Genomic DNA, 56,286 nt, shown 5'->3' on the forward strand with positions numbered 1-56,286 from the left:
CGTGTGGCTGCCGGATTTTCTCCTCGCGCATCTGTCCGCCCACCTCAACACGACGCATTCGGCCGCACTGTCGAGTTCCGATGTGTTCCTTGTCGATGGCGACGGCACCTTGCTGGGCGGTACCTTCCTTGCCTTGCGCAAACCGCGGTCCGGAGCGGATCGCAGTGGCGTCGCCATCGCGCCCGGTGGCCGGCTTGCCGGCATGGCGCCCGGGATCGCCTACGCATCGGAGCATCCGGTAACCTATTTCGCACCTGCGGTGACGGGCTGGCTGTGGTCGCAATGCTCGGCGATCATGTACCGGCGTGGCGCGCTGGAACCTGTATTGTCCTTCCCGTTCAAGGCCAAGGTCGGGACGGATTATCTGACGGCGACACTCGCGCACCAGGCCGGCGGCAGCCTCATCCTGTCAGAAGGTCTCGGCCTCTATCGCCTGCATGGCTCCAACCTGTCCACCGGAACTGCCTTTGCCGGCGGCAATGTGCGGCAAACGCCTGCATACAGGAGCTACAGGAGCGTGTTGGCGGCGGATGCCGCAGACTATTTGCTGGCGAATTCTGCCTGGCTCAGCGATCTCAACGGGCGCAATTTCATACCTGCATTCCTGACGCAGCATGTGCGCCAGTTCCCGGAGCTGGCCGGTGATCCGCGGTTGGCGCGCTACCTGACACGCGGACAGCCCTGGCGGCGGCTGCGCCTGCACATTGCCCAGCGGCTTCGGCGACTGGGCGGCCGGAATTCAACCGGAACATGACGGCATCTGCCCGTCGTCAGATCTCGTCGACGGGTGAAATCTCAATCAGGCCCCTTCGACGACCGAAAAGCCTTCGAACTGCGGATGGCCGAGATAATGCACCTTCGAGGTGCCGGTGTTGCGGTGGGCGGCGCGAAAATTCTCGGATTTGGTCCAGGCGACGAAATCCTCATGGCTTGCCCACACCGTGTGCGAGGCAAACAGCGTATAACCCTCGGTCTCGTTGACCGGGCCGCGCAGCAAGTGGAATTCCCTGAAGCCTTTCATCTCCGAGAGGCTCGAATCGCGGTTCTTCCAGACATCCTCGAAGGCGGTCTCCGAGCCGTTCTGGACCTTGAAGCGGTTCATGGCGATGTACATTGGGCTTCCTCTTGAATTGATGGACGATGACATTTGGCGAAGGTCTACGAGCTGGTTAAAACGGACCGATCCGCGCCCTGAACACCCAACTTGATAATCCGGTCTCGGGTGGAATGGGCGGGAACGGCGCTTGCTGGCGCACCAGTTTCAAAGCGAATTGGTCTAGCTCGGCAGACCCTGAACTTTCGACAAGCTGCAAGTCGCTGACGCTGCCGTCGGCCATGACGACGAAATAGACCCTGGCATTGTTGCGAGCCTTGGCTTGAACCGCCTTCGAAACGTGGCGGTTGGCGCGGACAAGCTTGTTCTGAACTTCAACGCTGTAGCCGGATTCCATCGAATTGCCCGCCGCGCTCTGTTTTCCGCCTTTGCTGGCAACCGCCGTTGCCTCGCGCTCCTCGCCATCTGCCGTGCCGCCAGTCTCTCCCGATATTGGTGCTCCCGATATTGATGTACTTGGCCTCGGGCTTGGGACTGGTGGCCTCGCGGCAGGCAATTCAACGGCAGGCTCATTGGCGGGAGACGCCTCCGAACTCTGCGTTTGAACCGGTGACGGTGCAGGCGTCTCACCCTCTGGGGCGACACTTTGATCATCCGGGATGGCGGCCGTTGGTGCATCCGGAGCGACGGTTGCCTGCTTGGCAGCTTCCGGCGCAGATTTGGGCGCCGCCGGCTCCTCTACGGCTTGAGGCGCCCCGGTTCGCGGCGTGGGTTGGACGGGGTTGGCCGGCTGCGGATCGGTTACCAGGGTAACATCCACCGCGTCGGGTACCGGGTTTTGCAAAGCGGTGCCGAGGACGTCTGCGCCTGATCGATCGGCGCCTTCGGCCTGTATTGCCTTCCCGGTATCGAATGTCCCGGCGGGTGCGACCATGAACGCCGCTGCGGCAGCGGCATGGAGCAGGCAGGACGCGACGATCGCCACAGTCCATTTGCGGTCCGCGGCCGCCGGCTGTACGAGCTCGTCCATTGTTATCGCCGGTTCGTTGCCGGCGTCGGGGAGGGGGGTGATGTCCTGCATGGTTCGCGGCGAGACCTGCCGCGAGCGCGGCGGGATTGTCAAATCAAGATCGTTGCCGGCCATAACGGCGGAGCTGCGACGGGTCGTGTCGCATTGTCGTGCAGGAAGGCGGGATGCAGACCCACCTCAAACGCCGAATGCGATACCGGTCTTGGTCTGCGTCTTCAGGCCGCGCATGCAGGCGCCCGGTTCGACGCCGGCGCATTCGGTGGCGCTGTTGATCAGCACGCGGCTGAGTTTGGTGCAGTCGGTGCCGGCGAGGTCGAAGCGGATCACCTTGGTCTTGCCGGCCGGCAGGTCCTTGAAGTCGAGCACGCTCAGGCGGTCGACAATGCCGGCCTCGTTGAACAGCGCGATTTCGAATGCCGCCTTGGAAAGATCGGCGCCGAGCGCATTGTTGACGACGAAGGTCAGGCGGCAACCCTTTTCGGAGGGCTGCGCGGCATTGAGCTCGAGGCTGAGTTGCGGAGCCGGCGCGGACTGAGCCCACGCCGGCATCAAGCCAAGCGACATCGCCAGCGTCGAGGTCAGGAGCCGAAGCGATGCCGTCAAACTTGTCATGGGTGTCAGCCTCCAAAGCGCATGGTTGCGGCCAGCTTCAGCGTGATGCCGGGTTCATAGATGACGGCGGTGGTGCCGCCGTTCAGCGGGTTGGTGTATTTGACGTCGAACAAATTGTCGGCGCGGAAGTCCACCTTCAGATTGTCGGTGGCCTGGTAACTGGCGAAGGCGTTGACCAGAGTATAATCCTTGGCTACGGGGTTGCCCTTCGGCTTGCCGTTGTACTGCACCTCGCCGCCGACGGTCAGCTTGTCCTGAAGGAAGCGGAAGCCGAGCTGCCCGGTGACCTGCGAGGACGGGATGGTGGCAAGGTCGGCCCGCTCGCCTTCATCGGAGATGGTGTGGCCGTTGATGATCGAGGCCGACAGCCCGGCATAACCCCAGGCGGCATCGTAGACGCTTTCCAGTTCGAAGCCGTTGATCTTGGCCTGGGCGACGTTCTGGTACTGGAAGCAGATCGGAATGCCGGGGCCGAACGGGCAGCCGCTGGTCGGGTCGAATGCCGACAGCGTGACGCCTTCGATGTAGTCGTCGACATCGTTGTGGAAGTAGCCGGCCTTGAGCCGGAACGCGTCGCCGGCCTCGACAAGGTCGTTCAGCTTGTAGTTGACGCCGAACTCGGTGGTCTTGCCGGTTTCTGGCCGCAGGTTCGGATTGGGCAGGAACGGGAAGGTGACGCCGGCCGGATGGTTGCCGCTGATCAGCGTTTCGGTCAGCGAGGGTGAGCGATAGCCTTCGGCGTAGGTGCCATAGAACTGCAGGCCCGCCAGGCTGGCGCTTTCGAAGGGCGTGACACCAACGGTGATGCGCGGCGACAGACGATCACCTGACGTTTCGTGGGTGCTGTCTTCGAGGCTGTAATTGTCGTAACGCAGCCCGGCAATGACCTCGAGCCAGTCCCAGGTGAGCTTGTCCTGGATGTAGGCGCCCGAAACACTACGCTTGCCCGATGGGGTGTAGAAGCTGTCGCCGCCGGCGGTGCCGCCGGTCTCGACATCGTCACCCACCCAGTCGCCGCCATAGGTCAGCTCGTGCGAAATGCCGGCGGTCTCGAAGCGCGACGTGTTCCAGATATCGATGCCGGTGGTGCCGACATCGAAGGTCGAAGTTGAGCCGACCGGCAGCAGCACGGGAAGACCGGTGACCGGATCGAACCGGTTTTGCGGCACAAGCGTCGTCAGGTCCAGATTGGTCTTGTTGTAGGAGGCGTTGATGTGGAGATCGAGCCAGCTCCTGGCGTCGTCGGTGATGTTGTAGCGGGCGGTGAAGGTGTTCGACTTCAGGTCGACGTCGTTGGCCTGCACGCCGCCGCTGGTTTCCGTCCAGCCGTCGCTCGAGCCGACCCAGCCGAGCTTCAATTCGCTGTTTTCGCTCGGGCGGATGGTGGTCTTGAGCAGGCCGCTCAGCACGTCGAAGCCGGTTCCGGCGACGGTGTCGCCGCTGCCGTTCTTGTAGTCATCGTAGTCGCGGTAGACGATGTTGCCCAGCACATCCAAATCGTCGTTGAATTTGTAGGCGCCGCTGGCGCTGGCGGTCCAGCCCTTGCCATTGCTTTCATAGCGCCCGGTGACGGAGCCGGCCCAGGTTTCGCCCGGTCTGAGGAAATCCACCGCATCCTTGGTGTCGAAGAAGACGACGCCGCCAATGGCGCCGGAGCCATAGGTGTTGGCGGTCGGTCCGCGGATGACATCGACGGATTTGATGAGCTCGGGATCGACATAGAAGGTCGACTGCGTGCCGTGGTCGGAGCGCTGGAAATTCTGCCTGGCGCCGTCGACGATGACGGCGACGCGACCGAAATCCTGCAGGCCGCGGATGTTGATGCTGGAGCTGACGCGTCGCGCATCGGCCTGCACGGCGACACCAGGCACACCGAGCAGCATTTCGTTCGGCGTCGTCGCCATGCGGCGGTCGAGCTGTTCCTGGTCGACATGGCTGGCTGAGGCCAGCGATTCGATTGCCGTCTCGCCGGTGCGGCTGATGACGAGGATCTTGTCCAGCAGGGTCGCGCCGGCGGGCGCCGGCTTGGTGTCCTCGGTTTTCCTGGTCTGGTCGGCCTGGTCAGCGGCCGGCTGAGCGCTGGCCGGCGATGTCAGCAGCGCGATCGTCGCTGCCCCCGCAAGCAAGGCTGCCATTGCCTTTGCCATAGGCCGATGCACCGGATCGGCGTTCGCCAGACCCAGTCGTCCACAATTTCCCAAGCCCATGCCCCAACTCCAAAATTCCAGGTTCGATGCTGGCTGGCTTGGTGCTCGCTGGCATTTTTCATTCTGTCCGGCGTCTTAAATGTTGACTCATTAGGTCCGGTATTGCACTGACTAATAAACATGATTATTCGAGTCAAGAAATGAATCGGCATTTTTGCAACGCCTAGCCAGTTGCCCGGCACAGGAAAGGGATCGAAAGAGATGAACACCCACAATCCCAACGACTTTCGTTACCGCGTCCGCCGTTCCGAGGAGACGCCGACCCGCTTCGACCGGGTGCCGCTGGCGGTGCGGACGCTGTCCTCCAACACGCTGTTCCAGGGCGAGCACGAGATCGGCATCGAGCACCATGGCGCGCTATATCGGCTGAAGATCACCCGCCAGGGCAAGCTCATCCTCAACAAGTGACGAAACGACCAAACACGGCAGACAGGTAAGCAGGACATGGACCAGCGCGCAAAACCCGCCCCGCATGAAATCCGGCGGGCGCGGGCAGACAATCCGAAAGCGCGCGAGCGCGATCTTGCCGCCGAGCTCGGTATTTCCGAGGCCGAGCTGGTGGCCGCGCATTGCGGCGACGGCGTCGTGCGCGTCGAGCCCAGGGTCAATGATCTTCTGACCGGCCTCGACGCCGTCGGCGAGGTGATGGCGCTGACCCGCAACGAAAGCGCGGTGCACGAGAAGATCGGCGTCTACGACAAGGTTGTCACAGGCGCGCACAATGCCATGGTGCTGGGCGAAAACATCGACCTGCGTATCTTTCCAAAGGTCTGGGCGCATGGCTTTGCCGTGGAAAAGCGCGACGGTGGCGACATCCGCCGCAGCCTGCAATTCTTCGACGCGGCCGGCGATGCGGTGCACAAGGTGCATCTGCGGCCGGCGTCCAATCTCTATGCCTACCAGAAGCTCGTGGCCGCACTCGAATCGCCGAACCAGGAGGCGACCGTGTCTATCGCAGGCTTGGCCGACGACGACGCGGAGACGTCGGGCATTGCCGCAGACATCGATGATCTGCGCGACCGCTGGAGCCGGCTGACCGACGTCCACCAGTTCTTTGGCATGTTGAAAACGCTGAAGCTCACCCGCCGCCAGGCCGTGCGCATGGTCGGCCAGGACTATGCCTGGCTGCTCGACAATGACGCCATCGTCGCCATGTTCCACCATGCCGCCGCCGACGGCATGCCGATCATGTGTTTTGTCGGAAACCGAGGCTGCATCCAGATCCATTCCGGTCCCGTCAAGTCGATCAAGCCGATGGGGCCGTGGATCAACGTCATGGACGAGACGTTCCACCTGCATCTGCGCACCGACCACATCCAGGAGGTGTGGGCGGTGCGCAAACCGACCAAGGACGGTCATGTCACCTCGCTCGAAGCCTATGGCGCCGACGGCAAGATGATCATCCAGTTCTTCGGCAAGCGCCATGAAGGCGAGGGCGAGCGCGACGACTGGCGGTTCCTTGCCGAGAACCTGCCGCGCATTCCAAGCCCGACCGCAGCCTGAGGAAACGACGATGATTTCACTGTTCAGGACGCTTGCCGCGGCCATGGGCCTGTCGCTGTTTATTGCCGCCCCAGTGCCGGCCAGCGAGAACGTGGCCGTGTTGGCCGACACGTCGCGGATCGTGGCGATCGGCGGTTCGATCACCGAGATCGTCTACGCGCTTGGCGAGGAAGGTCATCTCGTCGCCCGCGATTCGACCAGCCGCTACCCCGCCGCCGCGGTCGCGCTGCCCGACGTCGGCTATATGCGCCAGCTGTCGCCGGAAGGCGTGTTGTCGGTCAATCCTTCGGGCATTCTGGCGCTGCATGGCAGTGGGCCGAAGGAAGCGGTCGATGTGCTGAAAAAGTCGAGCGTTCCGTTCATCGACGTGCCCGAGCATTACAGCCATGACGGCATCCTGGAAAAGATCCGCATCGTCGGCAAGGCGCTTGGCGTCGACGCCAAGGCCGAGACGCTGGTGGCTGAGACCGACGCCAAGCTGAAGGCGGCCGAGAAGCAGACGGCGTCGATCAAGCAGCGCAAGCGCATCCTGTTCGTGCTGTCGATCCAGGGCGGCAAGATCCTGGCCGCCGGCACCGACACCGCCGGTGACGGCATCATCAAGCTCGCCGGTGCGGTCAACGCCGTCGAAGGTTTTTCCGGCTACAAGCAGATGTCCGACGAGGCCATCGTAACCGCCAGGCCGGACGTGATCCTGGCGATGAAAAATGCCGGACCGCCGATTGCGGAGGCCGAGCTGTTTGCCATCCCGTCGATCACCTCGACGCCGGCCGGTGAAGGCCGCAAACTGACCCTGATGGATGGCAGCTATCTCCTCGGCTTCGGGCCGCGCACGGCCGATGCCATCCACGATCTGGCCGCCTCGCTCTATGGCAGCCAGGTCACGGACTGAGCCGATGGTGGATCAGTCGATCGCCGGCGCGGCGGGCAAGGTGGCCGAGGGCGATCGTTCCGGGCGCGCTCGCATGGTTATTGTGCTCCTGTGTGTGGCGCTTGCCCTTTCGATGTTCCTGTCGCTGAGGTCGGGCGCTTCCGATGCATCGGCCGTTGGTGTCATTCGTGACTGGCTGACCGGCGCCATGCCGGACGACGCCGCGCTTGGTGCCCGCGACCGGTTGATCGTCTACGATATCCGCATGCCGCGCGTACTGCTCGGTGTGCTCATCGGGGCGGCACTGGCCGTATCGGGTGCGGTCATGCAAGGCCTGTTTCGCAACCCGCTCGCCGATCCCGGCCTGATCGGCGTTTCCGCCGGGTCGAGCCTCGGCGCGGTCGCCGTCATCGTGCTCGGCACGACGTGGCTGGCGCCGCTCACTCTGGCGCTCGGCGGGCTGGCCTTGCCGCTCGCCGCTTTCTGCGGCGGCCTTGCGGTCACGCTGGTGCTCTACCGCGTCGCCACGCGGCAGGGGCGCACATCGGTCGCCACCATGCTGCTTGCCGGCATTGCGCTCGCAGCCCTTGCCATGGCGCTGACCGGTATCCTGATTTTCATGGCCGACGACCGGCAGTTGCGCGATCTGACCTTCTGGCAACTGGGCTCGCTGGGCGGCGCGACCTGGCCGAAGATCGCTTCCGTCGGTCCGATCATCATCCTGGCGCTTGCGGCAATGCCGTTCCTGGCCAAAGGCCTCAACGCCCTGGCGCTCGGCGAGGCGACGGCCGGACATCTGGGCATCCCGGTACAGCGGCTGAAATACACCGCGATCGTCGGCGTCTCGGCAGCGGTCGGCGCCTCTGTCGCAGTCAGCGGAGGCATCGGTTTTGTCGGCATCGTCGTGCCGCATCTGCTGCGGCTGCTGATCGGTCCGGACAATCGCTATCTCTTGCCGGCTTCGGCGCTGCTCGGCGCCTCGATGCTGCTGATTGCCGATGCCGTCGCCCGCGTCATCGTGGCGCCGGCCGAACTGCCGATCGGCATCGTCACGGCGATCGCCGGCGCGCCGTTCTTCCTCTGGATCCTGCTGCGCAAGCGCGGCGTAATCGACTTGTGAGGCGGCATGATCGAAGCACGCGATGTCTCGGTGGCGATGGGCGGCAAACGCATCGTCGCTAATGTCGATTTTGTCGCACGGCCGGGCGAGATCGCCGCCATCGTCGGACCGAACGGCTCGGGCAAGACGACTTTCTTGAAGGCGTTGTCGGGCGATCTGGCGTTTACGGGGACAGTGGCCGTCAACGGGCGCGACCTCTCCGCGATGAGGCCGGTGGAGGCCGCGACCGTGCGTGCCGTGCTGCCGCAGGCGACTACCCTGTCCTTTCCCTTCACCGTGCACAAGTGGTCAGGCTCGGCCTTATCGGCGGCCGTTCCGGCGTTCTGCCGGGCGAAGATGATCGTCTGCCCGAGCGGGCGCTGGCGCGGGTCGACCTCGACGGCTTTGCCGGCCGCTTCTATCAGGAGCTTTCGGGCGGCGAACAACAGCGTGTGCAGCTGGCGCGCGTGCTGTGCCAGGTCTGGGCGCCGGTGCTGGACGGCAAGCCGCGCTATCTCTATCTCGACGAGCCGGTCTCCAGCCTCGATATCAAGCACCAGCTGATCATCATGAACATCGCCCGCGATTTCGCCCGGCGCGGCGGCGGTGTGATCGCCATCCTGCACGACCTCAATCTGACGGCCATGTATGCCGACCGGATTTTCGTGATGCATCGCGGCCGGCTCGCCGCCGACGGTTCACCGCAGGAGGTCCTGAGCGACGATCTGATCGAAAAGGTGTTCGATTGTCGGCTAAGGGTCGGTGTGTTGCCGGCGGCGAACATGCCGTTTGTCTTGCCGCAGTCAGCCGCCTAAAGCGCGTCGCGTTTGAACGGACTCAGGCGACGCGCTTTAGGTCTTTGTCTTTATGCATGTCGTTGTCTCAAAACCGGGGCCACTTTTGAGCGACATGCACTAGAAAACTCAGGCGGCCGGTGCTCGCTGGATCAGCATGTCGATGCCGAGCAAATGACGCACATTCGGGCGCGCCGCCACCATATCGGCGATGGTGTAGCGGGAGAGTACGGCAAAGAAGGCGTTGAGCGCCTCGCGCAGCGCCGAATTCAGCTGGCAGCTGTCGACCAGCGGGCATTCGGCGGCATCGTTCTCGAAGCATTCGGCCATGGCAAAGCTCTCTTCGGTCACCCGTACGACGTCGAACAGGCTGATCTGCTCGGCGGGGCGGCCGATCCTCACGCCGCCATTCCTGCCGCGCACTGTCTCGACCAGGCCATGCTCGACCAGCGGCTGCAGGATCTTGAACAGGAAAAGCTCCGACACCGAATAGGCGGCCGCAATCTCGGGGATGCGGCTCAGGCGATCGTTGTTGGCGGCGCAATACATCAGGATGCGCATGGCGTAGTTGGTCTGGCGCGTCAGCCGCATTTCATTCCTCACCCGAGTGCTGGCGCGTTGGAACTGCACCAGATTTTAGATTGTGCTGGTGCGGCTTTCTCACCCGGAGTTTCGGATTCGCCCACACTGGCCTGATCGGAATATGGCCTATACCTTGGAACAATTCCAGACTGGGATTGCATGATAGATGAACATTCTTGTCAACTTTGCGTGCGAAACCGGCAATTCCCGGCCGAAATCGGCCCATCCGATCATGCTACGGGCCCAAACACCCCCTAAATAGCCCATGCCAGATAGCCAAGAGATCGATGAGGAGCGGCGTATCATGTCCCAATCGGCTTCGTCCCTGGCGCCTGGCGGTTTTGATGCCGAGACGGGCGCCAAGCTTTTCGCGTTGCGGCGGACAAAGTTCCTCGCCACGGCTGCGCTGGTGCTTTGCGTCGTGGTTTTTGCCGTGGCCAAATCGTTCGAGGCCAAGTATCCGTGGCTGGGCTTCGTGGCGGCCTTCGCCGAGGCGGCGACCATTGGCGGCCTGGCCGACTGGTACGCGGTGGTGGCGCTGTTCAAGCGGCCGCTGGGCCTGCCGATCCCGCACACCGCCATCATCCCAGCGAACCAGAACCGCATCGCCGATAATCTGGGCCGCTTCATCGAGGTCAATTTTCTGGCGCCCGGGCCGGTGCGGGAAAAGCTGGCCGAGGTCGATTTTGCAGCACTCGTCGCCGACTGGCTGACTGACGCCGAACGCTCTGCCGGCCTGTCGCGCTTCGTCTTACGGCTGGTCCCGCAGACGCTTGCGGCGATCGAGCAATCCGGCCTGCGGGGCTTCGTCACCAGCCGCATGCTGGAGCAGATCGACAAGGTGCCGCTGGCGCCGCTCGCGGCCGAATTGCTGTCGGCACTGACCGACGACCGCCGCCACCAGAAACTCTTCGACGAATTCACCAGGGTGATCGGCCGGTTCCTGAACGATGAAGAGGCGCTGGCGACCATGCGCGAGAAAATCCGCGAGGAATTGCCGTCGCTGTTCAACCTGTTCAGAGCCGACGCCTATCTGCTGAAGAAGATCGTCGCTTCCGCCGGCTCGCTGCTCGACGAGGTGCGCGCCGATCCCGACCATCCGATGCGCGCCGAATTCGACCGTTTCGCGCACAGCTTCATCGAGCGGCTCAGAACCTCGAAGCAATACGCCAAACGGGCCGAGAAGCTGAAACGCGATTTCCTGGCGCGGCCGGAAGTGAAGTCGCTCGCCGGCGACATGTGGCAGAGCCTCAGCCTGTTCATCGAACAGGACGCCAAGGCGGAGAATTCGATTGTTCGCGCGCATCTCGCCAACATGTTCGTCGAGGTCGGCCGCCATCTCTCAGGCGATCCGCAGATCAGGGCCGACATGAACCAGGGCTTTGTCGTGGCGCTGTCGTCGTTCGTCGAGAGCCAGAAGAGCGGTGTGTCGACATTCATCGCCGACCAGGTCAAGCGCTGGGACCTTGCCCAACTGACGAGGCTGATCGAGATGAACATCGGCAAGGACCTGCAATATATCCGCTTCAATGGCATGATTATCGGCGGATTGGCGGGTATCGTGCTCTACACGGCGGAGAGGCTGTTTCTCGCTGGCTGATGCTGCATTTGCCGCTGAATTGCTTGGGCGTCCGAATGGACACACGGCGCGCGAGTGCTATTGTCCAGAACAGGGTTCAGCATTTGCGACACTGGGGAGCACGAGCAATGGCCAAACAACCCGACTCCGATTCGTTCCTTGACATGTTCAGCCGGTTCGGCCGTGACCTGAAGGTGCCGAATGTCGAGGCGATCCTCGCGCATCATCGCAAGAACCTCGAGGCCCTGGAAAGATCGGCGCGGGCGGGAGCTGCCGGCGCGACCTCATTGTTGTCCAGACAGCGCGAGATGCTGCAGGACACGCTGCGTGAAGTCAGCGACATGGCGCAGAGCTACAAGGCGCCGGGCAATCCCCAGGAACTGATGACAAAACAGGCGGAGTTCGCCAGGAAATCCTTCGAAGCCGCCCTGAAAAATGCCGGCGAAGTGGCCGAGCTGGTCAAGAAATCCGGCACCGAATCGATCGAAATCCTGCGCAGCCGCATCAAGGAAGCGATGGAGGAAATCCGCTCGGGCTATGACAAGAAGTGACTCTCAACGCAACCATGAGAGGAGCGGGCCGGTTGCGGCGCATGAGCATGGACGAGGGACGCTGTTTGGCGGAAAATGGCGGAACGGAATCGCAACGGGCGAATTGACAGGAGCCGTCCGTTCGTGGTCCGAGGCACTGGGAGCCACCGGGAAAGCAGGAATGACGGAACTACGGCCGAAAACGCCGCCGACCTTCGAGCAGTTAAGGGCGATGGCCGGGCAGGAGCTCGGCGTGTCGGAATGGACGACCGTCGACCAGAACCGCATCAACCAGTTTGCCGAATGCACAGGCGACCATCAGTGGATCCACGTCGATCCGGAGCGGGCGAAGCGGCAGAGCCCATTTCGCACCACGATCGCGCATGGCTATCTGACGCTGTCGATCATCGGCGCGCTGGCGCTGGGCATGGGCATCGTCCCCGAAAACACGCAAGCCGCCTTCAATTACGGCTTCGACAAGGTGCGGTTCCTGGCGCCCGTCAGGGTCGGCGCACGCATCCGGCTGCGCACGACGCTGTTGTCGGTGGAGGACAAGGGGCCGGGCCAGTATCTGATGAAGGCCGCCAATACGGTCGAGATCGAGGGCGAACAGAGGCCGGCGCTGACCGCCGAAACGCTGGTCATGCTTTATGAGCGGCGCAAGCGGGCGGGAGCGTAAGCTCCCTATCTTCGGTCATGATGGCTGTTGCCGCACCGACAGCCTGCCGCCGGCGCGGGTCGAGAGCAGTGCCAGCAACAGCGCAGCCACCGCCAGGACCGTTGCCGTCTGAAAGGTAACCTGCATGCCGTGCGCGGCTGCCGCTGAGGTCAGCATGTCCTGGCTTTGCCGTTCTCCCGTCGAGGCAGCCGCAAAAATGGCGCCCATAAGCGATGCGCCGGTGATCAGGCCGAGATTGCGCGACAGATTGAGCAGGCCGGACACCACGCCGCGCTCGCCGGCAGCGACACCGGTCATGACGGCGGCATTGTTGGATGTCTGGAACAGGGCGTACCCGAAGCAGGTGACGGCGATCGGCACGATATAGCTGGCAATGCCGAGTTTTGTTGCGGCGAGCGACAAAAGCAAGGTGCCGTTGACCAGGCCGAATAGTCCGGCGATCATCATCCTGTTGGTACCGAAGCGATCGGTGAGGCGGCCGGCGATAAGTGCCGAGAGCGCGGAGACCAGCGGACCTGTCGACAGGACCATGCCGACCATCGCAGCATTGAGCCCCAGCCCTCGCGACAAATAGAACGGAGCGACCACCAGGGTCGCCATCATCACTGTGGCGACAACGAGGTTCGTGGCGAGGCTGGCGCTGAGCCGGATGTCGTACAACCGGGCAAGCCGGATCAAGGGATTCTTCGCCCTCTTCTGCGCGACGCCGAACAGAACGACGCCGATGCCGGCGGCAACCAGCAGGCCGGTGTTGAGGGCGCCGAAATGGCCGTGGCCGAGCGTCATGGCCAGTGCATAGGCGGCGAGCGTCAGGCCTAGCAAGACCGTCCCGATCGCGTCGAACCCGCCTTGAACGCCCGCAGCCTTGCCGCGGGCAGGCAGGGCCAGCGAGGCGAGGGCAAAGGTCAGGAGGCCGAGCGGCACATTGACGAGGAAGATCGCCCGCCAGCCAAAGCCGGCGATCAGCAAGCCGCCGAGCGAGGGTCCGAGCGTCGTGCCGATCGCCGACATGGCGCCGAGCAGGCCCATGGCGCTGCCGGTTCTCTCCTTGGTCACGGTCTCAGCGACAAAGGCCAGCGTCAACGCCATCATCAGCGCGGCACCCAGTCCTTGTACGGCGCGCGCCGCAATCAGCAGCCAGAGCGTCGGCGCCAGGCCGCAGAGCACCGAGGCCAGTGTGAACAGCGCGATGCCGCCGAGCAGCAACGGCCGGCGGCCGAGCATATCGGCCAGCCGACCGGCGCTGACGATCAGGGCCGTGATGGCGAGCAGATAGGCGAGAACCACCCATTGCACGGACTGGAACGGCGCACCGAACGCCTGCATGAGGGAAGGCAGTCCGACGCTGGCAATGCTGGTTCCAAGCGACGACAGCAGCGTGGCGAGCGACAGGCTGGCCAATGCCAAGACAGGAGAGTGGGCCAGGCCTGCGGACCGGGTGTTCTGCGGCGCCGATGCGCACTCGTTCTGCTCAGCAATTGCCATGGCGATTTCCTCCTTGTCAGTCCCGCAACCGGACCTGTCGGAGATCTAGTCGTCAGGGTGGAATGGCGGAAGGCGCAGCATTTGCATCTTATTCGTGCGCCAAACGCCATGGCATGTGCTACAATCCGCCGATGGCATCGCCCGATCTCAATCTGCTGTTCGCGCTCGACGTTTTGCTCGCCGAAGGCAGCGTGGCGCGCGCGGCAACCCGGCTGCGGCTCAGCCCTTCGGCGATGAGCCGCACGCTGGCGCGGCTGCGGGAAGCGACCGGCGATCCGCTGCTGGTCCGCGCCGGCCGCGGCCTGGTCCCGACGCCGCGCGCGGAGGCATTGCGGCAGCAGGCCGGCCATGTCGTCCAGGAAGCAGAAACGTTGCTGCGCCCTGCCAGGCCTCTCGATCTCGCAAAGCTGGAACAGATTTTCACGCTGCGCACCAATGAAGGGTTCGTCGAGGAATTCGGGCCGCGTCTTGTCGCCCGCATCCAGGCCGAGGCGCCGGGCGTGCGGCTGCGCTTTGCGCCGAAAGCCGACAAGGATGTCGCCTCGTTGCGCGACGCCGACATCGACCTCGAAATCGGCGTTGCCGGCGAGGCCGGACCTGAAGTGCTGATACAGGCGCTGTTTCGCGACCGCTTCGTCGGTGCTGTGCGAGCCGGCCACCCTTTGAGTGAAGGCGCGGTAACGCCTGAACGCTACGCGGGCGGCCACCACATCAGCGTTTCACGGCGGGGTCGGGAAAGAGGGCCGATCGATCAGACTTTGGCGCTGCTCGGCCTGCAGCGAACCGTGGCGTGCATGGTCTCCGGCTTTTCGGCTGCACTCTCCATGGCGCGCGCTTCGGACCTTATTGCCAGCGTGCCCGAACGGCACACGCAAGGCGCACGCGCCGGCATGGTCAGCTTTCCGCTGCCGGTCGCCACGGTGGAGGTCACCATCTCGATGCTCTGGCATCCACGGCTCGATGCCGATCCGGCGCAACGCTGGCTGCGAGATTGCGTTCGGGAGGTCTGCGCGGCCTCCCGCTGAGCGCTCAGCGCGCCATTGCCGCCTTGAGCACCCTGAAAATCCGCTCGTCTTGGCATTGGGCAACGTTGAAGCGCAGGAACCGGCTGGCGGTTCCCGACAGGCTGAATGCGTTGCCGGGCGCCAGCACGATGTTGTCGGCCAGCGCGCGGCGTGCCATTTCAGCCGCGTCCACGCCATCCGGCAGGCTGCACCACAGGAACAAGCCGGCCGGTTGGTCGATCCAGGGCGTGATGCCGATGGCCTTCAGGCGCGCGCCCGTCTCGCCCATGGCGCGGGAAAGCCGCGCGCGCAGCAATTCCATGTGCTTGCGGTAGCTGCCGTCCCTAAGCAGCGTCAGCACCAGTTCGGCCGCCAGCCGGCCGCCGCCGAAGGTGGTGGCGATCTTGAGGTCGGTAAGTTGCTCGATCCAGTCGCGTGGTGCCGCGATGAAGCCGCAGCGAACCGATGCCGATAGCGTCTTGGAGAAGCTGCCGATATGGACGACGCGGTTGAGGCCGTCGAACGCCGCCAGCCGGGGCGCGGGGCTGTGCTCGAAATCGGCGAAGATATCGTCCTCGATGATGGTCAGGTCCGACTGGTCGGCGAGCTTCAGCAGCCGGTGCGCGGTGACCGGCGACAGGATCGCGCCGGTCGGGTTGTGGATGGCGGAATTGGTGATGTAGAGGCGCGGCCTGTGCTCGGCGAGCGCCTGCGCGAACAGCTCGATATCAGGCCCCGATGGCGTGTAGGGCACGCTGACGACCTTGGCGCGGTGGGCGCGCAGCAGCGCGTGAAAATTGAAATAGCAGGGGTCGTCGAGCAGCACGGTATCGCCCGGTTCGATCAGGAAGCGGCACAGAAGATCGATGGCCTGCGTGCCCGATTCGGTCAGCATGATCTGTTCGGGCGCGACCTCGATGCCGTGGCCGGCCATGCGCCGCGCGAGCAATTGCCTGAGCGGCGGCAGGCCGAGCGGCGTGCCGTAATCGGCTAGGTCGACATCGTCGGCGCGCGCCACGGTGCGCAGCGCCCGGCGCAAGGCCGACTGCGGCATCCACGAGGCCGGCATCCAGCCGCAGCCTGGTTTCCGCATCTCGTCGCCGGCTTCCAGCGACTGGCGCGAGACCCACAGCGGATCGATGGCGCGATCGAGCCGGGGTCCAATCTCGGCCAGCGACAGTGGCGCCAGCGATCCGGCGGCATAAAAACCCGAACCCGGCCGGGAGCGAATCGCGCCTTCGGCGGCAAGCCGTTCATAAGCTTCGACGACGGTGGATTTCGACACCTGCATGGCCTTGGCGAAGGCGCGGATCGAGGGCAGCCGCGCGCCCGGCGTCAGGCTGCGCGCCGATATCCGCTGGCGGATGGTCGCCATCACAGTTTCGACCAGAGTGATCGCGAGAACGGTGCGCGCGCCGTCCGCTTCCAAAGCGAGTTCCTTCATCCGTACTGCTCGACCTGCCATTACAGTTTTGCGGAATTGTACTGCATTGTCTCTGGCTGCACCATAGGCACTTGCCCGATAGAGGTCGAAAGCAATGGAGCCTGGAATGGACAAGACCGCGAGCGGCTGGCTGAACGGATTCGTCGGCGTGCTGATCTTCTCAGGCTCGCTGCCGGCGACGCGCGTCGCAGTGGCGGAGTTCGATCCGACATTCCTGACCTCGGCCCGCGCCGCGATTGCCGGGCTGCTTGGTCTCGCGATGCTCGTCCTGTTCCAGCAGAAGCGCCCGGCGCGCAGCGATTTTCTGTCGCTGGTGATCGTCGCCCTTGGGGTGGTTGTCGGCTTTCCCTTGCTCACCGCTCTGGCGCTCAAGCACGTCACCTCTGCCCACTCTATCATCTTCGTCGGCCTGCTGCCGCTGGCCACCGCGATCTTCGGCGTGCTGCGCGGTGGCGAGCGTCCGCGCCCGGCCTTCTGGCTGTTTTCCTGCATCGGCAGCGCGCTGGTCGCCGGTTTTGCCCTGATGCAAGGCGTGACGGCCTCACCTGTCGGCGACGGCCTGATGCTGGCCGCCATCATCGTCTGCGGCCTGGGCTATGCCGAGGGGGCGGCATTGTCGCGCAGGCTGGGCGGCTGGCAGGTGATCTGCTGGGCGCTGGCGATCTCGCTGCCGATCATGCTGGTTCTGACCTTTGCGACGCTGCCGTCGTCCTTCGCCGGCATCGGCTCTCACGCCTGGATGGGTCTCGCCTATGTCTCGCTGTTCAGCATGCTGATCGGCTTCGTGTTCTGGTACCGCGGCCTCGCCCAAGGCGGCATCGCTGCCGTCGGGCAGTTGCAGTTGCTGCAGCCCTTTTTCGGCCTGGCGCTGGCAGCGTCGCTGCTGCACGAGCAGGTCAGCCCGCTGATGGTGGTCGTGACGCTCGGCGTGGTGGCTTGCGTGTTCGGGGCGAAGAAATTTGCACGCTAGGAGTTTGGTGGTGGAGGGCGACTCCGCCCTAGAACTTCGTCACCACCCCAATGCCAATCCCCTCGAACCCGCCCATTGCCATCAGCGCCGCAGGCGCCTCATCAAGGCTGATCTTGTTGCCGACCAGCAGTTCGGGCTTGAGCTTGCCGGTACGGATCATCTCCATCATGGCGGGGTAGCGGTAGGCCTGCATGCCGTGGCTGCCGAGGATTTCGAGCTCGAAGGCGATCACCTTGTCCATCGGCACTTGCGGGCGCGCATGTTCGCCCAGCATCAGGCCGACCTGCACGTGGCGGCCGCGCCGGCGCAGATTGGCAATCGAGTTGAAGGATGTCGTGGGGTGGCCGAGCGCGTCCATCGACATATGCGCGCCGCCATTGGTGATTTGCTTGACCGCCTTGACCACGTTCGGCGTGGTCGCGGCGTTGATGGTCGCCACGGCGCCGATCTTTTTGGCGAAGTCCAGTTTCTCGTCGGTGAGGTCAATGGCGATGACATTGGCGCCCATGGAACTGGCGATCATGATCGCCGACAGGCCGACGCCGCCGCAGCCATGCACCGCCACCCATTCCCCCGGCGTCACCCGGCCCTGGTCGACAATGGCGCGAAACGAGGTGACGAAGCGGCAGCCGAGGCTGGCGGCGGTGGCGAACTCCATCTCCTCGGGCAGGCGTACGAGATTGGTGTCGGCATGCTCGATGGCGACATATTCGGCAAACGATCCCCAGGCGGTGAAACCCGGCTGCGTCTGGTGCTCGCAGACCTGATGATTGCCCGAATTGCATTCGAAACAGCGGCCGCAGCCGACGCAAAACGGCACGGTGACGCGTTCGCCGGCCTTCCAGCGGGTCACCTGCTTGCCGACGGCGACGACGATGCCGGCCAGTTCATGGCCCGGCACATGCGGCAGTGTGATGCCATCGTCATGGCCCATCCAGCCATGCCAGTCGCTGCGGCAGAGCCCGGTCGCCTCGACCTTGATGACGACGCCGTCGGCGGCCGGTTTAGGATCCGGCACGGTCTGGATTCTCGGCGCTTCGCCGAATTTTTCGAAGACGACGGCTTTCATCGGCAACTCTCCGTGCTCTGCTCCGGCATTGTGAGCCTATTCGGCATCTATCTGATTCTCCGGCGCTGCCTTCTGAAAGGCCGGCAGCGCCATGCAGGCGGCGTGGATGCGCGAGATCTCGGGGTAGGGTGTCAGGTCGACTCCGAAGCGGGCGTTGCTGGCGATCTGGGCGACCAGGCAGATGTCGGCGAGGCCCGGTGCGTCGCCATGGCAAAATGTGCCGGTCTCATCCGATGAAGCCAGAATCTTTTCAAGCGGCTGGAACCCTTCGTTCACCCAGTGGCGAAACCAGTGGATGACATCCTGGTCGCCGGCGCCGAACAAAGTGCGCAGCGAGGTCAGCACGCGCAGATTGTTCACCGGGTGGATGTCGCAGGCGATCATCTGCGCCAGCATTCGCACGCGCGCCCGGCCGAGCGCGTCCTTCGGCAGCAGCGGCGGTTCGGGGTGGGTCTCGTCGAGATATTCGATGATCGCCAGCGACTGCGTCAAAAGCGTGCCGTCGCCCAGGATCAGCGCCGGCACCAGCCCCTGCGGATTGACCGCCAGGTAAGCCGGCTCCAGATGGTCGCCATGACGCAGATGATGCGGCACGTAATCGTAGCCCAGCCCCTTCATCTCGAGCGCAATGCGGACGCGGTAGGAAGTGGAGGAGCGGTAGTAGTTGTGGAGGACGAGGTCGCTCATCGGATCACGGCTTGCCGGTGGAATTTTGGCCGATCGAATCTTGGCCGACAGTGATCTCGATGGTGCCGATGCCGTCGACACCGCCGGTCATCGTCTGTCCCGGCGCCACCGCGCCGACGCCGGCCGGCGTGCCGGTGAAGATCAGGTCGCCCGGTTGTAGTACAACCGCACTGCTGCAGATCGAAACGATATCGGCGATCGGCCAGATCAATTCGGCGAGGTCGCCCTCCTGTTTCACCGTGCCGTCGACGGCGAGCCAGATGCGGCCCTTTTGCGGGTGGCCGGATTTGGCGGCTGATACCAACGGGCCGCAGGGCGCCGAGCGGTCGAAGGCCTTCGACCAGTCCCAGGGCCGGGCTGCTTTCTTGGCCTCGTCCTGCAGGTCGCGGCGGGTGAGGTCGATACCGACGCCGTAGCCCCAGACATGGTCGAGCGCCTGCGCGCGAGGAATGCGGAAGCCGGCCTTGCCGATCGCCGCGACCAGCTCGATCTCGTGGTGCAGGTTCTTGGTCAAGGGCGGGTAGGGGATCGTGGTGCCGGAATCGACCACCGCATCGGCCGGCTTGGTGAAAAAGAACGGCGGGTCGCGCTCGTCATTGCCGAGTTCGCGGGCGTGGGCGGCGTAGTTGCGGCCGACGCAGAAGATGCGGCGCACCGCAAAACGCTCGGCCGAGCCGGCGACGGCGACCGATGGTGTTGCGGGCAGGGGAAGGACGAAGTCTGTCATGCGCGGGTCTCTGCTTGGGATCTTGACGGCACATTTGACCGATTTGAACCCCCGGGCAAGGCATCAGCGTCCGCAAAAGCACGAGCTGCGCCTTGATTGTCGGATAAAGTCGGCTTCGCCTCCGGGGGTTAAGATGGCGATAGACTATTTGCCAATAAGCTGGCCATACCAGCGGGAGTATCGTGCCCACGGAGAACTGAAACAAACACCATGACCGCAATCAACGATCGCGCCCGGTTTCTGATCATCGACGACCATCCGCTGTTTCGCGAGGCGCTGCACAGCGCCGTGCAGATGGCGTACCCGGAAGTCGACACGGTGGAGGCGCGCTCGATTGCCGAAGCGCTCGATCTCCTGGGTGGGATAAAACCGTTCGATCTGGCGCTGCTCGATCTCAACATGCCCGATGTGCATGGCTTTGACGGGTTGCTGCAGCTGAGGACCCGCCATCCGCGGCTGCCGGTGGTCGTCGTCTCGGGCTATGAGGAGCCTAAGATCATCTCCGAGGCGTTGTCCTATGGCGCTGCCGGCTTCATCCCGAAATCGGCGCGCAAGAGCGATCTTGCGGCCGCAATCCGCTCGGTGATGGAGGGCGCGATCTATGTGCCGGAGACCTATGAGGGACAGCCGCCCGACGCCGACAGCGCCGACCGCGCCGACATGGTGCAGCGGCTGGCCAAACTGACGCCGCAGCAGCTGCGCGTGCTGCAGATGCTGCGCCAAGGCCTGCTCAACAAGCAGATCGCCTACGAGCTGCAGGTCGGCGAGACCACGGTCAAGGCGCATGTCTCGGAGATCCTGCGCAAGCTCAACGTCTACAGCCGCACGCAAGCGGTGATCGAGGTGTCGAAGCTGGACAATGCGGAGCTGTTTCGCGATCAGGCCGGGTTTTGATCTTTACCCTCCCCCTTGTTGGGAGGGTCGATCCGCGAAGCGGAGCGGGGTGGGGGACCTTGGCGCTGCACCCCGCCCCGGCGTTGCGCGCCGACCCTCCCCATCAAGGGGAGGGTATGGGGCTCAAGCCAGCAGATGCGCCAGCAGCGCCCTTAGCTGCGCCGGTTTCAGCGGCTTGCGCATCAGTTCGATGCCGGCGGCGCGGGCGGCTTTGGCGACGGCCTCCGATCCGTCGGCGGTGACGATCAGCGCCGGCACGGCGCGGCCGAGATAATCGCGCACTTCGGCTATTGTTGCGGTGCCGAGGTCGCCGTCGTCGAGATGCTGGTCGGCAATGACGATGTCGGGCACCCAGTCGGTGTCGCCGAGCAGGCTGAGCGCATCCTCGGTCGAGGTCGCGGCACGCACCAGGCACTGCCAGCGCTCGAGCAGGAAGGTCATCGCCTGCAACACATCGGCGTCGTTTTCGACCAGCAGCACCTTGGTGCCGAACAGGCCGTAGCCGCGCGGCCGCTCCATCTCGGCAAGGCTGGCGATGGCGTCGGCGCTGGCGCCGATGCCGACCGGCACATCGATGTGGAAGATGGTGCCGCGCCCGACTTTCGACGAAAACGTCACGGGGTGGCCGAGCGCGGCGGCCATGCGCCGCACGATGGCAAGGCCCAGCCCCAGCCCGCCGCCGGAAATTCCGGTATCGGCCGGAATGGCGGAGCCGCGATGGAATTCCTCGAACACCGCCTCGCGCTGGTCGTCGGGAATGCCGCAGCCGGTGTCGGCGACATCGATGCGGATGGTGTCGCCGCGATGCCTGGTGCCGACCAGCACGCCGCCCGAGCGGGTATAGCGCAGCGCATTGGACAGGATGTTCTGCAGGATGCGGCGCAAAAGCGTGCGGTCCGAACGCACCACGGCGCTGACCGGGCGGAATTTCAGTGTCAGCCCCTTCAGCTTGGCAACCGGCTTGAAATCCGAGCGCAGCGACGAAAACAACGTCTCCAGATTGACGTCGCCAATGTCGGGCTGGACCACGCCGGCGTCGAGCTTGGAAATGTCGAGCAGCGTGCGCAACAGGTCTTCCATCGTCTCCAGCGAGCGCTCGACCTGACGGACGAGTTTCTTGCCCTCGTCGCTGGTCTGCACTTCGGCCAGTGCCGAGACCGAGAGGTGGGCGGCGTTCAGCGGCTGCAGCACGTCATGGCTGGCGGCGGCCAGGAACCTGGTCTTGGACAGGTTCGCCAGCTCGGCGTTTTCCTTGGCGGCGCTGAGGTCGATGTTCGACTGTTCCAGCCGGCGCAAGGTCGAGTGCAGTTCCTCGGTGCGCATGCGCACCCGGTTTTCCAGTGAAATTGCAGTCTGGAACAGCGAGAAGGCATTGCCCTGCTGGTCCATCGAGCGCTCGACGCGGCTGACCAGAGCGGCGTTGATCTTCTTCAGCCTGTCGACGTCGTCGATGTCCCTGAGCGGCATGGGCTATTCCGCCGCCTGGCGTTCGCCGAAGGCGATGCCGGTGAAAGTCTGGTTGAGGTGCATCGAACGATACTGTTCGCCATAGGTGCCGAAGCCGATGACATTGTTGACCCGGTAAAGCTCCGAAATGTCGCGGAACACCTGGCGGTTGCGGGCGTCGAGCCGGCGCAGCACGCAATCGAAGCCGAGGATCATGTCGATGCCGCCGAGCCGCTCCTCGACGTCGCGCAGTGCGGCGCGCGTCGATTCCACCATGTCCTTGGGCTGGGCGATGGACAGCACGACGCCGTCGTCGATGGCGCAGAAGAACGACAGCGAGCCGTCGGGATGCATCTTCTGGATCGAGCGGCAGTAGTATTCGCCGCCCACCTTCACCACAACGGGGTGAGAGGCGAAGCTCAGCGGCGTCAGGTTCTGCGCAACGATGCCGACCGAGGCTGCATATTCCTCGGCCGCATTGGTGGCGTTGAACTCGCGCACGGTGCGGTGGTCCGGGTCGGATGCCGTCACCACCAGCTTTTCGTCGGTGGGGATGAAATTGTCGGTCTTGAAGACGTGGAAGGGAATTTCGGTAGCAATCAACACGATGATGGCGCTGTCTGACGCCACCTTGCCGTTCGAAATCAGACTGGTGGTTTCGAATTTGAGGTCGTCGCCCGCCGAACCGCCGAGCAGCGGGATGTCGTCCAGCCCCCAATGGATGGCCGAGGTCACCGCTTCCTCGGCAAAGGACAGGCCGTCGATGAAGCAGAGCGCGAAGGTGCTTTTGGTATGGCAACAGCCGAGGCGCCCGCGCAGTAGGCGCCGCAGGGCCTCGACTTCATCAGTGATCCTGTCCATGCCCGACGAGGAGAGATTGTCGACCATGGTGCTGACCGCCGAAAACGACGCGGAGGGAAAGAGCAGCGCCAGCACATGGCCTTCCTCCAGGCCCTGGGGGGTAATCTCGCCGGCGGTCGAGCAGGCGGCGTAGGCCAGCGTCGGCGCGTGGGTCTTCAGCCCTTGCGAAAGGACGCTCGCGTCAAACAGGCTCTGGGAGAAGAACAGCAGGGCAAAGCCGGCATCGATGGCTGCGGCCTCGACGGCGACCGCCAGGGCGAATGCATCGGCGTCGGGCTCGTCGGTGGTGAGCGCCGACAGACCGGATGCATAGCTCGTCCGTGAACTGGCCAGAGGCTTCCTCCCGATATCCTCCGACGCTTCCTGCGCGCGCCCGTTTTACGTCTCTCGGCGCGCTGGCGTCGAGGGCATTGTTGCCCCCTATTCGCTCTTTGGCAATGGGGCGGACAGGCCCATGATTTTCGTTTTCTCCATGACCGAAAGTACAATGAGCGCCGTGTGTTTTTTGCGCTTTGTGCAGTGTACCAATAGCGCATGGCCGAGCGCCAAAGCCGCATCGGCAGCATGACTACCAAGGTCATACCCAGGGAGGATGCATGTCGGACGTTTCGTTTGTCGTGAACGGAAAACGGATCAGCGGCGCTGCCGAGGACCGAACGCTTCTGGTTCATTTCCTGCGCGAAAATCTTGGTCTCACCGGAACGCATGTCGGTTGTGACACCTCTCAATGCGGCGCCTGCGTCGTGCATGTCGACGGCAAGGCGGTGAAGTCCTGTTCGATGCTGGCCGTGCAGGCCTCCGGGTCGACCGTGGTGACGATCGAAGGGCTTGCCAATGGCGGCGACCTGCATCCGATGCAGGCCGCGTTCAAGGAACATCATGGGCTGCAATGTGGCTTCTGCACGCCGGGCATGATCATGACCGCGACCGACATGATCGCGCGCCATCCCGAAGGCCTCGATGAGGCGACGGTGCGCGCCGAGCTCGAAGGCAACATCTGCCGCTGCACCGGCTACCACAACATCGTCAAGGCGATCCTCGCCGCATCGCAGACTATGGCGAAGGTGCCGAAGGGCAGGGCGAAACAGGCAGCGTAAGAAAGAAGCGAGTAGCGAATAGGGAGTAGCGAGTAGTCGGTTTAGCCGAACCGCTCCGAGCACAATTCCCTACTCACTAATCACTATTCGCCACTCACTATTCGCTATTCCGGAGGAATTCCTATGGGCATTGAAGGCATCGGCGCTCGGGTCGTGCGCAAGGAAGACAAACGCTTCATCACCGGCGCCGGCCGCTATGTCGACGACATGGTGGTTTCCGGCATGAAGCATGCCGCTTTCGTGCGCAGCCCGCACGCGCATGCTCAGATCAAGAAGATCGACGTCAGACGAGCGCAGGCGATGCCCGGCGTCATCGGCGTCTTGACCGGCAAGGAGCTCAAGGCCGACGGCATCGGCAACCTGATCTGCGGCTGGATGATCCATTCCAAGGACGGCTCGCCGATGAAGATGGGCGCGTGGTCGCCGCTGGCCGTCGACAAGGTGCGCTATGTCGGCGACGCGGTCGTCATCGTGGTGGCGGAAACCAAGGGCCAGGCCCGCGACGCGGCCGAAGCGGTCGAGATCACCTACAAGGAATTGAAGGCGGTGGTCGATGCCACTAAGGCGCTGCAAAAAGGTGCGCCGCAGGTCCATGCCGAAGCCGAGGACAATCTTATCTTCGACTGGGAGATCGGCGATGCCAAGGCGACCGACGCGGCGATCCAGGCGGCGGCCCATGTCACCCGCATGAAGATCGTCAACAACCGGCTGGTTCCCAACGCCATGGAGCCGCGCGCTGCGCTTGGCCATTACGACAAGGCCGAGGACCATTTTACCTGCTGGACGACGTCGCAGAACCCGCATGTCGCGCGGCTAGTGATGAGCGCCTTCTACAATGTCGCGCCGGAAAACAAGCTGCGCGTCATTGCGCCCGATGTCGGCGGCGGCTTCGGCTCGAAGATCTACATCTATCCCGAAGAGATCGTCTGCCTGTGGGCGTCGAAGAAGACCGGCGTGCCGGTCAAATGGGTTGCCGACCGTACCGAAAGCTTTCTCACCGACGCACATGGCCGCGACCATGTCTCGACGGTCGAAATGGCGTTCGACAAGAACAACAAGATCACCGGCTTCAAAGTCGACACCATCGCCAATCTCGGCGCCTACATGTCGCTGTTCTCGTCTTGCGTGCCGACCTATCTCTACGCGACGCTGCTGTCGGGCCAGTACAACATCCCGACGATCCACGCCAATGTGCGCACCGTCTACACCAACACGGCACCCGTCGATGCCTATCGTGGGGCAGGGCGGCCGGAAGCGACCTATTTGCTCGAACGCACAATGGAGACCGCCGCACGCGAACTCGGCGTGTCTCCGGCGGAGCTTCGGCGCGCCAATTTCATCACCGAGTTTCCGCATCAGACGCCGGTCATCATGAACTATGACGCCGGCGACTATGGAGCTTCACTCGATGCGGCGACACAGGCGTCCGACTATGCCGGCTTTGCCAAGCGCAAAGCGGCGGCCGCCAGCCAGGGCAGGCTGCGCGGCATCGGCATGAGCTGCTATATCGAGGCCTGCGGCATCGCGCCGTCGGCGGCCGTCGGTTCGCTCGGCGCCGGCGTCGGTCTGTGGGAATCGGCCGAGGTGCGGGTCAATGCCGTCGGCACGATCGAGGTGCTGACCGGCTCGCACAGCCACGGCCAGGGCCATGAGACGACCTTCGCGCAACTGGTCACCCAGCGCTTCGGCGTGCCGCTCGACTCGGTGTCGATCGTCCATGGCGACACCGACAAGGTGCAGATGGGCATGGGCACCTACGGCTCGCGCTCGGGCGCGGTCGGCATGTCGGCAATTGCCAAGGCGCTCGACAAGGTCGAGGCCAAGGCCAAGAAAATCGCCGCCCATCTGCTCGAGGCCGACGAGGGCGACATCGTCATCGAGAATGGCGAGGTCAAGGTTGCCGGCACCGACAAGAGCCTGCCCTGGTTCCAGGTGGCGCTTGCCGCCTACACCGCTCACAATCTGCCGGCAGGCATGGAGCCGGGACTGAAGGAAACAGCCTTCTACGATCCGGCGAACTTCACTTTCCCGGCGGGCTGCTACATCTGCGAGGTCGAGATCGATCCGGAAACCGGCACGACCGAGATCGTCCAGTTCGTCGCGGCGGACGATTTCGGCAACATCATCAACCCGATGATCGTCGAGGGTCAGGTGCATGGCGGCATCGCCCAGGGCATCGGCCAGGCGCTGCTGGAAGGCGCGCACTATGACGATAGCGGGCAGCTGCTAACGGCGAGCTACATGGACTACACCATGCCGCGCGCGGACGACCTGCCGTCATTCAAGGTGTCGACCTCGAACACGCCGTGTCCGAGCAATCCGCTCGGCATCAAGGGCTGTGGCGAGGCCGGCGCCATCGGCTCGCCGCCGGCGGTCATCAACGCCATCACCGACGCTTTGGGGATTGTGGACATCGCCATGCCAGCCTCGCCGTCAACGGTGTGGGCGGCGATTAGGGCGAAGAAATGAGTGAGTAGGGAGTAGTGAGTAGGGAATGGGCATTACCGGAGATGACAGCGTCCCTATTCCCTACTCACTACTCACTACTGCCTAACCACTTCAGGGGAGGATCCCATGTACGCAGTCAACTACCACCGCGCCGCCTCGGTCGCCGACGCCGCCAAGCTGGTGAAGAGCGGCGACGCCAGGCTTTTGTCAGGCGGCATGACGCTGATCCCGGCGATGAAGACGCGGCTCGCCGCACCGTCCGACCTGATCGACCTGTCGCGGATCAAGGAGCTGCAAGGCGTCAAGGTGTCGGGCAAGACCGTCACCATCGGCGCCGCCACAACCCATTACGACGTCGCCAATGACGAGAAGCTGCGGAAGGCCTGTCCGGCGCTTGCCCACCTTGCGTCGCTGATTGGCGATCCGGCGGTGCGCCACAAGGGCACGATCGGCGGCTCGGTCGCCAACAACGACCCAGCCGCCGATTATCCGGCGGCGCTCTTGGCGCTGGGCGCCACCATCGTCACCAACAAGCGCGAGATTTCAGCCGCGAAATTCTTCACCGGCCTGTTCGAAACGGCGCTGAAAGAAGGCGAGATCATCACCGCGGTGAGTTTTACCGCGCCGGCCAAGGCTGCTTACGAAAAATTCCGCAACCCGGCCTCGCGCTATGCGATCGTCGGCGTGTTCGTGGCAAAGGGCAAGGACGGGGTCAGCGTTGCCGTTACCGGCGCCGGCGATGACGGTGTGTTCCGCTCGAAGGAGATCGAAGCAGCACTGGCGAAGAATTTTGCCGCATCGGCGCTCGACGGCGTGAAAGTGCCGGCGAAGAATTTGATGACCGACCTCCACGCTTCGGCCGAATACCGTGCCAATTTGATCGCCGTGATGGCCAAGCGCGCGGTGGCGGCAGCCAACGCCTGACATCATAAAGCTACTGACAAGGAAAGGGGCCATCGCGGCCCCTTTGTTCGTCTGTGGCGGGCTGTAACTGCCCAGTCCTTGCGGGTTCGCTGCCACGCGCAAATCCGTTGTTTCAGGTAATTCCCGTGCAAGAACAGGCGCATACTTCCCAAGGGACTGCCCAGCCCCATTCTCGCACTTGCACAATCTGATATTGCACTGCAATATGTATAGCTTGGCGGAACACGGGGTGGATTCTGCGCGCGGCGGTGTGAGCTGCGCCAAGATCTTGCGTCGTAGAGGATCGGCATGGCCGACATCTCCGCAGCGTCTGTTGCCCTGCCGCGGGCCACAGCCGACAAAGCAGCCAGAGCAAGACTGGCCTATCTCGATGGTTGGCGCGGGCTTTCGATCGCACTGGTGCTGATCGGCCATTTCTTCCCCGTTCCCGGGATCAATCTCGGCGTGCTCGGCGTCGAGTTCTTCTTCGTGCTCTCAGGCCGGCTGATGGGCGAGATCCTGTTCATCGAACGCTTTCCGCTGAAAAAATTCTTCAAGCGCCGCTTTTCGCGCATCTATCCCGCGCTGCTGGTGTTCGTGACATCAGCCATGATCGGGCTCTCCGGCACCTTTATCGGCTTCAAATGGAAGGCGGCGCTGACGGCGCTGACATTCACCTACAACTATGCCGGAATTCTCATCACCCGCGCCGGCGCGCTCGACCACATCTGGTCGCTATGCGTGGAAGAGCATGCCTACATCATCCTGGCGCTGATCAGCGTGGTGGTGACCGGGCGGGGTAATGTCGTTCGGCTGCTGGTGACGCTGTCGCTGCTGGCGATGGCCAATGGCGCCATTTCGTACTGGGCACTCGGCATGGATTACGAGCACAGCTATTGGCGCACCGATGTGCATATCGCCTCGATCCTGCTGTCGGCATCGATCTGCCTGCTCAAGCACGATGACCGGCTGCCGGCATTCCTGACGAGCCCCTATGTCAGCCTCGTGTCGGCGGCGGCGGCTATATTGCTGTTCCTCGATCCGGTGCCGACGCCGATCCATTACCTACTGGCGGTGCCGTTGCTGGCGCTTGCCGTCAATACGCTGGACACCAGCAACTGGCATCTTACCGGCCTGCTTTCATCCAGGCCGATGGTGATGATCGGGCTATGGTCGTACTCGCTCTATCTCTGGCAACAGCCCTTCTACAAATTCGTCGCCGAGCAGGGCAGTGCACCGATCCCGATGCTGGCGGCTGTCTTCGCCTGTGCATTATGCAGCTACTATCTGGTCGAGAAGCCCGCGCGGGCCTGGCTGAACCGGAATTGGTGAGGGCTACGGACTCCTAATCTTATGCTGCCGTGGCGATCTGCTTGCCGATCATCAGCCAGCGATGCGTCAGCCCGCAATCTGCCTGAGGTAGTAGCGCACGGTCTTCTTGCCGCCATGGATCACCGCGTCGCCGACCTCGGCGAAGCCAAGCGCGGCATGGAAGGCGTCCGAAGCCGGATTGGGCGGTTCGGCATTCACCTCGCACGTGACGATGCTGTGGCCCGCGCGTGCGACTTCCCCGAACAGATCCTCGTAGAGCCGGCGGGCATGGCCGCGGCCGCGCGCTTGCGCCGCGACGACGACGCGGTCGACATAGACGAAGCGTGGATAGCGCTCGCGGAACCAGAGGAAATTCGGGCTGTCGTAGCGCGCATCCTGGTCGAAGGTCATGATGAAGGCTTCGAGCGCGCCGATGCGCCTGACGTAAAACGCTTCGCCAAGCAGGAAGGACAGCCGTTCGGGCTCGAGCCATGACAGTTCGGCGGCGTGCTCGTTGTTGAGTGCGAGGATGGCCGCTTCGTCCTGAGGCGAGACACGGCTGATCGGCGACGGCCCACTCACGGCTTCGCTCATCATGCTCTGGCCGCCGCAATCGTCGCGGCAACCAGCGCCCCATCGGTGACTGTGGTGCGATACTCGCGGTCGAGATCGGTGCCGCCCATGCCGACTTGCGGGTTGCGGTAGGCCATGGCGCTCGGTACGTCCTTGAGCGCGGCGAAATGCAGTTCCGTCAGCCCGGTTGATGCCAGCACCCCGGCGATGTTTTCGGGGTCCAGCGCGCCGCAGCCGAGGGTGATGATGCGGCCGTCGGCCTGGCGGACGAGATCCGCCAACAGGCCGGCGCCTTCCACCGCGGTGTCCCTCTGGCCGCTGGTCAGCACGCGGCCGACCTTGCAGCGGATTAGCGCTTCCAGCGCCTCGGCCGGGTCGCGCGTCATGTCGAAGGCGCGGTGGCAGGTAACGGCGAGCGGACCGGCGGCATCGACCAGCGCGCCCATGCGGGTTTCATCGATGGTGCCGTCGGCATCGAGGCAACCGACAACGACGCCGGCGACGCCGAGGTCACGAAGCGCTGCGACATCGGCGAGCATCGAGCTGTATTCGGCCTCGCTGTAGAGGAAATCGCCGCCGCGCGGCCGCACGATGACATGGAAGGGAATGGTCGCGCTCTCGAGTGCGGCGCGCACCGTGCCGAGGCTGGGCGTGATGCCGCCTTCGACCAGGCTGGCGCAGAGCTCGACCCGGTCGGCGCCGGCGGCCTGCGCAGCCAGCAGTCCATCGATGCCTTCGACGCAGATTTCGATCAGGGGGCGAGCATTTCCGGCCAAGGGGCGATCCTTCATGATTGCATGACGGCCAGCCCTAGCATCGGCTCGGTTGGCGGGGAAGCCGGAACAGCCAGTCGCTGCTTGGGCCAGCCCGGCAACCCTGCCTAGGTCCGTAGCGAGAGATCTATTGTTTCTGCAGCACCGTGTTCTTGGCGCCTTGTTCGACCTGGTCGATGACCAGCAGCTTGACCGGGCCGTCGCCGATGTTGGTGGCCTGGTGCCACTGGCCGATCATCTCGATGATGAAATCGCCCGTCTTGTAGGTGTTGCTGTTGCCGGTCTCGACATTCGTCACTTTGAGTGTCCCGGCCTCGACATAGGCGTAGCGGGCAAACGGGTGCTTGTGCACCGGCAGAGTGGCGCCGACCGCAATGTCATAGGCTGAAACCAGGACCTGGACGTTTTTCTGCGGCAGCACGATCGGCTGGCCGGACGCCGTCTGGCTGCGATCGGCAAGCGGTGTGACGACAACCGGCGGGATGGTACTGTCCAGCGCCCGAGCGGGGTTTGCAGATAGCGCTGCCGCGAACAGCAGCATCGATGCCAGAATCTTTCGCATGGTTCCTCCAGGTTCTACCGCCACCGCGCGGCGCGACGCCAAACTTCTATCTCTCGTCAGTTACTGGAGACACAACGTCATCCGCCGGTGCCGTCGTCCATCATCGTATTCGTGAGCGCTTCATAGATGTTGCTGCATACCTGGGACCGCGGACAGTGTTTTACGATGAATACCGGCACGACAGTCAGTGCGGCGGCGATCAGGATTTGCAGGAAGAGAGGAGCAGGCTCGAAGCGTTTGCCAAACAAGGCTCGGCAAGCGAAGTAGAGACTTTGAGCCAGGCATGCCCAGACAAGGACATGCAACAGCGTGCTCGTTGCTCGGGCATAGGGCGTTATGTATCCGTCGGGAAAGCCGACCATGCCAAGGTCGACGAGCCACTGCAGAGCCAGAACGCAGGACAGGCATGCCCACAGAAAGAGCGCCACGCGGGTAACCAAAACTCTGCTGCGATCCACGCTCATGTGCGATCGAAGCACAACTGCGCTCGGTCTTCCAGAGCGGCTGCTGCGTGGCTTGGAGTGTGGCCTATTTCAGAGTGCGCAGCGTGATCGAATAGCGGTGCCCGGCGACCGGCGGAATGCTGTGCTCCCACTCGTGGCGCGCCGGGCCGTCAATGAGATAGACAGATCTCGGCTGAACCTCGATCGTCTTGCGATCCCATTTCGAGCCGTTTTTTCGGCGCAGCCGAAAGCTGCAGGGCGCCAGCAGCGAGACGCCGGCGACGAGATCGAAATGCGGCTTGTCGCGATGCCAACCTATGCCCGCGCCCGGCCGATACTCGTTGATGAGCACTTGCGCGAATTCCGTGGCCTGCCTGCCGGCAAAATCCGCGACCTTGTCGCGAAGCGGCAGCAGGAATTTCGGGATGGGCGGCGCTTCGACGACCTGGCGCCGGTCGTAGTCGTAGCGCCAGCCGAAGCCGGCGACCTGCCGGTTGGCAAGGTGGCCGTGGAAATCGAACGGCTTGAAGGACAGTTCATTGAGGTGACGGACCAGTTCCGCCTCTTCGTCCGTTGTGATCAGGCTAGGCCGGTAAGAAAATCCTTCCGGCAGCGTGTCGGCCGCGCCGAAGAGATCGCCCTGGCTGGCATACGCTGTTGTACTGGATTTCGTCTGTGCCATCTGACGGAGAGATAGGAAGCCTCGCCACCCGGGCAAGATTCGGCGTTGTGGTGCGCCTCCCTGTCGGAACCTCCGCATCGTTGCGGCATTACGCATGTTCGAAGCAGGATTTGGGGCGAAAGATTTGGGGACGAAGCAGGATTTCGACATGCCGTCCACCGCCATCCGCAACACCCATTACGACCCGTCGACGAAAATCCTCTCGGTCTGGTTCGTCCCGAGCGGAGCCCGCTACGACTATGAAGAGGTCGAGCCCGAGACCTATGCGGCGTTCCGGGCCGCCTTCTCGAAAGGGCAATTTTTCAACGAGTTCGTGCGCGACCGCTACCGGTTTCACTTGGTTGAAGAAGGGCGTCCGCGAGCAACCGGGTTCTGAAGGTGCGGTGATCCGTATAAGGTCGCGAACCCCAATTGCTTTTCGAATTGACTTGTTTCAACCTGCTTTGTGGGGACGGACAATGCCGTGGTCGAGATGGCCATAACATTGGGGGAGGCAGCTTTTGAAATGCATATTGATTATACTCGGCGTGGTAGGTGTCCTGTCTTCCGCTGCGTCTGCAAAAGATAATCGACAACACATCGACCCTGCCTATCAAAAAAACATCAACTATCTGGCCGGGCTGTCCGACGCCCAGTTGAAATTGGTCGTAACATGGTCAGCTAACGTCATCGCCGTTACGACGCGATGCCCGGCGCTGCAGCTGACTCCAGACGGAAAATCCAAAATAACGGCGATATACATCTTGTACGATGTGCAAGATAAACACCTGATGCCCAATCCCCCCAAATTCAAGAGAGCCATCAGGTTTTATGAAGGCGCTTTCCGCACGGCGGCGCAACGCACGGACAGCTGTCGGGCGGAGAAAGCCAAGGACCCGGGAAGCTACCGGTAAATAATTGTCGGCATGATCGACTAGAAGTGATTTGGCTCGCCGGAACCCCCGCGAAGCGCTCTCTATAGCCCTTCGCCAAATCGCCGCGAGAACTCACGGCCCGAAAACGCGACCGGACCGCGCGGACGCGCTTCGCCTTGCTCCCACCGTCACCTCGCGACCGAGCCCCCGCGAAAATGGACCTGGAGGCTTCTAACGCGGGAATCGAACGTCTGGAAAGGCAACGGCGCTCTGGCTTGGTTGAATTCTCGGCCGCCACCGCGGAAATCGTGCGGACGGAATCCAAACGGGCGCCGTATAGCCGCTCATCAAAGCCCTGTTCAACTCCTCAATTCGTGGTAAGGTGATTATACCAGTTAATAACATGACGATCGGCGCGGCCGTCGTTTAAAGCGGGAGTAGGGATAGATGACGACGATTGCGCTGCTCGGTGCCGGCGGCAAAATGGGCTACCGACTGTCGACCAATTTTCGCGGATCGCCCTACACGGTACGCCATGTCGAGGTCAGCGAGGCCGGCCGAGAGCGGCTGAAGACCGGACTGGGCCTTGACGCGGTAAGTGCCGATGCGGCGCTCGACGGGGCGGATATCGTCATCCTGGCCGTTCCCGACACGCATATCGGCAAGGTGGCGGCTGATATCGAGAGCAAACTGGCGACAGGCACAATGGTGATAGTGCTCGATGCGGCCGCACCCTTCGCCGGCCATCTGCCCAACCGGCCGGACCTGACCTATTTCGTCACCCATCCCTGTCATCCGCCGATCTTCAACGACGAGACCGACATGGCGGCCAAGAAGGACTATTTTGGCGGCGTCAAGGCCAAGCAGCATATGGTCAGCGCGCTGATGCAGGGACCGGAAGCGGATTACGCCAAGGGCGAGGCGGTCGCGAAAATCATCTGGGCGCCGGTCATGCGCTCGCACCGTGTCACCGTCGAGCAGATGGCGCTGCTGGAGCCCGGTTTATCGGAGACGGTGTGCGCATCACTGCTTGTCGTCATGAAGGAAGCCGTCGACGAGGTCGTCGCGCGTGGCGTCGACCAACAGGCGGCGCTCGATTTCCTGCTCGGCCATATGAACGTGCTCGGCGCCGTCATTTTCGGCGAGACCAAGGGTGTGTTCTCCGACGCCTGCAACAAGGCGATCGAATTCGGTAAGCCGGTGCTGATGCGCGACGACTGGAAGCGGGTGTTCGAGCCGGAAGAGATCGCCGCGAGCATTCGGCGCATTACCTGAGAAAGGCCGAGTCGGGGGCTTGCCGGAGCGCCTCGGTGGCTCGACACACCCGCCATGACACACATTGTTTTTGCTCAGTGGGCACATGTCACCTCAATTAGTGATTGACTCATCATACCAGTTGGCTTAGCTGTTGATGGCTTGGGCAAGGGTTCGCGGGAAGTACGAAGCCTGGGCGAGTGGAGGGACGGCGAGGGAGCAGCGATCGTTTGGGAAGCCCGCACTGGCATTCAGCCTGAACCGATCGGCGGCCCGCTTTGCGCGACGAATTCGAATGCAGAGGCCTTGATTGATCAAGGCAATTTTTCAAACGGGAGGACATCATGAAACTCACACGCAGAATGACACTTGCGGCGTTCGCCGGCATGCTGGCGCTTGGCACGGCGGTGCCCGCCTATGCGGCCGACCTCATTGCCATCATCACGCCCTCGCATGACAATCCGTTCTTCAAGGCGGAAGCCGTCGGCGCCGAAGCCAAGGCCAAGGAACTCGGCTACGAAGCGCTGGTGCTCGTCCATGACGACGATGCCAACAAGCAGTCCGAATTGATCGACACGGCGATCGGTCGCGGCGCCAAGGCGATCATCCTCGACAATGCCGGCGCCGACGCCACCGTCGCTGCCGTGCAGAAGGCCAAGGACGCGGGCGTGCCGTCGTTCCTGATCGATCGCGAGATCAACGCCACCGGCGTCGCCGTGGCGCAGATCGTCTCCAACAACTACCAGGGCGCCCAGCTCGGTGCGCAGGAATTCGTCAAGCTGATGGGCGAGAAGGGCAATTTCGTCGAGCTGGTCGGCAAGGAATCCGACACAAATGCCGGCATCCGCTCGAAGGGCTATCATGACGTCATCGACGACTATCCGGACCTGAAGATGGTCGCCCAGCAATCGGCCAACTGGAGCCAGACCGAGGCTTACGCCAAGATGGAATCGATCCTGCAGGCCAACCCTGACATCAAGGGCGTCATCTCCGGCAATGACACGATGGCGATGGGCGCCTATGCGGCGCTGGTCGCGGCAAACCGCAAGGACGTCATCGTCGTCGGCTTCGACGGATCCAATGACGTGCGCGACTCCATCACCGCGGGCGGCATCAAGGCAACCGTCCTGCAGCCGGCCTATGCGCAGGCGCAGATGGCGGTCGAGCAGGCCAACGACTTCATCAAGAACAAGAAGTCGCCGGCCAAGGAAAAGCAGCTGATGGACTGCGTCCTGGTCAATGGTGACAATGCTGCCAAGTTGGAAACGTTTGCGCTGACCAACTGAGCCGGCGTGACATGAACAGCGAGGGGCGACCCAAGGGTCGTCCCTCGTCGGCATTTTCCGTGGGTATTGATCACATGCTCAACAAGCCATCATGCTGAACAACAAGCCGACCTGGCCGATCCTTGCCGTGATACTCGGCATCAGCTTGACCGCCTGCAAGATCCTCCCGACCCCTTCGGGGGGCAGCGGCAATGCCGCCGTCTTCAATCCGGACAAGATGGTCGAGGAGATCTGGGCGGCGAAGGTCGTGCCTTACCTCCAGCAGAAGGCCGGGCCGTTTGCCGAGGTCCACGCTCTGGCGAAAACCGATCCTGCTTCCGCTGGCGCCAAATATGGCAATCCGAAGAAGCAGGCGAATTCGCCATGGACCTTCGCGGTTCGCGTCGAGGGCAAGATCATCGCCGCCAACACGCAGTCGCGGGCAGCGACCATGGATGTCGATGTCGACGGCGACGGCAAGGCCGATGCGCGGGTACAGATCGGACCGGCGATGCGCGGAACCGCGCTGCGCGACAGTCTCGATTTCATCCAGTTCAACGATTTTACCAACCAGATCGACTTCGCCCAGTTCGGCAAGGCGTTCAACGCCTATGCCGTCAAGGCCGTGCTTGCCAAACTGCCGCGTGACGCGCTGGAAGGCCGGACCGCCAAGGTCCTCGGCGCCTATACGCTCGAAAACGGCCAGGACCTGCCGCTGGTGACGCCGGCGGAGGCAGAAATCGGGCCGAAGCCATGAGCGCTGCGGTTGCTCACGATGTCGTCTTGAAGCTGGAAGACGTCTCGAAGGTCTATTCCGGCACCGTCGCGGTCAAGCGCGCGAATTTCGAGGTACGCAAGGGGGCGGTCAATGTGCTGGTCGGCGAAAACGGCGCCGGCAAATCGACGCTGATGAAGATTATCGCCGGCGTCGAACAGCCGACGCTCGGCCGGATCCTCCTGGAAGGGGAGGAGGTCTCCTTCTCGTCCTCGGGCGACGCGGTGAACCGCGGCATCGGCATGGTGTTCCAGGAGCTGAACCTGTTTGGCAATATGACCGTCGCCGAGAACATCTTCGCCACGCGCGAGATCACCAACCGGTTCCGCAAGATCGACCGCAAGGAACAGGAGCGCCGTGCGGCGCAATTTCTCGAACGCCTGCAGGCCGGGATCCGACCGGACATGCTGGTCGAGGATCTGCGCATCGGCCAGCAGCAGCTGGTCGAGATCGCCAAGGCGGTTTCGCTCGATGCGCGCATCCTGATCATGGACGAGCCGACCTCGGCGCTCAGTGCGGCGGAAGTCGAGATCCTGTTCAAGGTGATCGCCGACCTCAAGGCGCGCGGCGTGGCGATCGTCTACATCTCGCACCGGCTGGAAGAGCTGATCCGCATCGGCGACTACATCACGGTGCTGCGCGATGGACACATCACCGGCCAGGAAGAGATGAAAAACGTCGACACGCGGTGGATCGTGCGGCAGATGATCGGCTCCGACGCCAAGGATTTCGCCAAGGCCGACGGCCATGTTCCCGGCGAAGAAATATTCCGCGCCGAGGACATCTGCCTGCCGCGCGCCACCGGCGGGCTGGCGGTCGATCACGTCTCGCTGTCGCTGAGCGCCGGCGAGATCCTCGGCATATACGGCCTGATGGGCGCCGGGCGGAGCGAGCTGTTCGACTGCATCATGGGCCGCCATGGCCAGGCTACCGGCGCGATCTTCATCGCCGGCAAAAAGGTCAAGGAGCGCGACACGACGCGGCGTATCCGGCGCGGGCTGGCGCTGATCCCCGAAGACCGCCAACGCGAAGGGCTGGTGTCGATCCTCTCCGTCGCCAGCAATCTGACACTGGCCAGCCTGTCGCGTTTTGTCCGCCTGTTTCACATTCGCGGCGGCCAAGAGAAGCAGGCGGTGACGCAGATGGTGCGGGAACTGGCGATCAAGGTCGCCGACCCGGCGCAGGAGGTCTCATCGCTGTCGGGCGGCAACCAGCAAAAGGTGGTAATCGGCAAGGCGCTGCTCACCGGGCCGAAGGTGCTGCTGATGGACGAGCCCAGCCGCGGCATCGATGTCGGCGCCAAGGCCGACGTCTTTCGCACCATGCGCAAACTGTCGCGAGACGGGCTCGGCATTCTGTTCGCCACCTCCGATCTCGATGAGGTGATGGCGCTGTCCGATCGCATCGCGGTGATGAGCAACGGAAAACTGACCGGCATGTTCGATCGCGCCGAGGCGACGGAGGCAGCCCTTGTCGCCGCCTCGGCACTTGGCCACGGACCGGCCCCGCACACGGAGAACCCATGACTGACATCCCGGCCAAGGCGGCTGCCCCCTCCGTCTCGAGCGGCTCGCTGCTGCTGACGCTGATGAAGGCGAGGACCTTCATCGCGCTGATCGCCGTCTTGGTCTTCTTCTCGATCGCGGCGCCGAATTTCCTGTCGACCGCCAACCTGATCCTGATGTCGAAACATGTGGCGCTGAACGCCTTCCTCGCCATGGGCATGACCTTCGTCATCATCACCGGCGGCATCGATCTCTCAGTCGGCTCGATCGTCGGCCTGTGCGGCATGGTCGCCGGCTATTTCGTGCTCAACGGCATCGACCTGCAATTCGGCTACACCATCTATTTCAACGTCGTCGAGATCGCGCTGATCACGCTGGCGGTTGGCATATTGATCGGCGCCGTCAACGGACTGCTGATCACCAGGCTGAACGTCGCGCCGTTCATCGCCACGCTCGGCGTGCTCTATGTCGCGCGCGGCCTGGCGTTGCTGTCGTCGGACGGCCGCACCTTCCCCAACCTCGTCGGCAAGCCGGAGCTTGGCACCACCGGGTTTGGTTTCCTCGGCGCCGGGCGGCTGCTCGGCCTGCCGGTGGCGATCTGGATACTGATCGTCGTTGCGCTGGCGGCGGCCTACCTCGCCAAATACACCCCGCTCGGCCGCCACATCTTCGCCGTCGGCGGCAATGAACGGGCGTCGCGAATTTCGGGCGTTCGTGTCAACATGGTGAAAATGTTCGTCTACATGTTCTCCGGCTTCTGCGCGGCGATCGTCGGCCTGATCATCTCGTCCGAATTGATGGCCTCGCACCCGGCAACAGGCGAAAGTTTCGAGCTCAACGCCATTGCGGCGGCGGTGCTCGGCGGCACCTCGATGTCGGGTGGGCGCGGCACGATCGGCGGCACCATTGTCGGCGCCTTCGTCATCGGCATTCTTTCGGACGGGTTGGTGATGATGGGCGTGAGTTCCTTCTGGCAGATGGTGATCAAGGGCCTTGTCATCATCGTCGCCGTCGTCGTCGACCAGGCGCAGCGCCGGCTGCAGAGCCGGGTGACGCTGATGCAGATGGCAAAGGCAGGCTGAGCATGGCGGAGTTGCGGGGAGGGCTCATCGGCTGCGGCTTCTTTGCCATCAACCAGATGCATGCCTGGCGCGACATTGAAGGCGCCGCGATGGTCGCCATTTGCGACCGCGACCCGGAGCGGCTGCGCATCATCGGCGACCAGTTCGGCATTGCGAAGCGCTACACCGACGCGGCAGAGATGTTTGCAAGCGAATGCCTCGACTTCGTCGATATCGCCACTACCGTTCCCAGCCATCGTCCGCTGGTCGAGATGGCGGCGCTGCACCGTGTGCCGGTGATTTGCCAAAAGCCGTTCGCGCCGACGCTTGCCGACGCCAAGGCGATGGTGAGGGCCTGCGTGGAAGCCGGCGTACCGCTGATGGTGCATGAGAATTTTCGCTGGCAGTCGGCGATCCAGGCGGTGCGTGCCGTGCTCGACAGCGGCGAGATCGGCACGCCGTTCTTCGGGCGCATCTCCTTCCGCTCTGCCTATGACGTGTTTTCCGGCCAGCCCTATCTCGCCAAGGGAAAGCGCTTCATCATCGAGGACCTCGGTATCCACAGTCTCGACATCGCCCGTTTTCTACTGGGCGACGTGTCGACGATCACGACGCGAACCGCGCGCATCAACCCCGGCATCGCGGGCGAAGATGTCGCGACGATGCTGATGGACCACAAGAGCGGGGCGACGTCAGTGGTCGACTGTAGCTACGCGACGAAGCTCGCCACCGAACCGTTTCCCGAAACGCTGATCGAGATCGACGGCAGCGACGGCACGATCCGCTTGGCGCAGGGATATCGGCTCACCGTCACCGGCAGGAGCGGCACGAAGATCACCGACGTTTCGCCGCCCGTACTCGCCTGGGCATCGCGCCCATGGCACAACATCCAGGAGAGCGTCGTCGCCATCCAGCAACACTGGGTCGACTGCCTGGCAAAGGGAACCGAGCCGACGACCTCGGGCGCCGACAATCTCAAGACATTCGCGCTGGTCGAGGCGGCCTATCTGGGCGCCGCGAGCCACGAACCTGTCCACCTGGATGGCTTGCTGACATGACAGCCGACGCCTTCCTCCTATACGGCACACGCGTGGTCGAGGCCGAGCCGGTTAGGCTGAGTGCGGGCTTGCTCAGCGCCGACTTTGTCAATGGCAGCCTGCGCACCATCCGTTACGGCGGCATCGAAGTGCTGCGCGCCATCGCCTACATCGTGCGCGACCGCGACTGGGGCACCTATGAACCGGCGCTGACGGACCTTGCCGTCGATCAGGACGCCGACAGCTTCTCCGTCAGCTACTCCGCAACTTGCTTAGCACCGGGCGGAAGCCGGCTCGACTTTCGCGCTACGATCAAGGGCTCCGCCAACGGTCACCTAGTGTTCGACGTCAGCGCGGTCCCTGAAAGCGATTTCGAGACCAATCGCTGCGGTTTTTGCGTCCTGCATCCGATCGCCGGCCTCGCCGGCAGCCCGGTCACGGTCGAGCATACCGACGGCAGCGTGGTGGCGACGAAACTGCCGCTGTTGATCGATCCCTGGCAGCCTTTCAGGGATTTGCGCGCGATCACCCATGAGGTCCGGCCGGGCATCACTGCCGAATGCCGGATGGAGGGCGACACTTTCGAGATGGAGGACCAGCGCAACTGGTCGGACGCGTCCTACAAGACCTATGTGCGGCCACTGGCGCTGCCTTGGCCCTATGTGCTGCCGGCCGGCCAAACTGTAAGCCAGACGGTCAGCCTTCGCATCACCGGCGAGGGGGGAATGCCGGCCGCAGCATCTGCCGCCGAACCGGTCAGCGTCGAACTCGGCGAGACCGGGCAGAGGCTGCCGGATCTCGGCGTGATCATCTACCCGGACGAGGTCGAAGCAGCGCTCGCAAATCTTTCGACATTGACCGAGCTCGGCCCGCAGCAACTTGTCTTCCACTACGATCCGACGCGCGGCCACGGTCTCGAAGCATTGCAGTCTTATGCAAGGCTCACCGCCGCCTATCCGGTGCAGACGACGCTGGAATGCGTCGTTGCCTGCGCGGGCGACCTCGATGCCGAGCTGTCAGGCGTTGCCGACATGGTGCGTCAAGCCGGGTTGAAGCTTTCGGCCATTGCCGTCTCGCCTTCGGTTGACCGGCAGTCGACACCGCCGGGCAGTGCGTGGCCGGACTGTCCGCCGCTCGAAGACGTCTATGACGCGGCGCGGCGCGCCTTTCCCGATATCCGGCTTGGTGGCGGCATGTTCAGCTATTTCACCGAGCTCAACCGCAAGCGCGTGCCGGGGGGCCTGCTCGATTTCGTCACCCACTGCACGTGCCCGATCGTGCACGCCGCCGACGATCTCAGCGTCATGCAGTCACTGGAGGCGCTGCCCTTCATCACCGCGTCGGCGCGGGCGATCTTCGGGGCAAAGCCTTACCGCATCGGTCCGTCGACGATCGCCATGCGCCAGAACCCCTATGGCGGCGCGACCAAGGGCAATCCCGGGGGACAGCGCATCGCCATGGCCGATCACGACCCTCGCCATGCCGGCCTCTTCGCAGCCGCATGGGCGATCGGCTATGCCGCGCGCGTGGCGCCGGCTGGGCTGGAACTGCTCACGCTGTCCGGCTTCGCCGGGCCCTTCGGCGTGCTCGCAGCATCCGGCGAACCCGTCGCGGAAGGATCGCCTCGGCCGATCTTCGGTGCCATCAAGGGGCTTTGCGAACTGGCCGGCCTTGCGCATGTGGCGGCAAGGACGAGCGATCAGACGAAGGTGCTGGCGCTGGCCGGCCGCTCCGCTTCGGGCAAGACCGTGGCGTGGCTGGCGAACCTGACGGCGAACGACGTGACGGTCGACATCTCAGCGTTTGGCCGAGGCCAACTGGTGATGACCCCTTACGCGATCACGCGGATCGGCTGAATCAGTTGCCGGAGTTCATCACATAAAGCGCGCGCGAGCGCTCGAGATGCTTGATCATCGCCTTCTCGGCGCCGTCGGCATCCTTCTTCTCGATGCGGCCGATGATCTCTTCATGCTCGGTCAGCGTGAACTGTTCCTTGCCGGTCCAGATCAGCATTTCGGTGTGATATTCCTTCAGCCAACCGAGCATCGCTTCGCTCACGGCGACATAGATCGGGTTGCCGGAGATCGCCGCGATCTGGGTATGAAACTTCATGTCGGCGGAGATAAAGGCCTCGGAATCGCCGCGAAAACCGCGCTGTTCGGCAACGGTGGCGCGTAGCCGCTGAACGTCCTCGGCGGTGGCGTTTTCGGCGGCTTCCCTGACCATGCCGCGCTCGAAGAAGATGCGCGCGGTTTTCAGGTGTTCCAGCGTGTCCTTCGACGACGACAGGATGATCTTGGCTGCGCCATCGACCTGCTTGATGATCGACTTCGCGGTCAGTTGCAGCACCTTGGCGCGTTCCCCATGCGAGATCGCGACGAGGCCCATATTGCTCAGCGCCTGCATCGCCTCGCGGATCGCGGGACGGCCGACCTCGAAGCGCTCCATCAACTCGCGCTCCGACGGCATGTCGTCGCCCGGCGTCAATTCTCCGCTGGTGATCAGGCGCTTCAGCCGCAAAAACACTTCGTCGGAAAGTTTGCGCCGGACGATCGGCTCCGAACGGTTCATCGTCGCGAATCACTCCCTTGACCTGTGTCTATCTAGCACTGCCGCAGCTGTTCCCGGAATGGCCGTCGCCGCCATCGGCCATAGCCGCAAGACAGGATATCACTTGCAAAGCTTATGTACTCATTATACCAGATTTCGACGATGAAGGAACTCTTTTCGACCCCCCTGCGGCCTCAGACAACGAACCATGATCACGCTCACCTACCGGATCGAGACATCAGGCAGCATCGAGACGCTGGCAGCCAAGATCGCCAGCGACCAGTCGACTGGAACCTTCGTCGCGCTGCCCGGCGAGACCGAGGAACTGAAAGCCCGGGTGGCCGCGCGTGTCCTGGCCATTCGGCACCTGCCGGACGCACTTCGCCCCTCCATTCCCGAGGCCGGTAACGGGCCGTTCAAGCGCGCGGATGTCGACATCGCCTTTCCATTCGATGCCATCGGCCACGACCTGTCGGCTCTGATGACCATTGCCATCGGCGGCGCCTATTCGATCAAGGGCCTAACCGGCATTCGCGTTGTCGACATGAAGCTGCCGGAGCAATTCCGCGGCGCGCATCCAGGTCCGCAATTCGGCGTCGCCGGCAGCCGCAGGCTGACAGGTGTCACGGATCGGCCGATCATCGGCACCATCGTCAAGCCGGCGCTGGGGCTGCGGCCCCCCGAGACCGCCGCGATGGTGGGCGAGCTGATCGCCGCCGGTGTCGATTTCATCAAGGACGATGAGAAGCTGATGAGCCCAGCCTATTCGCCGCTGGCGGAGCGGGTAAAGGCAATCATGCCGCTGATCCTCGACCACGAGCAGAGGACCGGCAAGAAGGTGATGTATGCCTTCGGCATCTCGCATGCCGACCCGGACGAGATGATGCGCAATCACGATCTGGTGGCCAAGGCCGGCGGAAATTGCGCGGTGGTCAACATCAACTCCGTCGGTTTCGGTGGCCTGGCTTTTTTGAGAAAACGCTCCAGCCTGGTGCTTCACGCTCATCGCAACGGCTGGGACATCCTCACCCGCCATCCCGGCCTCGGTATGAACTTCAAGGTCTGGCAACAGTTCTGGCGGCTGCTCGGCGTCGACCAGTTCCAGATCAACGGCATCCAATCGAAATACTGGGAGCCGGACGCGTCTTTCGTCGAGTCCTTCAAGGCGGTGACGACGCCGATTTTTGCGCCTGAGGATTGCGCCTTGCCTGTGGCGGGCTCCGGCCAATGGGGCGGGCAAGCGCCCGAGACCTATGAACGGACCGGCCGGACCGTCGATCTGCTCTATCTGTGCGGCGGCGGCATCGTCAGCCATCCGGATGGACCGGGCGCCGGGGTGCGTGCCGTGCAGCAAGCCTGGCAGGCGGCGGTCGACGGCATTCCGCTGGCGGAGTTCGCCTTGAGCCATCCCGAACTGGCGCGGTCGATCGAAAAGTTCGGCGACGGCAAAGCGGCCTGAAGCGATGCAAGATCTGCTTCTCAGCTATTATGGCGATGACCTCACCGGTTCGACCGACGTCATGGAAGCGCTCGAACTCGGCGGCGTGCCGACCGTGCTGTTCATGCGCCAGCCGGACGCGGCCATGCTTGCGCAGTTCGCACATTGCCGAGCCATTGGCCTGGCCGGCACCAGCCGCAGCGAAACCCCGCAATGGATGGACACGCATCTCACCGACGCTTTCGCCTGGCTGAAGGCGCTGAATGCCGCGATCTGTCACTACAAGGTCTGCTCGACCTTCGATTCCAGTCCGACGATCGGCAGCATCGGTCGCGCCATCGAGATCGGCCGCTCGGTTTTCGCTCAGGACAGCGTGCCGCTGCTGGTCGGGGCGCCGCAGCTCAAGCGTTACACTGCCTTCGGCCATCTGTTCGCCGCCTATCGTGACAAGTATTTCCGCATCGACCGCCATCCGGTGATGAGCCGCCACCCGACGACGCCGATGGATGAATCCGACCTGCTGATCCATCTGTCGCGGCAGACGGAGCTCACGTCGGGGCTGGTCGATCTCGCGACGTTGCAGTCGGCGTCGCGCTCAAAAGCCTTCGACCGCTTGCTCGCTGAGGGCACCGACATCGTACTTGTCGATGTCGACAGCCTCGAGACGCAGACGCTTGCCGGCAAGGAGATATGGCGCGCCCGCAAGCCGGGCGCTTCGTTCGTCGTCGGCTCGTCCGGGATCGAATATGCGCTGCTGGCCGAATGGGTGTCGAACGGGACGGTCAGAGCTGAACCAAAATTTTCACCGCCGGGTGCCGCCGACCGGATCGCGGTCGTCTCGGGCAGTTGTTCGCCGACGACCGAACGACAGATCCGGCACGCTTTGACCGACGGCTTCGATGGCATCGAGGTCGATCCCGTCGAACTGATCTCCCAAGCTTCCGGAGATGCGATCGCACGCGCGACGGCAGCCGGTCGCGCCAGTCTGGAAGCCGGGCGCAGCGTCGTTCTCTACACGGCCCTTGGACCCGCGGCCGATAGGGGGGGCGAAATCGACCGCCAGGAAGGCGCCCGCCACAAGCTCGGGCGGGGCCTCGGCGAACTGCTTCGCGCGCTGACCATCGAGCAGAAGTTGCAGCGCGTGGTCGTTGCCGGCGGCGATACGTCGAGCCACGCGCTCGGCCAGATGGGTGTCGATGCGCTGACCGTGCGGATGCCGTTGCCGGCGTCGCCGGGCTCGCCGCTTTGCGTCGCTCACTCGCGCGTCAAGGCGATCGATGGGCTGGAGGTGGCACTCAAGGGCGGGCAGGTTGGAACCGACCGCTATTTCAGCGCCATCCGTGACGGCCTTAGCAGCTGATTATGCGTCGCCTGGCAACCGCGAGATCCATTCATGCCCTCTAACGGCGCCGTAGCGGTTTTTGTCGCGCATGTTGACGTTAAATTCACATAAAGATATGGGTGTTTTGTCGGGGCAAGGTACTTTTGCCATTTATCCGCCTTGCTCTATCGGGGTTGTCGCCATGTGTTTCGCCCTTGCATCAGACTGCAGGATCGCCCTGTAGCAATCGCCAATTGCTGAAAGAGGCGGTGATCATGCCCAGCCTGCTCGGAATCGATAACGGCCTCACGGTCACCAAGGCGGTCATCTTCGATGCCGACGGCACGCAATTGTCCGTGGCCCGTCGCCGGGTGCCGCAATCGATGCCCCACGCGCGCTGGGTGGAGCGCGACATGTCAGGCCTGTGGCAAGCAACCGCCGACGCCATCAAGGAGGCGATCGCGCTCTCCGGCAGGCCGGCGGAAGACATCAAGGCGGTGGCGGCGACCGCGCATGGCGATGGTCTCTATCTGCTCGATCATGATCGTCAGCCTTTGGGACCAGGCATCCTGTCGCTCGACAGCCGCGCCGGCGACATTGTCGACAGGTGGTCCGCCGGTACCGTTTTCACCGATGCGCTGGCGACGACAGGCCAGACGCCGCATGTTTCGGCGCCGTCGGCGCTGCTGGCATGGCTCAAGCAGAACGATCCTGATCGCTATGGCCGCATCGGCCATGTGCTGGCCTGCAAGGACTGGCTGCGCTTTTGCCTGAGCGGCACGATCGGCACCGACCGCACGGAGGCAAGCACTTCATTCACGGATTTTCGCACGCAAGCCTATGCGCCTGAAGCGCTGCGCATCTTCGGGTTGGAGGATCTGTTCAACGCGCTGCCGCCGGTGGCGCATTCCGCTGACATCGCCGGTCAAGTCACAGCCGATGCCGCCGAAAGGACCGGCCTTCGCAAGGGAACACCGGTCGCCTGCGGCCTGCACGACGTGGCCGCCTCGGCGCTTGGCATGGGCGGCCATGAAGACGGCGTGCTCGCCATCGTCGCCGGCACCTATTCCATCAATGAAGTCGTCTCTTCGCAACCGCGCGTCGACCGGCGTTGGTTCTGCCGCAACGCCATCGACGCGGGCCGTTGGAACAACATGTCGATCTCGCCGGCCTCGACCGCGAACTACGACTGGTTTCTCGACACGCTTTGCCGCGCGGAGCAGGACAGGACGGATGGCGGCTCCCTCCACGAATTGCTGGCGGGAGAGATCGACGCGGCGTTGAAGAAGCCTTCGACCATCCTGTTTCATCCCTATCTGTTCGGCTCTCCCTATGGCGATTTGGCCAGCGGCAGCTTTGTCGGCCTGCATGGCTGGCACAATCGCGGCGACATGCTGAAGGCGGTTCTGGAAGGCATCGCCTTCAATCACCGCACCCATGTCGAGGCTTTGCGCGACGGCTTTGCCGTCAGCGAGATCCGCCTGACCGGCGGCGGTTCGCGTAATCCTGCTTTCGTCCAGATGTTTGCCGACGTGCTGAACGCCCCGGTCACCGTCACCTCGACGGATGAGACCGCGGCCCTCGGTGCCGCGCTTTGCGCAGGTGCCGCGGTCGGCTTGTTCAAGACGCCGCAAGAGGGCGCCAGGCAGGTCGGGATGACGGAGCGGACGTATCAACCCGTGCCCGCCTCCAGTGCTGTGTTCAATGAGCGGTTTTCGCTCTACTGCCGCATAGCCGAGCAACTGAAGTCGCATTGGCCGGACATCGAAAGACTGGCGCGGCCAAAGGGAGACGCATGACCAAGGCCGACGAACGACGCGAAGAGATCGCCGATTATGTGATCAAGCTCGGCCAGGTGCGCATCGATGATCTGGTCGAGCATTTCGGCGTGTCGCGCATGACCATCCACCGGCATATCGACCGGCTGGCGCAGCAGGGCGTGCTGCGCAAGCTGCACGGTGCGGTGACGGTCCAGCCTTCCGGCCTCTACGAGAGCGCTTTCCGCTACCGGGTGACCGTCAATCGAGCCGAGAAGGATGCACTGGCGCGGGCGGCACTGGATTATATCGAGGCCGGCCACGTGGTGATGCTTGACGATTCATCGACGGCAAACGCGGTCGCGACGCTGCTGCTCGACGTCAAGCCGCTGACCGTCATTTCCAACAGCGTCTCGACGGCGGGCCAATTGATCAATGTGGACGATATCGATTTCATCTGCCTCGGCGGCCAGTATCATCCCACTTACAATGCCTATATCGGCATCGTCTGCGAGAACGCCGTGGCGCAGTTGCGCGCCAATGTGCTGATCTGTTCGGCTTCGGCCGTCACCGGAACCACGGCCTTCATCCAGGATCCGAATGTCGTGCGGGTCAAGCAGGCGATGATGACCGCCTCCGTGAAGCGCATCCTTTTGGTCGACCACGCAAAATTCGACCGGATCGCGCTGCATGTCTTCGACGATCTGACCAGTTTCGACGCCGTGCTGGTGACCGAGGGCCTCGGCGATGCGCAGGCGCAGAGCCTCGAGCGGGCCGGCGTGAAACTGCGCATCGTCAAGACGAAAGCGCTATGAGCCGAACAGACGGAGCAGGGGCGGACAATCCCGCAGGGCGTCTCGCCGCGGTGGCCGGGACCGGCGAGGTCGACGTCGTCATTCTTGGCGCCGGCATCAACGGGGCAGGGCTGTTTCGCGATCTGTGCGCGCAAGGTGTCAGTTGCCTGATCGTCGACAAGGCGGATTTCGGCTCGGGCACCAGTGCCGCGCCGTCGAGGCTCATCCACGGCGGCTTGAAATATCTCGAGACCGGCGAGTTCGGGCTGGTGGCGCAGTCGACGCTCGAACGCAATCTGCTTCTTCAAAACGCGCCGCACTATGTCAGCCCGCTGCCGACCGTCATCCCGATCTTCTCGTGGAGCAAGGGCATGCTCGCGGCGTTGCGAACGCTGTTCGGCTCGACCAGCGCGCCGCGCAGCCGCGGCGCCATACTGATCAAGATCGGCTTGATGATCTACGATTTCTACGGTTCACGAAACCAGGTCATGCCGCGCCACCGCATGGTCGGGCGGCGGCAGGCGCTTGGCGAGATGCCGGCGCTCAATCCGGCGATCGTCGCCACCGGCACCTACTACGACGCCAAGATAAGTCACCCGGAAAGGCTGGTGCTGGAACTGATCCTCGACGGATTGGCGGCCCACGCGGCGTCTGCCGGTGCCAACTACACGACACTGGCGGCTTCAGCCAATGGCGTGCTCACCTTCCAGCCGGAAAACGGCGCGGCCTTTTCGGTACGGCCGAAGCTGGTGGTGAACGCCGCCGGCCCGTGGATCGACGACGTCAATGCGTTGCTTGGCGCGCCGTCGAAGATGATCGGCGGCACCAAAGGGTCGCACATCCTGTTGAAGCATGACGAATTGGTCGAAAGCCTGGCCGGGCGCATGCTCTATTTCGAGGCCGATGACGGCCGCATCTGCCTAGTCTACGACTATCTCGGCCTGGCGCTGGTCGGTTCGACCGACATCAAGGCCGACAATCCCGACGCGGTGCGCTGCGAACCCGAAGAAGTCGACTATCTGCTCGACAGCGTGCGAACGCTTTTGCCGGGCATGGCGTTCGAGCGCGACCAGATCGTTTACGCCTATAGCGGCATCCGGCCGCTGCCGACGTCTGAAGCCGCGACGCCCGGACTGATCAGCCGCGATCATTCGGCGCCGGTTGCCGAGCCGGACGGCGACAGGCCCTTTGCGGTAATCTCACTGGTCGGCGGCAAATGGACGACCTTCCGCGGCTTTGCCGAGGAAGTCACTGATACCGTACTCAAGCGCTTGCAGCGCAGCCGCAAGGTGACGACGCGAGCCATGCCGATCGGCGGCGGGAGGGATTTCCCGGCCAACGCCCCGGCCCGCGCGGACTGGCTGGCCGAGGCACAGCAGGCAACAGGCGCCGGGGAAGGGCGCCTTGATCAATTGCTGTCGCGCTACGGGACCAGAGCCGTTGAGATCGCCAGGCATGGGTCGGATGATGAGGGTCGTCTGCCGGACTCGGACGGCTACGGCAAGGCGGAAATCGACTACATCGTGCGCAAGGAATTCGTCGAACATCTGGCCGATGTCGTTATGCGCCGCAGCACGTTGGCGATAGGCGGCTCGTTGACGAGCCGCGACCTGACGGAGATTGCCGCGATCGCCGGGCGGGCGTTGGGGTGGAGCACCGAGCGCCTCGCGCGGGAGGTCGAAGCCGCTGTTGTCGAGCTCGAGGGCAGGAATCTGATGCGGCTGGACTGATCGCTCCATCGCCGACACCTTAGCTTTTCCTGAGGCAATCCGATCGATTTGCCCTTGTTGCGCCGTGTGCATCAACCTTCCCATTTTGAACCCGGATTGGAATTTTGCCGGCCCCTACGGGTTCATGCCGTCACCTGGCTGAGATAACACAAATTGACGTTAAAATAACGCTGCCATATGGTCATATTATATGCTTACCTTCTAATAGGCGCGTTGGCTGCCGAACGTCGGCTGAAGGCTACCATCTGCGGAGGGATTGACAGCGATGCAAAGGTATGAAAATTTTTGCACACAGAGATAATATTATCACCCTGGGGAGGGAATGGCTTGAATTCCGGCGGATCCGCGAACCGCGACCATGAGTCCAGCCTCGCCACGCGCGCGGCCTGGCTGCACTATGCCGGTGGTCTGACCCAGGCCCAGGTGGCCAAGCGGCTTGGCCTGACCAGCCTCAAGGCGCATAGGCTGATCACCAAGGCCAACCAGGAAGGTCTGGTTAGGGTCTTCATCGACGGCGACGTCGCCGAATGCGTCGACCTGGAACAGCGCCTGATCGCCGCCTATGGGCTCCACTATTGCGAGGTGGTTCCCGATCTCGATCAGGACGAACTGCCGCTCAAGGGGCTGGGCATTGCCGGCGCCCAGTTCCTGAAGCGCGAAATCGATCGCGGCGAAGACATGCTGATCGGCGTCGGCCATGGCCGTACGCTTGCGGCCAGCGTCGAGTATCTGACGCGCACAACTGCTGCCCACATCCGGTTCGTCTCGCTGCTTGGCGGCGTGACGCGCAAATTCGCCGCCAACCCGCACGACGTCATGCATCGCCTGGCAGAGCGGACCGGCGCGCAGGCTTTCGTCATGCCGGTGCCTTTTGTCGCCAATACCGCCGAGGACCGTGAAGTGCTGCTTGGCCAACGCGGCATCAGCGATGTGTTCGCTCTCGCCAGCCGGTCCGACCTGATGTTCGTCGGAATAGGCACGGCCGAGCGGGAGGCGTCGCTGGTCGCCACCGGCATGATCGAGCCTTCCGAAATCGATGAGGTCAAGCGGGACGGCGGCGTCGGTGAATTGCTGGCGCATTTCTTCGACGACAAGGGGCGTCCGGTCGAAACGGCCCTGTCGGAAAGAATACTGGCGCTTCCGCGCGATCAGTTGAAGGGCCGCAGGATCGTTGCCGTCGCCGGCGGCAAGGTGAAGGTGCGCGCCATCAAGGCAGTACTCGAAAGCCGTTATCTCAGCGGCCTGATCACCGACGAATGCACGGCCCGCGCGCTGGTCGAGCTCGACGACGCAGCCGGGGCCGCGAAGCGCCGCGTGAACGGAGGAACTTCGAATGCGTGACAACGGAAAATCACTGGTGGTTGCATCATGAGCGCGAAGGCTGCCACCGCCCGGCAAGCTTCGCCCAACCTGCGCCGGGTCCTTGCCAGCGCCGCGGCTCTGGTTCTGCTCGGCGCCATGGCGCTCGACACCAAGGTGATCAAGATCGGCTCTGCCGGCGATGTTCGCAACGCCGTGTTTTCGGCCGCCGACTACGGCAAATCTGAATTCCCCAAGGTGCAAGCCGATGTCGAAGCGCGTGCCGCCGACGCCGCGACGGTGGCGACGGCGATCGCCAAGGACAGGGCGACGGCCGAAAAGGAATATGGCGTGCCGGCGGGAGTCGGACCGGTCATCTCGGTCAAGTTCACCGGCGTCGTCGGCGAGGGAAAATCGGGCATCTACAAGGTCGCCGTCGACGGTTTGCCGGACACGTTGACCGTCCGCGTACAGACTGGGCCGGCGATCAACGGAACCGAGCTTCGCGACGCCACCGGCAAGATCACCTTTGGTCAGTTCACCAACCAGATCGAGTATCAGGACGCCGGCTCGGCGCTGAACAACGAGATGAAGAAGGAGGTGCTGGCGAAAGTCGATACCAGTGCCTTGACCGGCAAGACAATAGCGGTGGTCGGCGTCTTCAAGCTGGTCAATCCGAAGAGCTGGCTGGTCACACCGGTGAGGCTGGACGTCAAATGACAATGACTGCCGGCACAGAACCCGCGACTGGCGATGCCGTGCTTTCGGCGCGCAATGTCGTCATGTCGTATGGCGGCGTCCACGCGCTCAAGGGCGTCAACTTCGACATCCATCGCGGCAAGGTCACCACCCTGTTCGGAGAGAATGGCGCCGGCAAATCGACGCTGATGAAGATCCTGTCCGGCGTGGTGACGCCGACATCCGGCGACATCGTGCTCGACGGCAATCTCGTCAGCTTTGCCTCGTCTTCGGACGCGCGCGATCGCGGCATTTCGATCATCCACCAGGAGCTCAGCCTGGCGCCGAATCTGAGCGTTCGCGACAACATCTTCATGGGCCGCGAACTGCGCACCAGAACCGGCCTCGACTTCGCCGAGGAGGCGCGCCAGGCGCGGGCGCTGATGGCTGACCTCGAAGAAGACATCGATCCGATGACCCTGGTCGAGGACCTGCGCCTGGGGCAGCAACAGATCGTCGAGATCGCACGCGCGCTGTCGGTCGATTCCCGCATCCTGATCATGGACGAGCCGACCTCCGCACTCAGTGCGACCGAGGTGGAGGTGCTGTTCAAGGTGATCCGCGATCTGACCAGCCGCGGTGTCTCCATCGTCTACATCTCGCATCACCTCGAAGAGGCGCTGCAGATCACCGACTACGCCGTCGTGCTGCGTGACGGGGCGATCACGGCAACGGCCGAGGCCAAGGACATCGACCTCGAATGGATCGTCCGCAACATGGTGGGCGAGAATTTCGATCTCGGCTCGCCGCCGACCGGCCACGAGTTCGGCGCGGTGGCGCTTTCGATCGAGGATGTCAGCGTCACCGACGCTTCGGGTTCAGGCTACGTCGTCGATCATCTGTCGCTGGATGTCAAAGCGGGCGAGATCGTCTGCATCTATGGGCTGATGGGCGCGGGCCGCACGGAATTGCTGGAGGCCGTCGCCGGCCGTGTGCCCATGGCGGGCGGGCGGGCGCTGCTGGAGGGTGAGGACGTTTCGGGGCTGACCATTGCCCAGCGCATCGCCCGAGGTCTGGTTCTGGTCCCCGAGGATCGCCAGCGCGATGGCCTGGTTCAGACCATGACCGTCGGCCGCAATCTGTCGCTTGCCAGCATCGAGGCGTTCGCGAAAGGCCTGTTCCTCTCCCGGCCGAGGGAACGCGCACTGATCGACGATTCGATCCGCAAGGTGACCATCAAGACCGCGGGCGGCAACGCCATGATCGGGTCGCTGTCGGGCGGCAACCAGCAGAAGGTCGTCATCGGCAAGATGCTGACGACAGATCCCAAGGTCATCCTTCTCGACGAGCCGAGCCGCGGCATCGATGTCGGCGCCAAGGCCGAAGTCTTTCGCTTGCTCAGCGAGCGCGCCGCGCAAGGCTTGGCGGTCGTCTTCTCGACTTCGGAGGTCAATGAGTGCCTCAGCATCGCCCATCGCATCGTCGTGATGCGGCGCGGCAAGATTTCAGCCGAATTCGGCGCCAACGCCACCAAAGAGCAGATCATGGCCGCCTCCGGCGAAGCCGTGGTCGCCTGACCATAGAATTTCGGAGCCCCGACCCATGAGCGATGTCAGCCAGGCCAGCAAACAGTCCAGCCCCAATGCGGGCGGCGAGGGCTTCGACGTGGCCAAGCTGCTGCTCGAAGGCCGGGCCTTCTTTGCCCTGATCGTCATCATTGTCGTCTTCTCGATCCTGTCGCCCTATTACCTCTCGGTGGCGAATTTCCTGACCATGGCCTCGCATGTCGCCATCTTCGGGATTCTCGCCATCGGCATGCTGCTCGTCATCCTCAATGGCGGCATCGACCTGTCGGTGGGGTCGACGCTCGGGCTTGCCGGCGTCGTCGCCGGTTTTCTGATGCAAGGCGTGACGCTGACCTGGCTCGGCGTCGTTCTCTATCCGCCGGTCTGGGTGGTCGCGGTGCTGGCCTGCATGCTGGGCGCCGCTGTCGGGCTGATCAACGGCGTGCTGATCGCGCGGTTCAAGGTTCCGGCCTTTGTCGCCACGCTCGGCGTCATGTACATGGCGCGCGGCCTGGCACTGCTGATGACCAGCGGCCTGACCTACAACAATCTCGGCGGCAAGCCGGAGTTGGGCAACACCGGTTTCGACGCGCTTGGCTTCAACCGTCTGTTCGGCGTGCCGACCGGCGTGGTGGTGCTGGCGGTTATCGCGCTGATCGGCAGCATCGTCCTGAACCGCACCGCCTTTGGACGCTGGCTCTACGCCTCGGGCGGCAATGAGCGCGCCGCCGAACTCTCCGGCGTTCCGGTCAAGACCGTGCAGATTTCGGTCTATGTGCTGTCGGGCATCTGCGCCGCCATTGCCGGCCTGATCCTGTCCTCGCAGCTGACCTCGGCCGGGCCGACCGCCGGCACCACCTACGAACTGACGGCCATCGCCGCCGTGGTCATCGGCGGCGCCGCACTCACCGGCGGGCGCGGCAACATTCGCGGCACCTTGCTCGGAGCCTTCGTCATCGGCTTCCTATCCGATGGTCTGGTGATCATCGGCATCTCATCCTACTGGCAGACAGTGTTCACCGGCGCCGTCATCGTGCTCGCCGTGCTCCTCAATGCCGTTCAGTATCGCCGCCGTAGCAAGCTTCCAGCTTCGACGGGCGGCCAACCGACTTCTCAGAAACGGGGGAAGGCCGAACCGGCCAATCCTGCCCAAGGGAAGAATGCCAGCTGACTGGCAGCAAGACCGCGTAAAATCATTGGAGGAATGTACATGAAAATCGTGCTTAGAAGTTTGCTTGCCGCCGCGATGGTGGTCGGGTTTAGCGCAGCCGCATCGGCCGCGGGCCTGATCTCGATCATCGTCAACGATCCGGCCAACCCCTACTGGCTGACCGAAGGCAACGTCGCCAAGGCCGAAGCCGAAAAGCTTGGCTATACGGCCAACGTCGCCGCCCACAAGGGCGACACCAATACCGAAAGCAATCTGATCGACACCGCCATCACCAACAAGTCGGTGGCGATCATCCTCGACCCGGCCAATGCCGATGGTTCGGTCGGCGCGGTGAAGAAGGCGATTGCCGCCAACATCCCGGTTTTCCTCGTCAATGCCGAGATCAACCAGGAAGGTCTTGCCAAGGGACAGCTCGTCTCCAACAACGCCCAGGGTGCGGCTCTCGGCGCCCAGCAGTGGGTGCAGGCGGTCGGTGAAAAGGGCAAGTATGTCGAACTGCTCGGCGCCCCCTCGGACAACAACGCCGCCACGCGCTCGAACGGCTACGCGACTGTGCTGAGCCAGTATCCGGATCTCGAAAAGGCCGCTTCGCAGGTCGCCAACTGGGATCGTACCCAGGGACACGACAAGATGCAGAGCATGCTGCAGGCCAATCCCGACATCATCGCGGTGATCAGCGGCAACGACGAAATGGCGCTTGGCGCGGTTGCGGCGCTGAAGGAAGCCGGCAAGCTCGCCGGCATCAAGGTCGGCGGCTTTGACGGCTCCCCGGATGCGGTTGCGGCCATCAAGTCCGGCGAACTGCAGTACACCGTGCTTCAGCCGGTGGCCATCTTCTCGGCCAAGGCCGTGCAGCAGGCCGACTCGTTCATCAAGACGGGCGCTACCGGCGCCACCAGCGAGAAGCAACTGTTCGATTGCCTGCTCATCACCAAGGACAATGTGGACAAGTACACCGCACCCTTCGTGCTGTCGGAATAAAAACCTGCTCAGGGGGTGTCCTTCGCGGACACTCCCTGGCTCTTCCATGGCTTCGAGACAACAAAGACTGCTCCTTGTGACTTGCCTTCATAACCATCCGGAACTTGCGGCATGAAAGACCTGCTGATCGGGATCGACGCGGGAACGTCCGTGATCAAATCGGTCGCTTTCGATCTATCGGGGCGGCAGCTCGCCATGGCATCGGTGACCAACAGCTTCGTCACGCTGGAAGGCGGCGGCGCCGAACAGGACCTTAATCAGACCTGGCGCGACATGGTGCTGACCGTTCTCGATCTGGCGACGAAAATTCCAGACCTCGCGCGGCGAACCGCGGCCGTCGCGGTCACCGGGCAGGGCGACGGCACCTGGCTGATCGATGGCGACGGCATGCCGGTCGGGCGCGCCTGGCTCTGGCTCGATGCGCGCGCCGGACATCTGGTGGACGAGATGCGCGGCGATCCCCGGGATCGCACGCGGTTCGAGATCACCGGCACCGGGCTCAACGCCTGCCAGCAGGGCGCTCAGCTCAGCTGGCTGAAGAAAAACAGCCCGGAAATCCTGGAGCGCGCCGCCACTGCCTTTCACTGCAAGGACTGGCTCTATTTCAAGATGACCGGCGAGCGCGCCACCGATCCTTCGGAGGGAACATTCACCTTCGGCGATTTCCGCGCGCGCAGCTATTCCGACGAGGTGCTCGACATTCTCGATCTGACGTCGCACCGCCGCCTGCTGCCCCCCATGCTCGAAGGCACGACCGACCATCATCCGCTTTCTGCGTCGGCAGCAGGCGAGACCGGCCTGCTTGCGGGCACGCCGGTGGTGCTGGGCTACGTCGACATGGTCAGCACCGCGCTCGGCGCCGGCCTCTATGATCCAAGCGGCAATGTCGGCTGCACGGTCATCGGCTCGACCGGCATCCACACGCGCCTGGCGCGCACAGCCGACGATGTCGTCCTCAACGACAACGCGTCCGGCTACACGATCGCCATGCCGGTTCCCGGCGCCTATGCGCAACTGCAATCCAATATGGCGGCGACGCTCAACATCGACTGGCTGCTCGGCCTGGCGCGCGACGTGCTGACCGCCAGCGGCGCAAAACCTTCGGGCGACGAATTGCTGAAAGCGCTCGATGTCTGGGTCGAAGGATCGGAGCCGGGATCGCTGGTCTATCAGCCCTATATCTCGCTCGCCGGCGAACGCGGACCGTTCGTCGATCCAGACGCACGTGCAGGCTTTATCGGCCTCTCGGTCAAGCACGGTTTTGGCGATCTGGCTCGCGCGGTTCTTGAAGGATTGGCCTTTGCGGCACGCGATTGCTACCAGGCCATGGGC

Annotated in this window: 53 protein-coding genes and 1 pseudogene (2 of these 54 only partly in view); 36 read left to right on the forward strand and 18 right to left on the reverse strand. The window is 63.4% G+C overall.

The genetic code is table 11. From position 1 onward, the window contains the following. Positions 1-754, forward strand: the 3' portion of a protein-coding gene (locus ACYG9R_RS23310) for a glycosyltransferase (RefSeq protein WP_023818078.1). The gene continues 311 nt to the left of window position 1, outside the view; 754 of the gene's 1,065 nt are visible here — the last part of the coding sequence; its start codon lies beyond the left edge, outside the window; the stop codon is at positions 752-754. A 45-nt stretch (positions 755-799) separates the two neighbouring features. Here the strand turns inward: ACYG9R_RS23310 and ACYG9R_RS23315 are convergent, their stop codons facing one another. From ACYG9R_RS23315 to ACYG9R_RS23330, 4 genes are all read right to left on the reverse strand, one after another. Beyond that, entirely contained in the window at positions 800-1,114 is a 315-nt protein-coding gene (locus ACYG9R_RS23315) for an antibiotic biosynthesis monooxygenase family protein (protein ID WP_023714379.1), read from the reverse strand. Positions 1,115-1,169: 55 nt separating this feature from the next. Further along, positions 1,170-2,198, reverse strand: a complete 1,029-nt coding sequence (locus ACYG9R_RS23320) for an energy transducer TonB family protein (RefSeq protein ID WP_245259996.1) — start codon at positions 2,196-2,198, stop codon at positions 1,170-1,172. A gap of 63 nt (positions 2,199-2,261) precedes the next feature. Then, entirely contained in the window at positions 2,262-2,696 is a 435-nt protein-coding gene (locus ACYG9R_RS23325) for a hypothetical protein (RefSeq protein ID WP_023710743.1), read from the reverse strand. A gap of 5 nt (positions 2,697-2,701) precedes the next feature. Then, a complete protein-coding gene (locus tag ACYG9R_RS23330) occupies positions 2,702-4,831 on the reverse strand; it encodes a TonB-dependent hemoglobin/transferrin/lactoferrin family receptor (protein ID WP_031199041.1) in 2,130 nt (709 codons plus the stop codon). Positions 4,832-5,104: 273 nt separating this feature from the next. Here ACYG9R_RS23330 and hemP point away from each other — a divergent pair, with 273 nt between their 5' ends. From hemP to ACYG9R_RS23355, 5 genes and pseudogenes are all read left to right on the forward strand, one after another. Further along, positions 5,105-5,311 carry a hemin uptake protein HemP gene (gene hemP / locus ACYG9R_RS23335; protein WP_023673860.1) on the forward strand — a complete coding sequence of 69 codons (207 nt, stop codon included), beginning with the start codon at positions 5,105-5,107 and terminating at the stop codon, positions 5,309-5,311. 36 nt (positions 5,312-5,347) lie between these two features. Further along, positions 5,348-6,406 carry a hemin-degrading factor gene (locus ACYG9R_RS23340; protein WP_023823049.1) on the forward strand — a complete coding sequence of 353 codons (1,059 nt, stop codon included), beginning with the start codon at positions 5,348-5,350 and terminating at the stop codon, positions 6,404-6,406. A gap of 10 nt (positions 6,407-6,416) precedes the next feature. Next, a complete protein-coding gene (locus ACYG9R_RS23345; protein ID WP_031194752.1) occupies positions 6,417-7,298 on the forward strand; it encodes a heme/hemin ABC transporter substrate-binding protein in 882 nt (293 codons plus the stop codon). Between the two features lie 4 nt (positions 7,299-7,302). Beyond that, positions 7,303-8,397, forward strand: coding sequence for a FecCD family ABC transporter permease (locus ACYG9R_RS23350; RefSeq protein WP_352520510.1), 1,095 nt, complete (start codon positions 7,303-7,305; stop codon positions 8,395-8,397). Positions 8,398-8,403: 6 nt separating this feature from the next. Further along, positions 8,404-9,191, forward strand: a pseudogene (locus tag ACYG9R_RS23355) (heme ABC transporter ATP-binding protein). A gap of 108 nt (positions 9,192-9,299) precedes the next feature. Here ACYG9R_RS23355 and rirA read toward each other — a convergent pair. Next, positions 9,300-9,761: an iron-responsive transcriptional regulator RirA gene (gene rirA, locus ACYG9R_RS23360; RefSeq protein ID WP_023823048.1), complete on the reverse strand. Its 462-nt coding sequence runs from the start codon at positions 9,759-9,761 to the stop codon at positions 9,300-9,302. Positions 9,762-10,056: 295 nt separating this feature from the next. On the opposite strand from rirA, the gene ACYG9R_RS23365 reads away from it, so the two are divergent. From ACYG9R_RS23365 to ACYG9R_RS23375, 3 genes are all read left to right on the forward strand, one after another. Next, entirely contained in the window at positions 10,057-11,352 is a 1,296-nt protein-coding gene (locus ACYG9R_RS23365) for a DUF445 domain-containing protein (RefSeq protein ID WP_023823047.1), read from the forward strand. Positions 11,353-11,459: 107 nt separating this feature from the next. Next, complete coding sequence (locus ACYG9R_RS23370) at positions 11,460-11,882, forward strand: phasin family protein (protein ID WP_023672638.1); 423 nt, start codon at positions 11,460-11,462, stop codon at positions 11,880-11,882. A gap of 160 nt (positions 11,883-12,042) precedes the next feature. Continuing rightward, positions 12,043-12,540, forward strand: coding sequence for a MaoC family dehydratase (locus ACYG9R_RS23375; protein WP_023681725.1), 498 nt, complete (start codon positions 12,043-12,045; stop codon positions 12,538-12,540). 15 nt (positions 12,541-12,555) lie between these two features. Here ACYG9R_RS23375 and ACYG9R_RS23380 read toward each other — a convergent pair whose 3' ends face one another. Next, positions 12,556-14,025: an MFS transporter gene (locus ACYG9R_RS23380; protein WP_023823046.1), complete on the reverse strand. Its 1,470-nt coding sequence runs from the start codon at positions 14,023-14,025 to the stop codon at positions 12,556-12,558. 131 nt (positions 14,026-14,156) lie between these two features. Between ACYG9R_RS23380 and ACYG9R_RS23385 the strand changes: the two genes are divergently transcribed. Continuing rightward, on the forward strand, positions 14,157-15,050 hold the full coding sequence (locus ACYG9R_RS23385) for a LysR family transcriptional regulator (RefSeq protein WP_023823045.1): 894 nt from the start codon (positions 14,157-14,159) through the stop codon (positions 15,048-15,050). A gap of 4 nt (positions 15,051-15,054) precedes the next feature. Here the strand turns inward: ACYG9R_RS23385 and ACYG9R_RS23390 are convergent, their stop codons facing one another. Further along, the gene (locus tag ACYG9R_RS23390) at positions 15,055-16,473 is read right to left on the reverse strand and encodes an aminotransferase-like domain-containing protein (RefSeq protein WP_023823044.1); all 1,419 of its coding nucleotides are present in this window, start codon (positions 16,471-16,473) and stop codon (positions 15,055-15,057) included. A 106-nt stretch (positions 16,474-16,579) separates the two neighbouring features. Between ACYG9R_RS23390 and ACYG9R_RS23395 the strand changes: the two genes are divergently transcribed. Continuing rightward, positions 16,580-17,443, forward strand: a complete 864-nt coding sequence (locus tag ACYG9R_RS23395) for a DMT family transporter (RefSeq protein WP_023823043.1) — start codon at positions 16,580-16,582, stop codon at positions 17,441-17,443. A 28-nt stretch (positions 17,444-17,471) separates the two neighbouring features. Here ACYG9R_RS23395 and ACYG9R_RS23400 read toward each other — a convergent pair whose 3' ends face one another. The 3 genes from ACYG9R_RS23400 to ACYG9R_RS23410 are packed head-to-tail and all read right to left on the reverse strand — an operon-like array spanning position 17,472 to position 19,926. Then, positions 17,472-18,512: a zinc-dependent alcohol dehydrogenase family protein gene (locus ACYG9R_RS23400; protein WP_023823042.1), complete on the reverse strand. Its 1,041-nt coding sequence runs from the start codon at positions 18,510-18,512 to the stop codon at positions 17,472-17,474. Positions 18,513-18,548: 36 nt separating this feature from the next. Continuing rightward, positions 18,549-19,199 (reverse strand): maleylacetoacetate isomerase, encoded by a 651-nt coding sequence (gene maiA / locus ACYG9R_RS23405; protein ID WP_023746798.1) that lies wholly within the window; start codon positions 19,197-19,199, stop codon positions 18,549-18,551. Positions 19,200-19,203: 4 nt separating this feature from the next. Continuing rightward, a complete protein-coding gene (locus ACYG9R_RS23410; protein ID WP_023746797.1) occupies positions 19,204-19,926 on the reverse strand; it encodes a fumarylacetoacetate hydrolase family protein in 723 nt (240 codons plus the stop codon). A gap of 210 nt (positions 19,927-20,136) precedes the next feature. On the opposite strand from ACYG9R_RS23410, the gene ACYG9R_RS23415 reads away from it, so the two are divergent. Next, a complete protein-coding gene (locus ACYG9R_RS23415) occupies positions 20,137-20,820 on the forward strand; it encodes a response regulator (RefSeq protein WP_023672627.1) in 684 nt (227 codons plus the stop codon). 123 nt (positions 20,821-20,943) lie between these two features. Here the strand turns inward: ACYG9R_RS23415 and ACYG9R_RS23420 are convergent, their stop codons facing one another. Next, positions 20,944-22,287, reverse strand: a complete 1,344-nt coding sequence (locus ACYG9R_RS23420) for a hybrid sensor histidine kinase/response regulator (protein WP_023672626.1) — start codon at positions 22,285-22,287, stop codon at positions 20,944-20,946. Positions 22,288-22,290: 3 nt separating this feature from the next. Further along, a complete protein-coding gene (locus ACYG9R_RS23425) occupies positions 22,291-23,475 on the reverse strand; it encodes an FIST signal transduction protein (RefSeq protein ID WP_352653838.1) in 1,185 nt (394 codons plus the stop codon). Positions 23,476-23,723: 248 nt separating this feature from the next. On the opposite strand from ACYG9R_RS23425, the gene ACYG9R_RS23430 reads away from it, so the two are divergent. The 4 genes from ACYG9R_RS23430 (at position 23,724) to ACYG9R_RS23445 (ending at position 28,907) form a co-directional block, all read left to right on the forward strand. After that, entirely contained in the window at positions 23,724-24,224 is a 501-nt protein-coding gene (locus tag ACYG9R_RS23430; protein ID WP_023681712.1) for a (2Fe-2S)-binding protein, read from the forward strand. 123 nt (positions 24,225-24,347) lie between these two features. Then, entirely contained in the window at positions 24,348-26,693 is a 2,346-nt protein-coding gene (locus tag ACYG9R_RS23435) for a xanthine dehydrogenase family protein molybdopterin-binding subunit (RefSeq protein WP_023707866.1), read from the forward strand. Positions 26,694-26,798: 105 nt separating this feature from the next. Next, positions 26,799-27,596 (forward strand): FAD binding domain-containing protein, encoded by a 798-nt coding sequence (locus tag ACYG9R_RS23440; protein WP_023672622.1) that lies wholly within the window; start codon positions 26,799-26,801, stop codon positions 27,594-27,596. A gap of 288 nt (positions 27,597-27,884) precedes the next feature. Further along, a complete protein-coding gene (locus ACYG9R_RS23445) occupies positions 27,885-28,907 on the forward strand; it encodes an acyltransferase family protein (RefSeq protein WP_023735274.1) in 1,023 nt (340 codons plus the stop codon). A 66-nt stretch (positions 28,908-28,973) separates the two neighbouring features. Here the strand turns inward: ACYG9R_RS23445 and ACYG9R_RS23450 are convergent, their stop codons facing one another. From ACYG9R_RS23450 to ACYG9R_RS23470, 5 genes are all read right to left on the reverse strand, one after another. Then, on the reverse strand, positions 28,974-29,480 hold the full coding sequence (locus ACYG9R_RS23450) for a GNAT family N-acetyltransferase (protein WP_023746795.1): 507 nt from the start codon (positions 29,478-29,480) through the stop codon (positions 28,974-28,976). After that, entirely contained in the window at positions 29,480-30,235 is a 756-nt protein-coding gene (locus tag ACYG9R_RS23455; protein WP_245259995.1) for a copper homeostasis protein CutC, read from the reverse strand. The genes ACYG9R_RS23450 and ACYG9R_RS23455 overlap by 1 nt, the downstream gene beginning before the upstream one ends. A 124-nt stretch (positions 30,236-30,359) precedes the next feature. Further along, the gene (locus ACYG9R_RS23460) at positions 30,360-30,794 is read right to left on the reverse strand and encodes a cupin domain-containing protein (RefSeq protein ID WP_023823039.1); all 435 of its coding nucleotides are present in this window, start codon (positions 30,792-30,794) and stop codon (positions 30,360-30,362) included. A 77-nt stretch (positions 30,795-30,871) separates the two neighbouring features. After that, complete coding sequence (locus tag ACYG9R_RS23465; protein WP_023730737.1) at positions 30,872-31,258, reverse strand: hypothetical protein; 387 nt, start codon at positions 31,256-31,258, stop codon at positions 30,872-30,874. 64 nt (positions 31,259-31,322) lie between these two features. After that, positions 31,323-31,919 (reverse strand): alpha-ketoglutarate-dependent dioxygenase AlkB, encoded by a 597-nt coding sequence (locus ACYG9R_RS23470; protein WP_023672616.1) that lies wholly within the window; start codon positions 31,917-31,919, stop codon positions 31,323-31,325. Between the two features lie 148 nt (positions 31,920-32,067). Here ACYG9R_RS23470 and ACYG9R_RS23475 point away from each other — a divergent pair, with 148 nt between their 5' ends. The 9 genes from ACYG9R_RS23475 (at position 32,068) to apnL (ending at position 41,526) form a co-directional block, all read left to right on the forward strand. Beyond that, the gene (locus tag ACYG9R_RS23475; protein WP_023691072.1) at positions 32,068-32,295 is read left to right on the forward strand and encodes a KTSC domain-containing protein; all 228 of its coding nucleotides are present in this window, start codon (positions 32,068-32,070) and stop codon (positions 32,293-32,295) included. A gap of 136 nt (positions 32,296-32,431) precedes the next feature. Beyond that, positions 32,432-32,812 (forward strand): hypothetical protein, encoded by a 381-nt coding sequence (locus ACYG9R_RS23480; protein WP_023805419.1) that lies wholly within the window; start codon positions 32,432-32,434, stop codon positions 32,810-32,812. Positions 32,813-33,220: 408 nt separating this feature from the next. After that, a complete protein-coding gene (locus tag ACYG9R_RS23485) occupies positions 33,221-34,048 on the forward strand; it encodes a phosphogluconate dehydrogenase C-terminal domain-containing protein (RefSeq protein WP_023823038.1) in 828 nt (275 codons plus the stop codon). 323 nt (positions 34,049-34,371) lie between these two features. Beyond that, positions 34,372-35,313 carry a D-ribose ABC transporter substrate-binding protein gene (locus ACYG9R_RS23490; RefSeq protein WP_023823037.1) on the forward strand — a complete coding sequence of 314 codons (942 nt, stop codon included), beginning with the start codon at positions 34,372-34,374 and terminating at the stop codon, positions 35,311-35,313. Positions 35,314-35,404: 91 nt separating this feature from the next. Next, positions 35,405-36,049: a DUF2291 family protein gene (locus tag ACYG9R_RS23495; protein WP_023823036.1), complete on the forward strand. Its 645-nt coding sequence runs from the start codon at positions 35,405-35,407 to the stop codon at positions 36,047-36,049. Next, entirely contained in the window at positions 36,046-37,593 is a 1,548-nt protein-coding gene (locus ACYG9R_RS23500) for a sugar ABC transporter ATP-binding protein (RefSeq protein ID WP_023823035.1), read from the forward strand. Before ACYG9R_RS23495 ends, ACYG9R_RS23500 begins: the two co-directional genes overlap by 4 nt. Next, positions 37,590-38,654, forward strand: a complete 1,065-nt coding sequence (locus ACYG9R_RS23505) for an ABC transporter permease (protein ID WP_023823034.1) — start codon at positions 37,590-37,592, stop codon at positions 38,652-38,654. The genes ACYG9R_RS23500 and ACYG9R_RS23505 overlap by 4 nt, the downstream gene beginning before the upstream one ends. A 2-nt stretch (positions 38,655-38,656) precedes the next feature. After that, positions 38,657-39,691, forward strand: coding sequence for a Gfo/Idh/MocA family protein (locus tag ACYG9R_RS23510; RefSeq protein WP_023823033.1), 1,035 nt, complete (start codon positions 38,657-38,659; stop codon positions 39,689-39,691). Continuing rightward, positions 39,688-41,526, forward strand: coding sequence for a D-apionate lactonase (gene apnL / locus ACYG9R_RS23515; RefSeq protein WP_023823032.1), 1,839 nt, complete (start codon positions 39,688-39,690; stop codon positions 41,524-41,526). Before ACYG9R_RS23510 ends, apnL begins: the two co-directional genes overlap by 4 nt. Position 41,527: 1 nt before the next feature. Here the strand turns inward: apnL and ACYG9R_RS23520 are convergent, their stop codons facing one another. Further along, entirely contained in the window at positions 41,528-42,241 is a 714-nt protein-coding gene (locus ACYG9R_RS23520) for a transcriptional regulator NanR (protein WP_023691079.1), read from the reverse strand. A 187-nt stretch (positions 42,242-42,428) separates the two neighbouring features. On the opposite strand from ACYG9R_RS23520, the gene oiaX reads away from it, so the two are divergent. From oiaX to ACYG9R_RS23575, 11 genes are all read left to right on the forward strand, one after another. After that, entirely contained in the window at positions 42,429-43,679 is a 1,251-nt protein-coding gene (oiaX, locus tag ACYG9R_RS23525) for a 3-oxo-isoapionate-4-phosphate decarboxylase OiaX (protein ID WP_023823031.1), read from the forward strand. Positions 43,680-43,683: 4 nt separating this feature from the next. Then, complete coding sequence (locus ACYG9R_RS23530) at positions 43,684-45,018, forward strand: four-carbon acid sugar kinase family protein (protein WP_023823030.1); 1,335 nt, start codon at positions 43,684-43,686, stop codon at positions 45,016-45,018. Positions 45,019-45,254: 236 nt separating this feature from the next. Further along, a complete protein-coding gene (locus ACYG9R_RS23535) occupies positions 45,255-46,778 on the forward strand; it encodes an FGGY-family carbohydrate kinase (RefSeq protein ID WP_023823029.1) in 1,524 nt (507 codons plus the stop codon). Beyond that, positions 46,775-47,551 carry a DeoR/GlpR family DNA-binding transcription regulator gene (locus tag ACYG9R_RS23540; RefSeq protein WP_023823028.1) on the forward strand — a complete coding sequence of 259 codons (777 nt, stop codon included), beginning with the start codon at positions 46,775-46,777 and terminating at the stop codon, positions 47,549-47,551. The genes ACYG9R_RS23535 and ACYG9R_RS23540 overlap by 4 nt, the downstream gene beginning before the upstream one ends. After that, positions 47,548-49,260: a glycerol-3-phosphate dehydrogenase/oxidase gene (locus tag ACYG9R_RS23545; protein ID WP_023823027.1), complete on the forward strand. Its 1,713-nt coding sequence runs from the start codon at positions 47,548-47,550 to the stop codon at positions 49,258-49,260. Before ACYG9R_RS23540 ends, ACYG9R_RS23545 begins: the two co-directional genes overlap by 4 nt. A gap of 327 nt (positions 49,261-49,587) precedes the next feature. Further along, the gene (locus ACYG9R_RS23550) at positions 49,588-50,601 is read left to right on the forward strand and encodes a sugar-binding transcriptional regulator (RefSeq protein ID WP_023823026.1); all 1,014 of its coding nucleotides are present in this window, start codon (positions 49,588-49,590) and stop codon (positions 50,599-50,601) included. Between the two features lie 27 nt (positions 50,602-50,628). Then, positions 50,629-51,279: a DUF2291 domain-containing protein gene (locus ACYG9R_RS23555; protein ID WP_023691086.1), complete on the forward strand. Its 651-nt coding sequence runs from the start codon at positions 50,629-50,631 to the stop codon at positions 51,277-51,279. Beyond that, positions 51,276-52,814 carry a sugar ABC transporter ATP-binding protein gene (locus ACYG9R_RS23560; protein WP_023741518.1) on the forward strand — a complete coding sequence of 513 codons (1,539 nt, stop codon included), beginning with the start codon at positions 51,276-51,278 and terminating at the stop codon, positions 52,812-52,814. The genes ACYG9R_RS23555 and ACYG9R_RS23560 overlap by 4 nt, the downstream gene beginning before the upstream one ends. 25 nt (positions 52,815-52,839) lie before the next feature. Then, complete coding sequence (locus ACYG9R_RS23565) at positions 52,840-53,973, forward strand: ABC transporter permease (RefSeq protein WP_023823025.1); 1,134 nt, start codon at positions 52,840-52,842, stop codon at positions 53,971-53,973. 39 nt (positions 53,974-54,012) lie between these two features. Next, a complete protein-coding gene (locus ACYG9R_RS23570) occupies positions 54,013-54,954 on the forward strand; it encodes a D-ribose ABC transporter substrate-binding protein (RefSeq protein ID WP_081726801.1) in 942 nt (313 codons plus the stop codon). A gap of 111 nt (positions 54,955-55,065) precedes the next feature. Then, positions 55,066-56,286: the 5' portion of an FGGY-family carbohydrate kinase gene (locus ACYG9R_RS23575; RefSeq protein ID WP_023823024.1), read on the forward strand. 339 nt of this gene lie beyond the right edge of the window; only the first 1,221 of its 1,560 coding nucleotides appear in the window; it begins with the start codon at positions 55,066-55,068; the stop codon falls past the right edge of the window.

The sequence above is a fragment of the Mesorhizobium sp. RSR565B genome, assembly GCF_054719465.1.

Bases quoted from the DNA above. Each gene is read 5' to 3' on its own strand.
- ACYG9R_RS23315 (WP_023714379.1), bottom strand. From the start codon at position 1,114: ATGTACATCGCCATGAACCGCTTCAAGGTCCAGAACGGCTCGGAGACC.
- ACYG9R_RS23320 (WP_245259996.1), bottom strand. From the start codon at position 2,198: ATGGCCGGCAACGATCTTGATTTGACAATCCCGCCGCGCTCGCGGCAG.
- ACYG9R_RS23325 (WP_023710743.1), bottom strand. From the start codon at position 2,696: ATGACAAGTTTGACGGCATCGCTTCGGCTCCTGACCTCGACGCTGGCG.
- ACYG9R_RS23330 (WP_031199041.1), bottom strand. From the start codon at position 4,831: ATGGCAGCCTTGCTTGCGGGGGCAGCGACGATCGCGCTGCTGACATCG.
- hemP (WP_023673860.1), top strand. From the start codon at position 5,105: ATGAACACCCACAATCCCAACGACTTTCGTTACCGCGTCCGCCGTTCC.
- ACYG9R_RS23340 (WP_023823049.1), top strand. From the start codon at position 5,348: ATGGACCAGCGCGCAAAACCCGCCCCGCATGAAATCCGGCGGGCGCGG.
- ACYG9R_RS23345 (WP_031194752.1), top strand. From the start codon at position 6,417: ATGATTTCACTGTTCAGGACGCTTGCCGCGGCCATGGGCCTGTCGCTG.
- ACYG9R_RS23350 (WP_352520510.1), top strand. From the start codon at position 7,303: ATGGTGGATCAGTCGATCGCCGGCGCGGCGGGCAAGGTGGCCGAGGGC.
- rirA (WP_023823048.1), bottom strand. From the start codon at position 9,761: ATGCGGCTGACGCGCCAGACCAACTACGCCATGCGCATCCTGATGTAT.
- ACYG9R_RS23365 (WP_023823047.1), top strand. From the start codon at position 10,057: ATGTCCCAATCGGCTTCGTCCCTGGCGCCTGGCGGTTTTGATGCCGAG.
- ACYG9R_RS23370 (WP_023672638.1), top strand. From the start codon at position 11,460: ATGGCCAAACAACCCGACTCCGATTCGTTCCTTGACATGTTCAGCCGG.
- ACYG9R_RS23375 (WP_023681725.1), top strand. From the start codon at position 12,043: ATGACGGAACTACGGCCGAAAACGCCGCCGACCTTCGAGCAGTTAAGG.
- ACYG9R_RS23380 (WP_023823046.1), bottom strand. From the start codon at position 14,025: ATGGCAATTGCTGAGCAGAACGAGTGCGCATCGGCGCCGCAGAACACC.
- ACYG9R_RS23385 (WP_023823045.1), top strand. From the start codon at position 14,157: ATGGCATCGCCCGATCTCAATCTGCTGTTCGCGCTCGACGTTTTGCTC.
- ACYG9R_RS23390 (WP_023823044.1), bottom strand. From the start codon at position 16,473: ATGAAGGAACTCGCTTTGGAAGCGGACGGCGCGCGCACCGTTCTCGCG.
- ACYG9R_RS23395 (WP_023823043.1), top strand. From the start codon at position 16,580: ATGGACAAGACCGCGAGCGGCTGGCTGAACGGATTCGTCGGCGTGCTG.
- ACYG9R_RS23400 (WP_023823042.1), bottom strand. From the start codon at position 18,512: ATGAAAGCCGTCGTCTTCGAAAAATTCGGCGAAGCGCCGAGAATCCAG.
- maiA (WP_023746798.1), bottom strand. From the start codon at position 19,199: ATGAGCGACCTCGTCCTCCACAACTACTACCGCTCCTCCACTTCCTAC.
- ACYG9R_RS23410 (WP_023746797.1), bottom strand. From the start codon at position 19,926: ATGACAGACTTCGTCCTTCCCCTGCCCGCAACACCATCGGTCGCCGTC.
- ACYG9R_RS23415 (WP_023672627.1), top strand. From the start codon at position 20,137: ATGACCGCAATCAACGATCGCGCCCGGTTTCTGATCATCGACGACCAT.
- ACYG9R_RS23420 (WP_023672626.1), bottom strand. From the start codon at position 22,287: ATGCCGCTCAGGGACATCGACGACGTCGACAGGCTGAAGAAGATCAAC.
- ACYG9R_RS23430 (WP_023681712.1), top strand. From the start codon at position 23,724: ATGTCGGACGTTTCGTTTGTCGTGAACGGAAAACGGATCAGCGGCGCT.
- ACYG9R_RS23435 (WP_023707866.1), top strand. From the start codon at position 24,348: ATGGGCATTGAAGGCATCGGCGCTCGGGTCGTGCGCAAGGAAGACAAA.
- ACYG9R_RS23440 (WP_023672622.1), top strand. From the start codon at position 26,799: ATGTACGCAGTCAACTACCACCGCGCCGCCTCGGTCGCCGACGCCGCC.
- ACYG9R_RS23445 (WP_023735274.1), top strand. From the start codon at position 27,885: ATGGCCGACATCTCCGCAGCGTCTGTTGCCCTGCCGCGGGCCACAGCC.
- ACYG9R_RS23450 (WP_023746795.1), bottom strand. From the start codon at position 29,480: ATGAGCGAAGCCGTGAGTGGGCCGTCGCCGATCAGCCGTGTCTCGCCT.
- ACYG9R_RS23460 (WP_023823039.1), bottom strand. From the start codon at position 30,794: ATGCGAAAGATTCTGGCATCGATGCTGCTGTTCGCGGCAGCGCTATCT.
- ACYG9R_RS23465 (WP_023730737.1), bottom strand. From the start codon at position 31,258: ATGAGCGTGGATCGCAGCAGAGTTTTGGTTACCCGCGTGGCGCTCTTT.
- ACYG9R_RS23470 (WP_023672616.1), bottom strand. From the start codon at position 31,919: ATGGCACAGACGAAATCCAGTACAACAGCGTATGCCAGCCAGGGCGAT.
- ACYG9R_RS23475 (WP_023691072.1), top strand. From the start codon at position 32,068: ATGCCGTCCACCGCCATCCGCAACACCCATTACGACCCGTCGACGAAA.
- ACYG9R_RS23485 (WP_023823038.1), top strand. From the start codon at position 33,221: ATGACGACGATTGCGCTGCTCGGTGCCGGCGGCAAAATGGGCTACCGA.
- ACYG9R_RS23490 (WP_023823037.1), top strand. From the start codon at position 34,372: ATGAAACTCACACGCAGAATGACACTTGCGGCGTTCGCCGGCATGCTG.
- ACYG9R_RS23495 (WP_023823036.1), top strand. From the start codon at position 35,405: ATGCTGAACAACAAGCCGACCTGGCCGATCCTTGCCGTGATACTCGGC.
- ACYG9R_RS23500 (WP_023823035.1), top strand. From the start codon at position 36,046: ATGAGCGCTGCGGTTGCTCACGATGTCGTCTTGAAGCTGGAAGACGTC.
- ACYG9R_RS23505 (WP_023823034.1), top strand. From the start codon at position 37,590: ATGACTGACATCCCGGCCAAGGCGGCTGCCCCCTCCGTCTCGAGCGGC.
- ACYG9R_RS23510 (WP_023823033.1), top strand. From the start codon at position 38,657: ATGGCGGAGTTGCGGGGAGGGCTCATCGGCTGCGGCTTCTTTGCCATC.
- apnL (WP_023823032.1), top strand. From the start codon at position 39,688: ATGACAGCCGACGCCTTCCTCCTATACGGCACACGCGTGGTCGAGGCC.
- ACYG9R_RS23520 (WP_023691079.1), bottom strand. From the start codon at position 42,241: ATGAACCGTTCGGAGCCGATCGTCCGGCGCAAACTTTCCGACGAAGTG.
- oiaX (WP_023823031.1), top strand. From the start codon at position 42,429: ATGATCACGCTCACCTACCGGATCGAGACATCAGGCAGCATCGAGACG.
- ACYG9R_RS23530 (WP_023823030.1), top strand. From the start codon at position 43,684: ATGCAAGATCTGCTTCTCAGCTATTATGGCGATGACCTCACCGGTTCG.
- ACYG9R_RS23535 (WP_023823029.1), top strand. From the start codon at position 45,255: ATGCCCAGCCTGCTCGGAATCGATAACGGCCTCACGGTCACCAAGGCG.
- ACYG9R_RS23540 (WP_023823028.1), top strand. From the start codon at position 46,775: ATGACCAAGGCCGACGAACGACGCGAAGAGATCGCCGATTATGTGATC.
- ACYG9R_RS23545 (WP_023823027.1), top strand. From the start codon at position 47,548: ATGAGCCGAACAGACGGAGCAGGGGCGGACAATCCCGCAGGGCGTCTC.
- ACYG9R_RS23555 (WP_023691086.1), top strand. From the start codon at position 50,629: ATGAGCGCGAAGGCTGCCACCGCCCGGCAAGCTTCGCCCAACCTGCGC.
- ACYG9R_RS23560 (WP_023741518.1), top strand. From the start codon at position 51,276: ATGACAATGACTGCCGGCACAGAACCCGCGACTGGCGATGCCGTGCTT.
- ACYG9R_RS23565 (WP_023823025.1), top strand. From the start codon at position 52,840: ATGAGCGATGTCAGCCAGGCCAGCAAACAGTCCAGCCCCAATGCGGGC.
- ACYG9R_RS23570 (WP_081726801.1), top strand. From the start codon at position 54,013: ATGAAAATCGTGCTTAGAAGTTTGCTTGCCGCCGCGATGGTGGTCGGG.